The organism is Priestia sp. TGN 0903 (assembly GCF_050846855.1).
Lineage (GTDB): Bacteria > Bacillota > Bacilli > Bacillales > Bacillaceae_H > Priestia > Priestia zanthoxyli.
Window position 1 is genome coordinate 170,762 of the sequence record NZ_JBOZGL010000006.1, and the last position, 57,671, is coordinate 228,432.

The following is a 57,671-nucleotide window of genomic DNA, read 5'->3' on the forward strand; positions in this document are numbered from 1 at the left end:
AAAATCTTTGATTGTATCAAATACTTTTTGCGTATCATTGCTTACGTTAACGCGCACATCTCCTGTGAAATTATTTTGAAGGGTATAGGTAACGCCTCCCGTTGTAAATGTATTAGACTTACGAGTTGTTTCTAGACCGTTTAGCGTAAATTTTGCGTCTGTTCCTTTCGCATTACCGGCAAGCTGTAGAAACCCCGTTGTCAAAAATGCTCCTGAAAAAACCATATTGGATCCATCTGGACTGTCAACAGAAGATAAATTCCCCGTATCTTTACGAGTCATGACAACTTTATTCGTTCCTTCATCAAAAAAAGCTGAAATGCCTACTTTTGAATTACTGATTTGTGTGAGAAGGGTGTTTAATGAGGTGGAACCGTCAAATTCAAATGGCGTACTTCCCCCATCTTGAATATTTCCTGTTGCTTTGCCTGTACTATCATAAGTTGTCATAGAAAAGTTCAGCACATTTTGCTGATACGAGAACGCTTCAATTGTACTGCCGCTTGTTAATGTGGTACCAAACGTCATTTCACCTGTGTCTTCGTTAATAAATACTTCATTAGAATTTATAGTTCCCGCCGCTGTTCCTATTCTTACGGTATACGCTTTACTTGTACCATCCGTGGTAACGGATATAGAGTTTAAAGTGCCTGTGTTCTGATTTACAGCAGAAACAGCACCTTTAGCTAATTTCACTGTACTAGTATCCGCACTTAATGTTATGGCGGCTTGTTCCACTGTTTTCTCAGTCCAAACACTTGAATCCATCGACCCGCGTTGAGACCACAAGCTTTTCGTCGGATCCATACTAGAATCAATACTGGTGCTAATAGTCTGAGCAGCAGTCGCCATTGTCACGTTTGAAAGGGTATAAGACGCATTTCCTGCTGAGGAAGTAGCTGCTGCTTTTACTTTTGTTTCATCTGCTGAAGATACCGTTTTGGACGAATAAGAAGACTGCAAGGTCATATTAAAAGCAAGATTATTAAAGTCTGATAACAGCAAATTCATAGAGCGATAATCGTCGCGCTGCCACTCTAACGTTTGCTTTTGTTTTTTCATCTTATCAATAGGCATTCGTTCAGCCTTCATTAAATCACTGACGATTTGATCAATATCCATCCCACTTGCTAATCCACTTACTCTTACCACTTACCATCACCACCGTTTTTTTATTCATCTATCCATCAACTGCTAGCCATAAAATATAAGTATATTTTTTCGAATCTCCCTATTCGTTCATAGGTTCACCACTTCTCTATTTTGTATCGGTAAAACGAACATTTTTTTCATAGGTCAAAGGGTGCAAGATAGAAAAAGCTCACTTATTTTTTTACAATAAGTGAGCTTTTTATTATTGGCCAAACAAGTTCAGTTTCTGGGATAAATTCCTTTGAATATCCTTAGGAATAAGGTATGGTGCTAGATTTATAATATCTCGTAACGAATCAATGGTTACAGAGGCAGATAAATTTATATATTCATCCGTTGTATCTGCTTGCTCAAACGAAATGGAATCTGGCAAATTATTGAGCAGAGTAATTTCATTCATTTCTTTATCGACCGTGACATCAGAAGACTCGTTAATATTTAAGCGATCCCATACAAGAGACCTCGGAATCGGCATTCTTCCTAAATGCACACTATTCACCTTCAAAACAAGCTTTCCATTCTCGGCATTTGGTGTTACATCAACTACAAACTGTGATTCCATAAAAGATACTACATGTTTATTAATATAAAATTTTATATGTTCCGGAAGCAACTCCGCTTCTGCTCCCTCAACCGTTTCATCATTTTCATAAAGGTAGCTGCGCAAATAATCGTTAACATCGCTCTCGCTCAATCGGTAGCCTAAAATAGGGGAGCCTCCGTTCAGTTCTAGCGACGTCGCACGAGCGGACTTTTCTTGTGCTAGTGAAGATAATGAAGCAGTCTGATCAAGCTTTTCAACATTTCTAACTGGACTAACGAAAAAATACAACCCAAATAAAAGGATAATAAATAGAAAAATAACAGCTATAAATTTTCTCAAACACACGCACCCTTTCAAACATTCTTCTTGGAACATAATACCGATTTATCTTTTATCATACAAGATAAATAAGATGTATGTCGAAAACTTGTATAAAATGTACGTATATACTCGACATCCCAAATGGCGAATAAGTCTATAGTGAATAAAACGAGTCTTGTTCGACTTAAAATGCGTCGATTTTAGTAACTTAAAGTCGATTTTTATAGGAATTTGATAATTGGCACACTTCTTGCTTATTATAAAGGTAAGGGGAGGAATTTCTATTTATATTTTCAGAATTTACTTTATTTTCTAATAGTCTTTCGATAATTTTAAAGGAGTGAATACGATGGGAAACAAAACAGAATCACACGGAAAGTTAAAGCAACGTCACGTTTCCATGATTTCCATTGCAGGTATTATCGGGGCCGGCTTGTTTGTAGGAAGCGGATCCGTTATTAACGCAACAGGCCCAGCAGCAGTAGTTTCATATGCAGCAGCCGGACTGTTAGTCGTTCTATTAATGCGTATGCTCGGTGAAATGGCTATGGTAAATCCAGATAAAGGTTCATTCGCGACATATGCTCAGCAAGGAATTGGCCCGTGGGCAGGTTATGCTGTTGGATGGCTTTACTGGTTTTTCTGGCTAATTGTAATTGCAATCGAAGCCACTGCAGGAGGAGCAATTGTTCATGAATGGCTCCCTTCCGTACCAATTTGGCTTTTAAGCTTAATCTTAACCTTTGCATTAACCTTAACAAACTTATTCTCTGTCAAATCATTTGGAGAATTTGAATATTGGTTTGCAATGATTAAAATTGTGGCAATCGTTGCTTTTATGGGAATCGGTTTAGCTATTATTTTCGGATTAATCCCAGGTACATCTTCACCTGGTTTAGCTAATTTAACGGGGCACGGAGGCTTTATGCCAAAAGGTACGAACTCTATCTTTTTAGGAGTTATTACCGTTATTTTCTCTTATTTTGGAGCTGAAATTGCGGCTATTGCAGCTAGTGAATCAGAAAATCCAGCAAAAGCTATTACAACTGCTATTCGCAGTGTCGTATGGCGAATTTTAATTTTCTATATTGGTTCAGTTGCTATTTTAGTAACTCTTTTACCTTGGAACTCAGCTGATTTACTAAAAAGTCCGTACGTAACAATGTTAGAAATGGTCAACATTCCAGCAGCTGCACAAATTATGAATTTAGTCGTATTAGTATCCGTTTTGTCTTGCTTAAACTCTGCTTTATATACGAACTCGCGAATGATTTTATCATTAGCTCAAAAAGGACAAGCTCCTCGTGCTTTAGCAAAGGTAAGCAAATCAGGCGTGCCGGCAAGAGCCGTATGGATTAGCACAGCTGCCGCATATGTATGTGCTATCTTTAGCTTCGTTTCGCCGGATAAACTCTTTTTATTCTTAGTTAATGCATCAGGAGCCATTGCTCTTATTGTGTACTTAGCTATCGCTATTTCGCATTTACGCCTGCGTAAGAAAATGATTCAAGCCAACCAGCCAATTAAAGGAATGAAAATGTGGTTGTTCCCGTATTTAACATACGTAACAATTGCTGTTATTACCGTGATCTTCTTATCAATGGCATTTATTGATTCGATGCGCTCACAGTTTTTCTTAACTCTTGGATTAACCGCTGTTGTTCTTCTTTCATACTCATTCATCAAAAAAACAAATAACAAGCGACCTGACGATCAATTTTCCGAGTCAGAAAATATTGCAAAATAAAAAAAGCCGCATCTGCGGCTTTTTTTATTTTGTTTTTGATTATTTCTCAACCGATATGTCACGATGAAGGTTTCGAAGCGGCTGAGGAGGGCAAATACGTCGCGTTGCGTAAGAAACAATAAAAATAGTTAACAACCCGCCTACCATCGCAAATGTACGAAATGGAAACATGACCACCCCGTCTTCTATCATCGGATACGGAAGCAGCGCTTTTAAATGAAGCAGCGGTTCCCCTCCACCGATTCGAAGAACAAGAGACACAATGAATCCAGCCAAAGATCCGTACCAGTTTGCTCCTTTAAAGAACAAAGCGCAAACCAATTGTGGAAAAAGAATACAATACACTAGGTCCCCTGATAAATACCATAAGGAGTAGACACTCTCAGAGTTTAAAGCAATTAAAGTTGCTCCAGTTCCAATGATAATGATAGAACGTTTAATAACTTTATCTAACTGCGCCTGTGTCGCATTTGGTTTTACAATCGGACGATACACGTTCCAAGCTGCCATTCCCGAAGCTGAAAGTAACGAAGCCGCTACTGCAGCCATGACGGCAGCAGCTAGTCCTCCAAGCGCAATCGCTCCTACTAAATCAGGCGTTAGATATTTAAATACGTATGTTAAAATCATAGACGCGCTCTCAGGGCTTGACGCTCCAAATGAAGACCAGTCCGCACTGTAACCAATCATTCCTATTAAAGTTGGAGGCAAGGCCGCTAGAGCGCAAAAAATGCCGGCTGTAATAGATAGCCACATTGCTGCTTTTTCATTTTTAGCAGATAACACGCGCTGAAAATAAATCTGCCATGGAATACCACCAAAAATAAGTAAAAATGTGCTATCCCACCATTGCCAATATGTATTTCCCCATTTTGGATCTTCCCAGCCTTTTAATGGAGGAAATAAATGAAGAGAACCAGTCATACCTTCTGAATAAGTAGAAAAAACGGCTCCCACCCCTCCCGTATTCGAAAATGCAAAAGGAAGCACCAGAAATAATCCTAAAAACATAATAGAAAGCTGTAAGATATCGGTATGTGCTACTGCCCACAAGCCGCCAATCACGGTGTATGCAATGGCAATAAGTGCGGAAAGAATGATGGAAATTGAAAAACTGAGGCCTAAAATCACACCGAATGTTGTTCCTAAAGCAGTTAAGATAGCTGCGCTCCAAAACAGCTCTCCTAATATAGCTGGAAAATAAAGAACCGTAGCCATTTTCTTACCGAAACGAGATTCTAGAGGATCGAGCATTGTCATAAACTCAAACCTTCTCATCTTTCTAGCAAAAAAGATACCGCCTAAAATTAAGCTGATTGAATAACACCATGGCGCTTGCGTCCAAGTCAGTCCTGAGGAATAAACAGTTTCGGCCGTTCCAGCAATATACCCTCCACCTACCCAAGTAGCGGTCATTGTGAACATTGAAATCCATAGCGGCATAGATCTTCCCGCAACAAGCATATCATCTGATTTTCCTTTTTTACTTGCAGCAGCTCGAGCACCAATAAAGTAAATAACACCATACATAATGAACATTAAAATGAGGCCTGGCCAATAGAGATCTGGATTATAGAGAGAATAGATAAATGCGACAACCATAAAGATGAAAAATCCTATAATAGTTGTCCATAAGGGGGTTAGTAGACGGTTGTTTCTGTTTGATTTCCCTGAAAAGTCAGAAGTCTCATTCGACTTTTCAGGCCTGGCTTGTTGTGTGTCTGAACGAAATGGCTTTTTAGCATTTTGCATCGTCTCACATCCTTTAAATTGATAAAGAAATCTAAAGACATAACTGTCCTCTATTCCTTTTTCCTACCAGCATACAATTAAACCTAAAAATAGATTTTTTTAGAATAAACTATAAATAGTTGGATTATAAATACCAATACGAAGGGGAGAAATTACGTTTATATAATTATATTAAAATAATTTAAATTGACTTATTTTATTATTCAGCTAAAAATTCATAATTATTTTCATCTTCTCTCTAAACTCCTTTCTTAATTTCCACATTCAAAATCCTTTGTTTCTCAAGGTTTGTATGCAAGCAGATATCGTACTATGGTTAATATATCTGAATGTTTAGGATATTGTCAAAAAAGTTTAAGGGTTTTCATATAAAAAAAGAATAATATTCTCATAGCTCATACATAAAAAAACCTTTTGTATCAAGGGACATAGCAATCAGTATTTTTTAATTGCTTTTTGTTAAATTTTTTCTTAATATCCGAATAATCAGCTCTTAATAGAGAAGAAAATCAATTTAAATTCAGAACATTTAAAGTTTTTGAATTTGACTAAATTAAATGGCCGATGCTATAATTCAAATTGTTAAGAACGTTAAATATAAATTTAACAAATTCTATTATTTGGAGGTCGATGCTATTGGAACAAACACTTATGCTTGAGAAAATGCACATAAACGGCCAATGGGTTGAAGCACGCAGCGGCGAGAAAAGAGAAATTGTAAACCCCTTTAATCAAGAGGTTATCGCTGTCGTTACAGAAGGAAATCGTGCTGATGCCATAGAAGCCATTGAATCAGCTAGAAAAGCTTTTGATGCAGGTGAATGGTCTAAATTTACAGCGGCCGAAAGAGGTTCTTTGTTATTTAAAGTAGCGGAAGAAATTCGCAATGATCGCGAGGAACTAGCAAAGCTTGAAACCTTAAATACCGGAAAAACCCTCGTTGAAAGCCTAGCAGACATGGATGGAATTGCTGATGTCTTTCAATACTATGCTGGATTAGCAGATAAAGATGGCGGACAGATGATTGAGTCACCTAATCCCGATTCTGTTAGCCGCGTTGTCCGTGAGCCTGTAGGCGTGTGCAGCCAAATTACTCCTTGGAATTACCCGTTATTGCAAGCCTCTTGGAAATTGGCTCCCGCACTTGCTGCTGGGAACACAATTGTTATTAAACCAAGCGAAATCACCCCTTTAACAACTATTCATATGATGAAAATTTTTGAAAGAGTTGGCTTTCCAGCAGGCGTCATTAACATTGTACTCGGTCCGGGTGCGACCGTTGGACAAGAAATGGCAGAGAGTCACTTAGTAGATTTAGTTTCCTTTACAGGTGGCGGAGTATCTGGACGTAAAGTCATGCAGGCTGCCGCAGGCAACTTTAAAAAAATTGCTCTTGAACTCGGAGGGAAAAATCCGAATATCGTCTTTGCTGACGCTGACTTTGACACTGCGGTTGACTATGCATTAAATGCGGTCTTCTTTCATGCTGGTCAAGTTTGTTCAGCTGGTGCGAGATTACTCGTTCAAGATGATATTCACGATAAATTTGTTTCAGCAGTTATTGAACAAGCCAAAAAAATTAAGCTAGGGGACGGCATGGACGAAGCCACTCAAATGGGACCCGTTATCTCAAAAGAACATCTAGCTAAAGTGGAACATTATATTGAGCTAGGGAAACAAGAAGGTGCTTCTCTTGTTTTAGGAGGCAAGCGTCCAACTCAGGATTCTTTACAAAAAGGCTTATTTATCGAACCAACTATTTTTACAAACTGTCATGGAGACATGAAAGTTGTCCAAGAAGAGTCATTTGGTCCGATTATGACAATTGAGCGCTTCAGTACTGAAGAAGAAGCAGTCGCACTTGCTAACGATACGATCTATGGATTAGCTGGAGCTGTTTGGACAAGTGATATGAACCGAGCTGAACGTGTAGTGAAAGCACTCCGTATGGGAACAACTTGGATTAACGATTATCATCCCTACTTCCCGCAGGCTCCTTGGGGAGGTTATAAGCAATCTGGGATTGGAAGAGAGCTTAGCCATATCGGTCTAGAAGAGTATACGGAAATTAAACATATTTATACCAATACAAATCCACAGCCAATGCGCTGGTTTCAATAAAAATTAAGGGGGAATTTAAAGATGTTTATGCGATTTGAAAGAATGGAACGTTTAAAAAGTTTTGAGATGCCAACGGTTGTAAAACATGGAATTGGTGCTGTAAAACATACTGGAGAGGAAGTAAAAAACCTAGGTGTGTCTAAAGTTTTATTAGTAACAGATCCTGGTGTAAAAAAAGTAGGTTTAGCAGATCCCGTAATCGCTAGTTTAAAAGAAGCGGACGTAGACGTTATTCTATTTGACCAAGTAGAAGCCAACCCTTCTATTCACGTAGTAGCAGACGGCACAAAAATGTACAAGGAAAATGGATGCAACGGACTAGTAGCTGTTGGAGGCGGAAGTTCAATGGATACGGCAAAAGCTATTGGTGTAGAAGTAGCTCATAATGCTCCCGTCTTAGATTATGAAGCAGCTGAAGGAAAAAAACCTTTAACAAAACGTATCCCTCCTTTAACAACAATCCCTACAACTGCGGGTACAGGAAGCGAAGTCACACAATGGGCCGTCATTACGGATCCTGTTCGTGAGTTTAAGTTTAATACAGGTGGACCTTTAATTGCTGCTCACTTAACAATTATTGATCCAGAACTGCACGTATCTATGCCTTCACATATTACGGCCGGTACAGGAATTGACGCATTAGCTCATGCAATTGAGTGTTATACATGCCACTTTGCGCAACCAATGACAGACTCTGTTGCTTTATTGGCTATTGAGTACGTTGGAAAATACTTACGACGTGCAGTTGCAAATGGACAGGATATCGAAGCACGCTATGGAATGGCGCATGCAGCTATGCTTGCTGGCCTTTCATATGGAAGTGAATCTGCAGGAGCAGCTCACGCGATGGCTCAAACATTAGGAGGCATTTATCCAATTGCCCATGGCCCTTGCGTAGCAGCAATGCTAGGTCCTGTAATGGAGTATAACTGGATGGGTGAGCCTGAGAAATTTGCGCGCATAGCTCAAGCTCTAGGGGTTAATACACATGAACTAACACTTGAAGAAGCAGCTCAAGCAGCTGTTCGTGAAGTATATCAATTAGTTAAAGATGTACAAATCCCTTCTTTAGAAGAACAAGGTGTTCCAAAAGAAGCGGTTTCTCGCTTAGCGCAAGAAGCATTTAATGATCCTCAAACAGTTGGGAATCCTCGTGATTTAACTGTAAAAAGTTACGAATGGATTTATAACCGCTGTTTTGAAGCTACACCATTAACCGTATAAAAATGATAAAAGGCTGTTGATTTTTCAACAGCCTTTTTTATGTTACTCTTTCGCTAATTCTTCATTTAAAATATCGATGATTCTTCGGTCGTCAAAAACTTTCACTACTTTTTTCAAGAAATGATAATAATGTTTGGACTCTATAATCTGCGCTAAATTACGCTTTGCTTTTACTGCGATCTCCTCAGGTACATCTTCATCATTTAAAAGAATCTGCAGCTTGTTTTCCGCTTCTTCGATTGCCTCTAAATTAACTGAAATTTCTCTTTGCCACTTCTTACAGAAAAATGAAAAAAAGGACTTAGAAAAATCTTTTTCTGCTTCATATAAGTCTTTTCGAACACCTTTTTTCCACACTTTGTGGACCATGTCAATATTTTGAAGTGAACGAATAGATGTACTCATCGTTGGTTTACTCATACCCAATTCTTCACTCATTTGATCTAATGTAACAGGTTCATCCATAAAATAAAGCATGCCATACAGCCTTCCTACTGAAGGTGTAACACCATATAAATCCATCGTATCAGCTAAAGCACTGACAACCACATCTTCGGCTTCTTTTAATAAATCATGATACTCTTGAACATCACTCATTTACTCTTCTCCTCTTTTGTTAAATTTATTTGAATTATACTTAATAAATTTAATGATACACGATAAAAAGGAAAAAAACAGAAATTCAGTTCAATTTTTTGATAAAAAAGAAGCCTTCTCTTAAAGAGAAAGGCTTAAGACATAGTGGGGAATACTATATGTTTATCTTTCCCGATTTAGATATTATTTATACGGTATATTTTTAATTATTTTCAATCTGATTGTTTTATTTCTTTTTCGGTAATTGTTTCAGCATATCAATAGCATGTAATGTAATTTGAGAAGCACTTTTATTTTCATTACGTATTTCTTCATAAATCTCTTGTCTATGAATATCTACAGACTTTGGAGCTTGAATTCCTAACTTTACTTGATCACCATTAACTGCAAGGACGGTCACTTCAATTTCATCACCTATTTTGATTGTTTCATATAACTTTCGTGTTAAAACAAGCATGGACTCACTCCTTATCTATTCCTCTTACTCAAATAACCTGTGCTTCGTTTCGTAAGCTGTATTCATTAAAATCACTTGCTTAGCAAGCTGTTGCTTTGTATTAATAATAACAGGAGCCTGCAAATTAGCCGTTATCTTTTCCACAGAATCTGACATCGTAAGCAATACGTAAACAGCTGCATCTTCCGCTTGTTGTAATTGAAGCTTTTCGATTTCCTGAGGTTCTAGTTGAAAATCATAATCTAAAAAAAACTGAAATGGATCCGTGATAATAAAAGCTAATTCTTTGGTTTGAGTAGACTGCAGAACTTGGAAAGCTTCGGCTTCCGGAAGTGGTAAAATAACAAATTCAGTTTCTTCCAAAAAACCTGGAATCCCTTGATTAAATGTCAGTGTTTGCTGATTATCTATTTCTATATCTCCATGATAGCTTGTGGAAATTTTCATCTCATCACACCTTTGCTAATTAATTTTTTCTTGTTATCTTTTTTCATTATAAAAAAGCTCCTTCTGTGTAGAAGGAGCTTTTTAACGCAAGAAATCTAGCAGCGTAGGCTGAATAATTTGAGCCCCTACTCCCAAAGCAGCACGATGCACGCTTTCTTGTACGGTTAAATCCGTAATGACTTTTTCAATATCTGCATCTTCATTATTTGAAAGCATCTTAGTAGCCGTAATTTCCTGTGAATCAAGGCGGTTTTCGATCAGCTCAAGCCGATTGCTCCTTGCTCCCAATTCAGATCGCTCCGCTAATAGCGTAGACAGCTGCGTGTCTACCTGTGTAGAAAGATCTTTTAGTGAGTTTACATCGTTTTGTTCAAAAGCTGTTTGAACATTGTTCATTAAGTCGAATGCACCTTGTCCAAAGATGTTTTCAGGATGAATATTGACTCTCAGCTGGATACCTTTTGATACCTCAACCGAAAAAGGATCCAGATTAATATTCGATTCTATCATACCGCTTGCATTCTCACTAATCGGCGGTGCTCCCACATTTACACCGTTAAAGATATAGTTTCCTGCCACCTGCGTATTGCCGACTTGCATATAATCCAGCTTTAACTGTTCAATTTCACGTGCAATCGCTTGTCGGTCATCACTTTCATTCGTACCGTTTAACCCTTGCACGACCAGCTCTTTAGTGCGCTGAAGAATGGAATTGACTTGTTCAAGTCCTGATTCTGAACTATCAAACCAAGACTGAGCTTCTGTTAAATTACGTTTATATTGATTTACTTCAGAAAGATTAGACCGATACGCCATTCCTTTCGTAGCGACTACCGGGTCATCGGAAGGACGAGTAATTTTCTTTCCCGTTGATAATTGGTTTTGAAGGGTTTCCAGCTTATTATAGCTATTGCTAATCTGTTTTAACGAATTAGCCGCTAACATTCCTTGTGTGACACGCATCTTTACCTTCCTCCAGTTCCAAGACCGTTTACAATTTTATCAAGCATTTCATCAATCATCGTCACCATACGGGCACTAGCGTTATATGCATGCTGAAACTGAATCATATTGGTCATCTCTTCATCCAATGAAACTGCACTGGTAGACTGGCGCCTTTGCTCCACAGCTCCTTGGAGAGTTTCTGAATTACTTTTTAAGCGGTTGGCTTGTTGGGCATCTACTGACATTTGGCCAATGACAGATTGATAAAATCCATCTAATGAAACAGCTCCGTTTCCGGAATTAATAAGCACCTTTTGACGAAATTGAGACAACAGCTGAGCATTTTGTCCATCTCCTTTGCGGCCAGTTCCATCATCTTCAGAAGAGGCCGAAGAAGCAGCAGCGATATTGTTTGTGTTTTGTTTGATTTTATCAGCAATAACAATTCCAGTTGCAGCTCCTTCTTTCTGAGAAATCTCATTAAAAAAGGACACACCATTCTCACCATCTAGCGTGACACCTTGTTCGTGCTTATCATTAAACCAGTTCACAAATTCATATGCCATTTCATCTAAATCATCAATCATTGAAGCGTAAACACCAGTTCTATTACCACTATTATCTATATATCCAGAAGCCTCAATTAACCCTTTAAGTTTTCCTTGAGGAAATGACTCAGGGTTCCGTATCTCATCCCCTATATGAATGCCCGTCACATAGGAATCTTGATTTGTTGTCAAACTGATGGCATTTATTTGATGAGTTTTCCCATCTAAAAGAGTAATAGGTCCTTGAGACGTTTGAAGCTGAACCGTTACCACTCCTTCTGACGTTGCAGAAGCGTTCCCGCTGCTTTTTGTATACTCTAAAGAAACCGGCATAAATTTAGAAATCTCATCTAGCAGCCGATCTCTTTCATCATACAAATCATTAGGTAAATAGCCATTTGGTTCTACGTTTTGTATTTGTTGGTTCACATTATTTATTTGCTCTAGCAACGAATTTACTTGTGTTACGGCTACGTCACGCTCGTTTTGTAAATCACCTTGAATCGTTTTTAAAGAAGTAGATAAATAAGAGAAAGTATCGCCTACTGCTTCAGCTCGTTCAATCATAACAGACCTGGCTCCTGCTTCTGAAGGGTGTGAAGCTACATCTTGAATGGCCTCAAAGAATTGATTAAAAACAGCTGAAAGTCCATCTTCAGTAGGTTCATTCATAATTTCCTCCATTTTTTCAAGAGCACCAGCGCGTGCATCCCAATACCCCACTTTAATGGTTTCATCTCGATACTGGGTATCTAAAAATGTATCACGTATTCGCTCTACCGTGCTGGCTTCTACTCCCATTCCTATTTGACCCGCAGTCCCAGTCTGATTCATCCCTGGGGCCGGATAAGCTGGGAACGTTTCTAAACTTACTCGCTGACGCGTATAGCCCGGCGTATTTGCATTAGATACGTTATGGCCAATCGTGTAAAGAGCCGCTTGTTGGGCGTCCATTCCTCGTTTAGCCACCTGCAAACCATGAAATGTTGAACTCATTCTGCTTTCCTCCGTTCTTTATGCCTTCGAATTAAAAATAGAGTTGGACTGAAACGATCTATTATTTGTTTTTGTGTAATTGAACGAATCCTCTCGCTTCGATGGAACAAGAAGGTCTAGTTCGGTATGAATCAGCTGTAAAGACTGTGTGAGCAGCTGATTGTTTAAGTCATTTGCATACTTTATATCTTGAATGATATCTATTAGCTGTTTTTGAAAGGGTATCAAGATGGAGTATTCAGAGAATGAGCCTGCTATTTCTTCAATGGAGCGAGCAGTATGTCCGCTTTTTTCCATTGCTTCTATACGTTTTGTTTCCAGTGCAGAAATAGCAGCTATATGAGATTGCTCTTTTTGCAAAGAAGCCGTCAATGCCTTTACATCTTGTTTAATAATAAAATTCGTTTTCTCTTTAACAATGACATACAAACTTTTATGAAGCGTTACTTGTTTTTCTAGTATCGTTTGAATTTCTTGCACGTTCAATCAATGTCAGTCCTTTTATTTTTTATAGAAATCTACAATACTTTTAGCAATTTCTTTTCCGTTAATTTCGTATGTTCCGCTGTTAATTTGCTGTTTGAGCTTCTCCAATTTTTCAAGTCTTTCTGGAGATGGTTCATTTCCCTGAAGTTTCTTCGCCTCAGATGAAATATGAATCTGATCTTGTGGATTTTTTTTAGAGACCTGTTCTGTTTTTTCTGATTGTTTTTTGTACGGATTTATTCCAAATAAGTTCGATGGGTTAATCTTCATCTCTCTCACCTCTTTTTATATTTGTATCCGTTATCTCTATTCATTATATCGGAATTTCCACCTAAACCTTTAGCATCCGCAAGGAAGTTGAGACCATTTTCACAGTCCACCTTAAACATAGGTCTATAGATAGAGAGTCTGCAAACATTCAGCACACTTTTACTCTTTTTTCCTTTCGTTAGAACGATAGGTGGGACGCGTGGGCTCTTCATTTGAACGAATCATCTCACGATTATGCTTTTCTAACCCATGTTTAATTTCTTGAGAGCATGAATGGCAAAGTTTCCCTTCCCGAATCTGAGCGTTGCATTGCATGCATGGATAGCTTATATTTGGAAAGTTAGCTAACACTAAGCGACCTTGTCGAATAAATTGATGAATTAACAAATCTGAAACGCCCGTTTCTTTCATCACTTCGTAAGTCGTTGCTGTACGATTTGCTCTTTTCTTCAAGAATGAAGAAACACGTTGAAACAGAGCTTCTTCTTTGTCAAAACATGATTTACATATACTTATTGATCCAATTTTCACAAATAAATGACCGCATTCCCTGCAATTATCTAACGTTCCCATATTCGAAACTCCTCATTTGTTTTTTATTTTACTATCGGTCAAAGTTTTAAATTATACATCTTCATGCACGAATTAAAGTGAGCGAACGAACTGAACGTGCCCCAGCTTCCTGCAAACACTTTGCCGCTTGGCGCACGGTTGCTCCTGTTGTATAAATGTCATCAATCAAGAGAAATTCTTGATTCGTAACCATTGAGGAGTCGACTACTTTAAATTCCAGCCTTTCTGTCAGCCGACTTCGCCTATTTTTCTTTGATTGCTTTGTTCCTGAACAACGAACAAGAGGCATTTCTATGTTGTCACTGATCAGTTCAGCTAGTGCTAAAGATTGGTTAAACCCTCTTTCGTATAATCTCTCCTCCGTTAAAGGTACAGGAACTAGTATAGCTTTTGGGTTACATTCTTTTTTATAGAACTTATACCACTGCTCCTTGAATGCTTGGATAATTTCATAGTCTCCTTGAAATTTAAAACGCTCTATTATGCTTTGCATAAAATCACTGTACGTATAAAGAGAACGGTTAAAAAAAGAAGCATCATTCCATTTCTGACAGTCCTTACATGTGTCTAGCTCATAATGAGAAGGAGCCAGGTCTGCAAGAGAGCGGCCGCATCCCCTGCAAACGCTACTGGTGATGATGGGACATCTTTGCAAGCAAACAGTGCAAATCCTATCCGTTGAAGAAGATTTTAACAATGACCTCCAATCGAAAGAAGAGACAAGAGGTTCAAAACAAATCAGACATATTGTCATCGATCAATCAGCCCTTCCTTATAAGCTAGAGCATTCATATGTTTAATATGTCCTTTTGCTTTTCGCATAGACAGAGATTGTCCATAATGAAAAAAGACCACGTCTCCCGTTGGAAATTGAGCACTCCTCCCCACCCTTCCTGAAATCTGCACAAGAGCACTTTCAGTAAAAATCGTTTCTTCTGCTCCCAATACTGCAACATCTATGTTGGGAACCGTTACGCCTCGCTCCAATATGGTTGTCGTTACTAAAATAACGAGCTGCCCTTCTCTAAATTTCATTACTTTTTCTTTTCGCTGGGAATCTTCAGCATGGACACCGTCTACCTTTTCGGTCAGCTTTCGAATCATGTCTGTGATCGGAGCAATCCACTTAATTTGCGGGACGAAGACAAAGCATTGTTTCCCTTCATCTATTCTTTTTTTTACCCATTTCTCAACATTAGCAGGCAAGGTATCTGTTTTTATTTTTTTCTTCCAATTGCCACACCATTCAAACCGAGGAACAGGAATAAGCATTCGGTGATAGCGGGCTGGAATTTTAACTACTTGTTTTTTTCCTTGCTCAACGTCTTTTTTTAATGATTCACTTGGAGTCGCTGTTAAATAAATCTTTGACGCAACGTGTTTAGCTGCTTTTGCAACAGCATAGTGCAGCATAGGCTCTGTTGAATACGGGAATGCATCTACTTCGTCAATAATCAGCACATCGAATGCTTGATAATAATGCAAAAGTTGATGAGTGGTGGAAATAATAAGAGAGGATTCATGAAAACGGTCTTCGCTGCCTCCATACATAGCCAGCACAGATATATCCGGAAATGCCGATTGAATTCTTGGCTTTAACTCAATAACCACGTCTGTTCTTGGAGTAGCAATACAGACTTTCTTTCCGCTGTTCAACGCGGATTCAATACCTTTAAATAAAATTTCCGTTTTTCCTGCTCCGCAAACAGCCCAAATTAACAGCTCTCCATCCTTTTTTATAGCTTGAATGAGTTCATTTGAAGCACGTTCTTGAGCTTTAGACAGCGTGCCTTTCCAATTCATCACGCTGCTTTTTGGCAGGACATTACTTGCTGGCCCTTCCCAGTTTATAAAGGGTGTGCATTCACTTACTTTGCCCATTACAATACATGCTCGGCAATAGTAGCAGTTCTGGTGACATCTACTGCATGGAAATGAAGCGAAATAAAAAGGGCTATCACTTCCACACCGGTTGCATCTGTATCGATTTTCTTTTTGGGTAATTGCTTTTTGATAGGAAATATATCCGTTTAGGTAATGTTCATGAATGAGGGGTAAAGGATAGGGAGTCTGATTGAGTAGCAGCTGCTTTCCGCTTAAAGAGCGCTGAAGATCTAAAGAGTAAGGGTATGAAGGATTTAAAGGTGGAGTTCTCCACGTATCGATTTGAGAGAGAGGAAAAGCATCAGGACTAGGCACTTGAACGGGATCTAGCAGTTCTTGTTTAACAGTAAAAAGCATCTCTTCATTCCTTTCCATTTTTATCGTACACATCTATATACGCAAAAAAAGGTGTTTTTTCCTGCAAAAAAACCAAATCAAATGATTTGGTTTTCGATTACTTTTTATACCAGCCTATACCGATGGCACCTTCACCTAAATGCGTGCCAATGACAGCCCCAAAATAAGAAAGGCTCCATTCAATATGAGGATATTCTTGTTCTAAGTCTCGTTGAATTTCTTTTGCTTCATTTTCACGATTAGAATGAATAACTACAGCTTTCATAGGTACGTTTTCTTTTGCATCTTCATCAAGAAGCTCGGTAATTCGTTTTAATGCTCGCTTACGCGTACGAATTTTTTCAAACGGAACGATTTTTTTAGATTCAAAATGGAGCACGGGCTTTACTTGAAGAAGACTGCCAATAATAGCCTGAGCAGCATTTAGGCGACCTCCGCGCTGTAAGTGAGATAAATCATCTACCATAAAATAAGCACGCATTGATAGTTTCATCTCTTCGAAACGCGCAATGATTTCGTCAGGATGTTTATTTAATCGGACCATCTCGGCTCCTTCAATCGCATAAAAGCCCTGAACCATACAGCTGATTTCTGAATCAAATACGTGCACATCAAAGTCTTCTACCATGCTACCTGCCGTCAAAGCACCCTGATACGTTCCGCTAATTCCACTAGATAACGTAATAACGATAGCAGCATCGAACTGATCTCGTTTTAACTGTTCAAACAACTCTACAAATTCTCCAATAGCAGGCTGAGAAGTGGTTGGAAGATTTTTTGCTTCTTTAATTTTTTCAAAATATTGTTTTGCAGTCATATCTACTTCTTCACGATATGTTTCTTCACCAAAAATAACGCTTAGCGGTACCATATGTATATGATAGTTTGATCGAATTTCCTCTGATATATAGGCGGTACTATCTGTAATAATTGCTGTTTTCATAAGATAGGGATCCATCCTTTGTTATATAAAATAATTTCACTCTATTCTACAACATTTAGGATTAAAATGCATGTAACGAGAGGTTTACCTATTAGTAAAAGCTCCTTCACGTATACATATTAATTAACAAACCTTGAATTTCCCCTACCTGCTTGAGTAAATTTAAACTGTCTTTTTCTTTTTGAAGGATATCATTTGTCAAGTCAACTAGTTTCGTATCCACTTCTTTCACTAGCTTATATACTTTAGTCGTTCCTCTGTGGTTAAATCCTCTTTCTTCATGCAGTTCAAAACTATTTTTAACGACTTCGTTCATAAACTGCTTCACAAGCGTCTTGTATTTCCGCAAAGAATCAATAGTTTGACTTTTTACTAACTGCTTTCCCTGTTCTTCAATTTTATTTATCACTTGAGTTAAATGTTCATAGGTCAGTTCTTTTTGTTTCTTTACCATTACTCCTGTAAATGAAGCCGAACTACTTACTTCTTTTTCTCTAATGAGATTCACGGAAGAAGAAAGACCGTTAATTCGCTGTAACTCCACTATGTATCTCTCCTTTCTCTGTTAGTATACACTTCATTCAGTTTAGACTTTTAGATGTGCTTGCTTGATTAGCTGAAAAGTTTCGAGAGGCATCTGATGCGTGGATATGATGATTATCCTTTAGCTAAGAGTAATACGTATGTGCTGTTCATAAGAAGACAGCTTGTTTTTGCGGGGCGAAGAGGTAACTTTAGGCGTCTCTTTTAACACTTCATTCCAAGCGTTAGAAAGCTTCTTCATCATTTGTTGAACTTCACATAAAATAAACGTATCTTTTTTTAAATTAGCCATAATTAATCTCTCAGACATATAGTTGTAAAGGGTATCTAACTGCTCTGCAATAATACCTGCTTGATATGTTAAGCCAATTCCTAGACGATATAAAATATCGTTGCACTGTTTAATTTTTTCATTCGCTGTAAAATAATCGCTGTGTTGAATTGCTCTAACAGCTTCATCAATATTTTGAATAAATTTTTCATACATCATAGCTGTTAGCTCTTGAGGAGATTTATGATAGATTAATTCTTCCGTTATAAAATTCAGCTTCATCACCTTCTTGCCTTCTTTAAATCCATTTTCTATGTGTTGCGCTATAACTCTTAAATTTTTAAAGTATACCAGTTGAGGTTTGAATAAATTCTTTTACGACCTCATATGTATCTGAATGTATTGAAGACCTTCCTTTACAAGAGCTTGCATCAAATGGATGGACATTGTTTTGAGGTATGGATGCTTTTGTCGAAAGTTGAAGGACGAGTAAATGCACAGAGGTATCACCCTTCGCCTTCCTAGAAGATATCTTCTTCCCTTAACTTATCGGTTGGTTTCCTCTCTCATTACACATGACTTTTTACCCACAATTTCAAAAAAAGTTATAAAAAGAAAAAAAAAGTCCGATATACCTAGTGGTATATCGGACTTTTGAACTTATCTTACTTCTACCCAACCGTTTTTGATAGCCACAACAACAGCTTGCGTGCGATCATTTACATTCATTTTTTGCAAAATATTACTCACATGGTTTTTAACGGTTTTTTCACTAATATATAATGCTTCTCCGATTCCTCGGTTACTTTTACCATCAGCCAACAATTGTAGCACTTCACACTCACGACGTGTTAACAAATGCAGTGGACGGCGAATCTCAATTGGTTCGTGCGGATAAGAAGACGACTGTCCTTGAGCTGCTAGTCGACGGTACTCTTTTACTAAACTATGCGTTACTTTAGGGTGTAAATATGAACCACCTTCTGCAACTACTTTCACCGCTTCAATTAACGCATCCGCATCCATTTCTTTTAGCAGATAGCCTCGTGCCCCTGTTTGCAAGGCATGAGTTACATATGTCTCATCATCATGAATAGATAAGATAATAACTTTAGCATCCGGATTTACTTCTACAAGCTTTTTCGTAGCTTCTACACCATTCACAGCCGGCATATTAATATCCATGATTACAACATCAGGTTGATGTTCTTCTACAAGGTCAATAACTTCGCTACCGTCGTCACCTTCTGCAACTACTTCAAAATCTTTTTCGAAATCTAAAATTCTTTTTACTCCTTCACGGAATAATTGGTGATCGTCGATTATGATAATTCTTGTCTGCATGTTTGATTCCTCCCCAAATCGAACAACAAATGTTTTACTCTATATTGACCCCTATTTATATACATATCTCTGCCTTTTTAAGCGGCTATAATCGGTACTTTAATCATAACAAGCGTGCCTTGGTTAATTTTCGAATGAACAGAAATAGTCCCATCTAACAAATCAACACGCTCTTTCATTCCTATTAAGCCGAACGAATTCTCTTTTTTCTCTTCTTGATTAAAACCACAGCCGTCATCTTTGACCAGCAAAATAGCGTGTTCATTGTTGAACTCTATCTTCACCTGGATTTCCGTCGCGTCTGCATGTTTTAATGCGTTCGTTACAGCTTCTTGCACTAGACGAAACAGTGCTACTTCTAATTTTGAAGCAGTTCGCTTCTCTTGTCCAATGGAAATAAACGTAATCCGAGGCTTGCCTTCGTTATAATCTTCGATTGTATCAAGATATTTACGCAGCGTCGGAATTAGACCTAAGTCGTCAAGTGCCATCGGTCTTAAATCATATATAATTCGACGTACTTCGTATAGGGCAGAACGAACCATTTTTCGTAAATCTCGAATTTCTTCCATTGCTTCTTTTGCACTACGTTCCCGGTAAATTCGGTCAATTAATTCTGATCTCATCATAACATTTGCAAGCATTTGAGCTGGGCCGTCATGAATCTCTCTTGACAAACGTTTCCGTTCCTCTTCCTGAGCTTCAATAATCCGAAAGCCAAAATACTCTTTTTGAATAGCATCTTCTACTATTTCCCCTACTTGTTTTAAGTCACTTGTTAAATAATTTAACACAACGGAAATTTGACCTACTAAGTGATCTGCACGTTTAATCGTTTCTTCCAATGTAAGCAAGCGTCTTTCTAGTTCATCTCGACGATTACGCAGCTGATATTCGCTTTGCTGATTCATCAGCAGCTTGGTTTGTAATTCGTGTGCTTTTTCATAAGCGTCTTTTACTTCAGGCTCTGAATAAATTTGAAAATGTCGGCTCACATCAGACAAACGCTTTCGAGCCAACCTTGCCTGAGTTTCTAATTTATCACCTTGCTCTATCGTCTCAAGAACTTTTCCTTTTAACACTTCTAACTCTTCTTTAATTTGCTGATATTCTTGTCTGGCATCTTCAGAAAGGCGATAGACTTCATTTTTACTATCTCCCACTGTGCCAATAATCTTCTCAAAAATTTCATCAAGTGCCTTGCTTGTTAATTTATGTTTCGACATTTACTCACCCCAAACTATACTCACATTCGGAGAAATGTCTATACGTTCATGCTATATATAGTATTCGTATGACCTATCTGAATTGTGAGGATAAGATCCATATTTTCTCCCTATCTGACTTTTTATATCCAAAAAGTAACGGTTGTTTTAGTACCCTCAAACTCGACATCAATCGACGCTTGACTCGCGTTATTTGAATAGATTACCATTTACGCTCACTCTTCAACAGTGACTAACTGCCTGTTTAAATCATTTCATTATTTAGCTATACAAGCCTGCACACTATTTTATTATAACGTATATTCTGTATGGCTTGTTTAAGTGATGTTGAATTTGATTAATTGATGTCTTTTCATAAACATTTTATACTAATAGCAAGTAAACAGTACGTAAATACCCGTTTTTCTTCTATTTATAACGCTAAGGAGGATTTTTTGATTGTTATCACAATATTATACCGTAAAACAAGAAGGTTCACATGAAATCACTATTCAAAAATCTAGATTCATTTGTCATATGAAACGTGTAACAACTGAGGAAGAAGCTCAGCAATTTATTCAAAACATTAAAAAACAGCACTGGAATGCTACTCATAACTGTTCAGCTTACCTAATTGGAGAACGAGATCAATTTCAAAAAGCAAACGATGATGGAGAACCAAGTGGAACAGCAGGCGTACCAATGTTAGAAGTGCTTAAAAAGAGAGGCTTAAAAGATACGGTAGTCGTCGTTACGCGCTATTTCGGAGGTATTAAATTGGGCGCAGGTGGATTGGTGCGCGCGTATGGAAAATCCGTTTCCGAAGCGTTAAATGAATTAGGTACAGTCAAACGAACTCTCATGGCGGTTATGCATACAACCGTCGACTATACATGGCTTGGAAAATTAGAAAATGAGCTTCGCAGTTCCGTTTATCTATTAAAAGAAATCCACTACGCAGACATGGTAGAGATTGAAACATTTGTAGAGGAAGCTCAAACAGAAGCATTTATTGAATGGCTGACCGAGCTAACAAACGGCCAAGCAGATATTCGAGCAGGTGAGACGACCTATTTAGAAGAAGATGTAGAATGAATTATTTACTCTTATTAAAAAACATTGTACAATTGATAAATAGCGCAACTATTCTGATGGTTGCGCTACTTGTCAATGAGTAAAAACCTCGTAAAGACGCATAGCTTTGACGAGTTTGATTCATACATTCCAATTTATAACACATACTAAGTGTCACAATAAGTGTTCGAATATACGAATAAAAGGAGAAACCGTATGGCTCAATATAGACGTTTTCAAAAAAGAGTAAACAAACGGAAAAGAAAACGAAGGCTTTTTACATTTTTTCTGTTACCTATCCTTATTTTAGGGCTTTCTGCAACCGCTTATGGCTCTTATTTATTTGTTAAGGCTAAAACAGTAGCTTCTGATTCTTATGAAGGACTTGGAGATCGCGATAACTCTCCTATGCGTGATCGTAAAATCGATCCCAAAAAAGATGATATATCCATTTTATTTATGGGCGTAGATGACAGTGAAACCAGGAAGTTCGGAAAATCAGCCCGTACAGATGCTTTGATTTTGGCGACCTTTAACGAAACAAATAAAACCGTAAAGCTTGTAAGCATACCTCGAGATTCGCGGGTTTATATACCTGAAGTGAACAAAAAAGATAAAATTACGCATGCGCATGCGTACGGAGGTCCAAAAGCAACTGTAGAAACGGTAGAACAGCTGTTTAATGTCCCTGTTGATTACTATGTTAAAGTGAATTTTAAAGCTTTCACAGACATTGTAGACTCACTTGGGGGAATCGATTTTGATGTACCTTATGCGATGAGTGAAAAGGACTCAAAAGATCGTCATAATGCTATTGTCTTAAAACCAGGAAACCAACATTTAAATGGTGAAGAAGCGTTAGCTGTTGCTCGAACACGAAAACAAGACAACGATATTGAGCGAGGAAAAAGACAGCAGCAGTTGATCGAAGCCATGATTAAAAAAGCTGCTTCCATTGGATCACTTAATAAATATGGCAATCTTATCGAAGCTGTTGGCGATAATATGAAAACGAATTTAATGTTCGGTGAAATGCTTTCGTTTTATGATTACGCTTCGAAAAAAGTAGACATCGAAACCATTAACTTAGACGGTAGCGATGAAAAAATTAACGGCGTTTACTACTTCAAACTAGACAATGATTCAGTGGAAAAAGTAAGTGAAAAGCTCCGCAAGCATTTAGGCATTGAATCAACTTCAGATACAACAGAATAATTAAAAAGACCTCTTGGATATGCAAGAGGTCTTTTTAATTAATTTTTCAAACGAAGCCCACGAACCATGTTAAGAATTGGCCTATATGTCTTATCAACTAATCCTATTTTTTCAACGATAATTTCAATCGCCACAAGGAGGATAGCTAGTACAAGAAAAGACCCCCACATTGTTTGTACCTTTGAAAAGATAACTGCCGCTAAGCCAAATATCGCACTCATTCCATAAATAATTAAAACCGTTTGTCTATGGCTGTACCCTAAGCGCAACAAGCAATGATGCAAATGAGATTTATCAGGAGCCGATAGCGGTTGATTTTTTACGATTCGGCGAATAATAGCAAAGAACGTATCTGAAATTGGTACCCCTAAAATAATAACTGGAACAATGAAGGAAATAACCGCTACATTTTTAAATCCTAACAGAGACAATACAGAAATCATATAGCCTAAAAATAGTGCTCCTGTATCGCCCATGAAAATCTTAGCGGGGTGAAAGTTGTAAAACAAAAATCCGAGCGTACTTCCCAATACGATGAAACCCATGCTTGTCACAAACACATTACCCATCATAATAGCCATACCAGAGATGGTAATCAATACAATAGAGGAAACGCCGGCAGCTAATCCATCCAATCCATCAATTAAATTAATAGCATTGGTAATTCCTACAATCCATAATACCGTAATTGGAATACTTAACATTCCGAATTCTAATTTTCCGCCAAACGGCAAGTTAATGAAGTCAATTTGGACTCCACCGTATACAACAACAATTAATGTCGCTACTAGCTGACCGCCTAATTTGATTTTAGCGGATAGCTCAATCATATCATCTAAGACACCGGTAATGATGATAATGATGCTTCCGATTAAAATCGGCAGCGCATATTTACTGTCAGGCTGTAAAACGAGGTATCCAATAAGAAAACTAAAAAATATCGCCAAACCTCCAAGGCGAGGCATAATTTTTTGATGAACTTTTCGTTGATTTGGTTTATCCGTTGCACCTATTTTAAACGCCAGCTTCTTAACCAGCGGAGTGATCAGAATAGATGTAATAAAACAAATAAACAAGGTCAAATATAGCATGGAGACCCTCCTCAGGTTTATGTTAACCAAAACCATAAAAAATGTATCCAACTTTATATAATTGGATAGTATTTCAAATTGCGTATAACAATAATTACTTACTTATTCCCAAAATGGATTATATCACAATGATTCTACTACTTAAATAGAAATTTATTCTCAAAAATTAGCACATTTACAAACTATTAATAGAAAAGAACTGTATTTTTTGGTGTATAAACAGCTGATTTACTTTATTCTTATGTGGTTATTTTATGTAGAACATTTTCTTTACTATATTTTATTAAAATATAAGCGAACTCCCCCCTTTTCGTCTAATTTATTCGTCATCTTTAACTCTTTTTCCTTTTTATTAAGCATATTTAAACCTTTATTTTTATTTCACATGGCCCCACTCATTATATGAACAAACTTTTGACCTATGCATGTCCACTACTTCAAACCACATTCGCTGAATCGTTGTCCTTATCTTATATCATTTAAAAGTTAAAATATAGTGAAATGGACAGAGATAAAATTAAACAAAAAAAGGAATTTTATCAAAAAAATGAAACTTTTTTTGATGCGGTTCGTAATACATAGTAGAAACAGTATCAATCATCTTACATAAAGGGGGTGTTGAATGAACTATGTTCGGTCTATCTGTTCAAACAGTGTATTTGTATGGATTAATTATCTGCGGAAGTCTCACCTTCTTATACATTTTATTTAGCGATTTGTTAGATGGATTATCCGAAGCGATACCTTTTTTTAACCCCACTCTTCTTTTTTCTTTTTTAACATTCTTTAGTGCCAGTGGATATTTGTTCACCTATACGTCATTGCAAAATTATTGGATTATTTCGATTTCCGCTCTTATTGCCCTTCTACTCGTTATTTTGCTCAACGTTTTCGTATTGATTCCTTTATCATCGGCTGAAGAGTCTCTTGCTTTTACTGAAGATTCGTTAAAAGGAAGACTTGGTACCATTATTACTTCCGTTCCTGCAGATGGTTATGGAGAAGTATTTATCGAAGGGGTTAGCGGCACGATCTCCAAACCCGCTGCCAGCTTTAAAAACACTGCTATACCTTTAGGCAGCAAAGTGCTTGTGGTAGATATACAAAGGGGCAACGCACTCGTTGTGATTTACGAAGAAGTTATGACCAATCACTCATTATAAATAGTATTAGGGGGAGTTTTATGTTTTCAACACCTATATTAGTTGTCGTTGGAATTGTTGTTTTTTTATTAATTGCGCTGATTGCCGTATTTATTACAAAATACCGTACAGCAGGTCCAGATGAAGCGTTAATTGTAACAGGGAGCTATCTCGGAAATAAAAACGTGCACGTCGATGAATCCGGAAACCGCATTAAAATTGTTCGCGGCGGCGGTACGTTTGTACTGCCAGTTTTTCAGCAGGCTGAGCCTCTGAGCTTGCTGTCAAGCAAACTGGAAGTATCTACACCTGAAGTATATACAGAACAAGGTGTTCCTGTTATGGCTGATGGGGTATCAATCATCAAAATTGGAGGTTCTATTTCAGAAATCGCAACGGCCGCTGAGCAGTTTTTGGGCAAAGCAAAAGAAGATCGTGAAACCGAAGCTAGAGAAGTCTTAGAAGGTCACCTTCGTTCGATTCTTGGTTCTATGACGGTCGAAGAAATTTATAAAAACCGTGAAAAATTCTCTCAAGAAGTACAGCGCGTAGCTTCACAAGATCTAGCTAAAATGGGATTAATTATTGTATCGTTTACAATTAAAGACGTTCGGGATAAGAACGGCTATCTAGAATCGCTAGGGAAGCCTCGTATTGCTCAAGTTAAGCGAGATGCTGACATTGCAACAGCGGAAGCTGAAAAAGAAACAAGAATCAAGCGTGCCGAGGCTCATAAAGATGCCCAAAAAGCGGAGCTTGAGCGAAATACAGAAATCGCGGAAGCTGAAAAAATGAATCAATTAAAAACCGCTGAATATCGTCGCGAACAAGATATTGCCAAAGCTCGTGCTGACCAAGCGTATGATCTAGAAACAGCTCGCGCGAAACAAGATGTAACAGAACAAGAAATGCAAATCCGCATTATTGAACGTCAGAAACAAATTGAATTAGAAGAAAAAGAAATTCTTCGTCGTGAGCGTCAATACGATTCTGAAGTAAAAAAGAAAGCAGATGCAGATCGTTACTCTGTTGAGCAATCCGCAGAAGCTGAAAAAGCAAAACAGCTTGCGGAAGCTGACGCCAACAAATATCGAATTGAAGCAATGGCTAAAGCTGAAGCTGAACGCGTTCGAATTGATGGTTTAGCAAAAGCTGACGCTCAGCGTGCCCAAGGTGAATCTGAAGCTGAGATTATCCGCTTAAAAGGTTTAGCAGAAGCAGAGGCTAAACAAAAAGTTGCGGAAGCATTCGAGCAGTTTGGTCAAGCGGCTATTTTAGATATGATTATCAAAATGCTTCCTGAATATGCAAAACAAGTTGCAAGTCCTTTAGCAAATATCGATAAAATTACGGTTGTGGATACAGGAAGCAACGGTGAAAACAGCGGAGCTAATAAAGTGACTGGTTATGCAACAAACTTAATGTCTTCTCTTCAAGAATCGCTGAAAGCATCCTCAGGTATAGATGTAAAGGAATTGATTGAGAACTTTTCTGGAAAAGGAAATGTGCGCCAGAGCTTGCACGAACTAACGGATGAAATCAAGCAACAAAACAAAAAAGAAGATATCTAAAAATAAAAAGCATGCGGATATAATCCGCATGCTTTTTTAACCTCTTAACACTCGAAGAAGAAACCTAGGCAATTCTAACTGACGCTTCCATCTCCATGGTTCTTTTAATAGTCGATAAAGCCACTCTAAACCAAATTTTTGAAAAACAGCCGGTGCCCGGTTCAATCGTCCTGAAATAACATCAAACGAGCCGCCTACGCCTTGATAAACAGAAGGATTGAGTTTTTCTTTATGAGCAATAATCCAATTTTCTTGCGCTGGACTGCCTAAAGCGACAAACACAATTTCTGCTCCTGAATCATTAATCGTACGTTCAATAACTTCTTCATTTTTTTCATAGCCATTTAATGTTCCAACAATTAAAATCCCTGGAAACATCTCTTCCAATTTAGCTTTGGCTTCATCTGCAATGCCAGGCTTGGCTCCGTATAAAAAAATTCTTTTACCGTTATTAGTTGCTTCTTTGCACAGCTTCAGCATCATATCAATACCCGTTACACGCTCACGAATACGTCCCTTTTTGAGCTTTGAAGCTAAAATCACACCGATTCCATCTGGAATTTGATAAGTCGCTTGATTTAACAGTGACTTTAGTTCCTGATCTTCTTGTGCTTTCATAATTTTTTCAGGATTGATTGCTACAATAAATGATTTTCGGCCTTTATCTATATCCTGAAGTAACTTTGCCGCTAGCTCATCGTACGTGTCGCTACAAACGTCTATTCCTAAGATGTTTTCCTTCATTAAATCACCCGTATGTTGATTTTTTAGTTTTTTACAAACGAAAGACAGGCTGTTCAGCCCGTCTTTTTATAAAGTAGAAACTTTTGAATCACCAAGTAACACTACGTCAAAGCCTGCTGCTTTCCATTGATCACGCTGAATGCAGTTTTTCGTATCAAAAATAATCTTTGTACGCATATGATTTTCAACAGCTGATGGAAGAAGCTCTTTGAACTCATTATGATCTGTTAAAATAAGAATCACATCTGCATGTGCAACAGCTTCATCCAAACTTTGCGTCTGACGTTCGATTTTATTCTCTTTGATATGAGGATCAAATGCTGTGTAATCAACACCTAGCTTTTCTAAGTGATGAAGCACATCCGTTGATGGACTTTCACGCATATCATCAATATTTCCTTTAAAAGCTAAACCTAAAACAGCTACACGTCCATGTTGAATGCCCTTCTCATCTAGTAGGCTTTTCGTTTTTAATGCTGTATATTCAGGCATTGAATCATTTGTCTGACGAGAAAGAGAAATAATTTTCGCAAGTTCTGGCTGAAGCTCCGTTAAGAACCAAGGGTCAACAGCAATACAGTGGCCGCCTACACCAGGACCTGGTAAATGGATGTTTACACGTGGATGATAGTTCGCTAACTTAATCGCTTCCCACGCATTTACACCAATTTTTTCACTGATTTTTGCCAGCTCATTTGCAAAGGCAATGTTCACATCACGATATGTGTTTTCAATTACTTTCACCATTTCAGCTGTTGTAGCATCCGTTACGTGAATATTTCCTTTTACAAATGTTTTATAAAGCTCAACAGTCAAGCGACTGGACTCTTCGTTAATACCACCGACAATACGGTCATTATTTACTAGTTCCTCAAATACTTTTCCTGGAATAACACGTTCAGGTGAGTGAGAAACAAATAACTCACTGCCTAATTCTAAACCAGTTTCTTTTAGCACAGGTAGCATAACGTCTTCTACTGTACGCGGAGGAACTGTGGATTCTAAAATAACTAAATTTCCTTTACGAACGTAAGGAACAATTGATTTTGTCGCTTCTCGAACATAGTTCAAGTTTGCCGTTTTATCTTCATTAATTGGTGATGGTACAGCAATAATAAAAATATCCGCCTCTTCAGCTGTTGTGCCTACCGTAAAGTGGCCGTTGTCAACTGCTGATTCTAAACGTTCTTGTAAGCCATTTTCTTCTATATGAAGTTGCTTATTTTTAATTAATTCTACTGCTTTTTCATTTACGTCAACACCATGTACATATAAGCCGTGATTGGCAAACATAACAGCTGTCGGTAAACCTATATATCCTAAACCAACTACACACAATTTCTTTGTCATTGCAGAAAATCTCCTTTATATGACATGCTTAATAAATAAAACCTATCTGATATTATATCGAAAAATGTCATTTCATGATAGCATTTATATAAAAACATGAAATAATTTCTTTTACTTATTATTATGTAACATTTTATGAGAATTCATCAATAAACGATATAACCATCTTTTGTACAACGGGCTCTAACCCAAAAGAACTATTGAAAATCTCCATGATTCCCAATAGTTCTCCTAGTAAATCTATTTTTACATATGCCCTTCTTTTTCGACAATTTCTCTAAAATAGCTCACTAACTCTTCTCGCAGCGGTTCTCTTTGTAAGGCTAAATCAATTGTTGCTTTAATGAATCCAAATTTATCTCCAACATCATAACGTTTTCCTTCGAAATAATAAGCAAGAACACGTTGAAATTCATTCAGACGTAAAATAGCATCTGTTAATTGAATTTCTCCACCTGCACCAATCTCTTCTCTGCTTAAGATATCAAAAATTTCCGGTGTTAAAATATAGCGCCCCATAATTGCATAGCCTGAAGGGGCATCTTCTGGATTCGGTTTTTCAACGAGCGTTTCTACGTCTAATAATCCTTTTTCAAGAGGCTCTCCTTTAGGACCTACAATTCCGTACTTTGAGGTTTCTTTCCTAGGCACCTCCTGTACACCAACTACAGCGCATTCATATTTTTCGTATACGTCCATTAACTGTTTCAAACAAGGTGTTTCTGATTGGACTACATCATCCCCTAGCATAACAGCAAACGGTTCATCTCCGATAAAACTTCTTGCACAGTGAATGGCATGACCTAATCCTTTAGGTTCCTTTTGACGAATGTAGTGAACATTAGCCAAATTCGAAATCCCCTGCACTTCTTCAAGCATGTCCCACTTTTCCTTTGCCGCTAATGTTTCTTCTAGCTCATATGATTTATCAAAATGATCCTCGATTGCTCGTTTTCCGCGACCGCTTACAATTAAAATATCTTCAATACCTGATGCTACTGCTTCTTCCACAATGTATTGAATCGTTGGTTTATCTACAATTGGCAGCATTTCTTTAGGCTGTGCTTTTGTAGCCGGCAAAAAGCGTGTCCCTAATCCAGCTGCTGGAATAATAGCTTTACGAATTTTCACTTACTTTTCCTCCTGTCAATGTCAATCGTGCTTATTGGTTATAGTATAGTAAGTCTTCGATTGAGTATGTACACAAAGTCATGTTGAATCCATTTCTTTTTATAAAGAGTCATGTTGGATTCTGCTTTATCATAACAAAAGATTTTGTATAATTCTATTTTTATCATTTATAATGAAAAGAAAATTAATCACTTATAAATATAATTTTATGTTCCATTTATGTATAGAAAGGAATGGGATTATGAGTTCGTTTTCAGATCACTTACAGCACCAATTTATACATCATTTCCCGTACAGTGATGCACGCTATCGTACAAATGCCCAAGCAGGACTAGACCTTTACCGTACCCATTCATTCTTCATTTTGCACAATGATGAACAGATATTAAACGTTAAAATCGATTCGTTTTATGTTGAACTAAACAAACAGCTACTCCCTGAAAGTACCTGTTCTTGTCAGCATAACGGATTTTGTGAACACTGCTTTGCAGCGTTTTTTTATATGTATTCATTAATAGAACCGCTTTCGCCCCTATTCAAAGAATGGCGAAACCATGAGAAAGAAGCTTTGACTATGCTATCTGCCAAACAAGTGTTAAAAAAACCCAAGGCAACTTTTCAAGAGTGGAGACAAACTTTTGAGGAGCAGTATACGCTTTTTATGCAGGGGCGGAACGAAAATGACCGGTCCATTTATCATGAATATTATCAGTACTATTACCGTTCTTTAGTGAAAAAAGCTCCTGAGCATCCATTGCTTTATGCTTTATTTTGTATGTATGGAGCGGTTCATACATTTTATAAACTATCAGCTCAATTACAGGCACATCAGCTTTCTACTAACATCGAGGAATCATTCGTATATAGTCACGTCTACAAAATAACAAATGAAATTTATGCTACCGCTGATTCATTAAAGCAAACGAAATACGATCGGGATGCATTATCTATTATAGAGGACAGCATCCCATACATCCGAGAATTATTGCATAATGATATGCCTTTACAATATGAGCGTATTGAAATTTATCGCGTTATTTGGCAAAAAGTCTTCACGTTAGAAAGATGGCGAAAAAATGAGGAACGCGAATTAAAAGCCAAGCATGGTTCTTTTATAAATAATACAGCTCTTTCCTATCTTTTATTTCTTCAAGAAAAAGATAGAGAAGCAAAAGAACGTTTGAGCGATGGAACATTACAAATGATTCCCTATCTTATCCCTTGGTTAAATGATTTATTGCACGAAAAAGAAACTGACCGCTTTGCTCAGTGGGGCTCTTATATAATGACCTATATAGGAGATTACGTACGCACCGTTCCAACTACTTATCAAGGAAGCCGAAATATGGTCTCCATGATTGTAAATTTATTTCAGCACTATAAAGACTTAACGAACGAGCAAACTTTGTATACTGAAGCATTGCAAACATTACTTCCCTATAGTTTTATTGAATACAGTGATTTTCTATATGCTTCTAACCAATTAAAAAAATGGGTTGAATTACAGGTGCTTCTTCAATATGACAGCATTAAATATGACGAGCAAACGATAGAGGCCTTAAAACAAAAAGATGAAAAGCTGGTTATTCCTCTTTATCATCAAATGATTTCAAAGCTGATTTATGAAAAAAAGAAAAGCAGTTATCAAGAAGCCTATATCTACTTACAAGAATTAAAAAGACTTTATCTACAAATGAATCGCTCTCTACTATGGGAACATTATATAGAAGAATTAGCGATAAAAACGAAGAAACAGCGCGCATTTCAACAACTATTAGAAAAAGGAGATTTACTGAATGTTTGATTTGTTTCATTTAACACTTGAAGTCGAACCTGTACACGATGACTTTTTTCTCTACTGTGTATCACCTAGCGGCCAAATTTTGCTCCCTGATACATGGAAAGATGCGCTGTTTCTATGGCATGAACAGACCTATTACGGAAGTGAAGCTACACAGGTTGAGATTAATGGAAAAAAAGGAATTCTTCTTTCTGCATGGCAAATGTTCACTTTCATACAATCACCTATTCAACAGCATGTGTTGAAACCGGCTTTGTCCGCTTCAGCGGAAGATTATCAGCAAATTGCAGTCGATATGACAAAGAAGATTATCCAAGGGAAATTTCATTCTCTTCCTTTAAAAAAACAAATGACTGGATCGCTTTCACAAGCTGATGAGCAAGAGTGGCGAGCACAAATTAAAGAGAGCCTATTAAAAAAAGAAGGAAAAGACTTTTTAATAAGCATAGGAGGCGAGAGCTATAATCCTCCCTTTGACCTTTCATTGCGTGTTGTAGAGCCAACGACCGATGGAGATGTATGGACGGCTGAAACATTTGTGATTCCCCACGATGAAGCCAAAGAACCTTTTATACTGGGAGGAACACTTCCTAAAGAGTGGAATCACTACGAATCATATATCGCTTACGAACACGAACGATGGAAAGCATTGGCTCCTACTTTATACCAAAAAGGAGCGTTTATTCAGTCTGTCCTAACAGATGAGGAAGTATGGGAATTTCTAACTCAAGATAGTGCAGCATTGATTGAACAAGGTGTCTCTATCCATTTGCCAAGCTGGTGGGAATCATTAAAAAAAGCCACCATAAAAGTATCTGGCGCTATAGAAAATACTTCATCTGCATTGTTTGGTAAACAAGCTATCAGCAGCTTCCGCTGGTCATTTTCTATTGGCGATCAAACTTTTTCAGAAGAAGAGTTTCGGAAATTAGTCGAACAAAAACGCCGATTATTATCTATTAACGGACAGTGGATTCAACTGGATTCTAGATTAATTAAACAAGCGCAGAAAATTGTTAAAGAAGCTAGTAAAAAAGGCGTCTCAATTCATGAAATTTTAAAAACGAAGCTAACCTACATGGCAGACAGTAAAACTGATGAAGAAGAGGTAAAAGTTGAATTCCAACTCCCCGCTTCCTTTCAATCATTTATTACATCCTTAACGGATTTAGAACGGCTGCCGGAAGTGCTGCCTCCCTCTGAATTTAAAGGGATATTAAGACCTTATCAGCAGCAAGGCTTGAATTGGCTCATGTTTTTGAGAAAGTTTAACTTAGGAGGATGTCTAGCAGATGACATGGGGCTAGGTAAAACCATTCAATTAATTAGTTATTTAACAAACATTCATCAGTTACATAGCTTTCCTTCTCTTATCGTTTGCCCAACTTCTTTAATTGGAAACTGGGAAAAAGAATTACAGAAATTTGCCCCTTCTCTTCGTGTTCATGTTCATTACGGGCCGAAAAGAACCGGCGGAGATGCATTTGAGAAGATATGTGAAAGTACTGACGTGGTGATTACGACTTATCAAGTTGCCCTTTTGGATGTCGAATTGTTGAAAGGGTTTATATGGAACAGCATTTCCTTAGACGAAGCGCAACATGTTAAAAACCCGCAGACTAAACAGGCGAGAGCCATCCGTCAGCTGCAAGCAAGACACAAAATTGCGCTTACTGGAACTCCAATTGAAAACCGTCTGCTGGAACTATGGTCATTATTTGAATTCATCAATCCCGGTTACTTAGGAACAATCAATTCATTTAAAAACCGATTTGTAGCCGGCATTGAAAAAGGCGAGAAACCTGAACGAACTGTTGAGCTTAAAGCACTCATTCAACCTTTCTTATTGAGAAGAACAAAACAAGATAAAAGCATCGCCCGCTCACTGCCTGATAAACAAGAACAAAAAGAATATATCCCGCTGACAGCGGAACAAGCTTCACTTTACCAGGAGCTAGTTCAAGAAATGCTTCAAGAAACAGAGGAAAAAACAGGATTTGAACGAAAAGGCATGATTTTGCAAACACTAAATAAGCTAAAATTATTATGCAATCATCCAGCTTTGTACTTAAAGGAAAGTGCAGCTAAACAAACGGTACGGCGATCTCATAAAAGTGAAAAAATTATTGAACTCGTAGAGAGCATTCGCACACAGCAAGAAAGCTGTTTAATCTTTACTCAGTATATTGAAACAGGACTCATGCTACAACGAACCTTAGAAAAAGAAATCAACGAGCCGGTTTTATTCCTTCACGGAAGTTTGTCAAAAGAGCAAAGAGATGAAATGGTTGCTCAATTTCAAGCAAGGAAAAAAGCCATCTTTATCCTTTCTCTTCGCGCAGGTGGAACTGGATTGAATTTAACAGCTGCAAATCACGTTATTCATTTTGACCGATGGTGGAACCCAGCCGTTGAAAACCAGGCAACCGATCGGGCCCATCGCATTGGTCAGAATAAATTTGTTCATGTTCATAAATTCATTACAAGAGGAACGATTGAAGAAAAAATTGATGAAGTGATCAATCAAAAACAACATCTCAACAATGAACTCATCCAAGGAGATCAATGGGTAACAGAACTTTCGAATAAAGAGCTACAAGAGCTTCTTGCTTACAGAAATGAATAAGAAAAATTATAAAATGTGTTACACCGTTACCAAAAAGAGGACTTTTTTACTTGTCCTCTTTTTTTATTAGATCATTCGACACAAAAAAATAAGTGTAAATCGTTCTTCAACTACTGATAAAGATACAAAAAACGCGATAAATATCGTTTTTTGAATAAAAAGGTATTTTTATAGCGAAAAAGACCCTTTACTTTCTCTTTAAATTCCAGCATATTTATACATATAATATTTTTGTAATTTAATAGACATATTGGAAAAATAAACACGAAACATTTACATAATTAGGGGGATTTATTAATGAAAAAAAGGCAGCTCGCTTTATCTCTAGGCGCCATTGTTGGCGGGACATTCTTATATCAAGCTTCAGCTGAAGCATCTGCTTCAACTGTTCAAGTGAAAGCTGGAGATACACTTTGGTCGTTATCTACTAAATATCATACAACGATAGAAGCTTTAAAAAGCGTAAATAAGTTATCTTCAAATACAATTCGCATAGGACAAACGTTATCGATTCCTTCTGCTTCAACCTCTCAACCATCTAATAAGGAAGAAAAGCCTTCAGCTCCTGCTACTGGTTCAACCTATAAAGTTCAAAGCGGCGATACCCTTTGGAAAGTGGCTACTCGTTTTAATATGAGCGTAGAAGAATTAAAACGTTTGAACACTCTTTCTTCCAACATCATTTATATTAACCAAACGTTAAAAGTAAATGGAAGCAACAGCGCATCGACTCCAACTACGAGTAAACCAGCAGAAACTCCTTCTAAGGATGCAAACGGAACTTACAAAGTTCAGCGTGGAGATAGCCTGTCTAAAATAGCTTCGGCATTTCACATGAGCGTGAGCGAATTAAAACAAATAAATGGATTAACGTCTAATACGATTTATGTAAATCAACAATTAAAGGTATCAAAAAGCGCTCAAACAACTACGCCAACAACAAAACCAAGTACATCAACACCTTCAACTTCTAGCGGAACATTAAATGTATCGCAAATGATTTCAGATGCAAAACGTTATATGGGTGTTCCTTACAAATGGGGTGGCACAACTCCTTCTGGTTTCGACTGCAGCGGATTCATTTATTACGTAATGAAACAACAAATTTCTACAACGCGCTATACGACGGCTGGTTATTGGAGTGTATCAACACCCGTAAGTAATCCACAGCCTGGTGACCTAGTGTTTTTTAATACATATTCTAGCGGCCCTACACATATGGGCATTTACCTTGGTAATCGTCAATTTATTCATGCTGGATCTTCTACCGGTGTAACCATTGCAAGCTTAGATAACAGCTACTGGAGCAAGCGCTACTTAGGTGCAAAAAGGTTTGCTAAATAACTGATAGAAGCTGAGACAAGAGTATGTTAGCTGAAGGAAGATCCGAATGAGTTTGATTCTTGATGGAGAATCAAACTCGTTCGGATCTTTTCATTAAAAAAACCGTTAAATAATTTAACGGCTGAAATAGAGGAATAATTCGGGGATAGTGAATACTTTAATTTTCTCTCTTGAGAATATAGAAAGAGCCTTGCTCTTAAGGAGGATCTATCTTCTATTATGATAGATAAGGGGAATTAAAACCTTAGCTGAACTAATCACCCCCTTTCATACTAGATCACTTTATTCTTCTTGTTGATTTGAACCAAATGAAGAAGAATCAGATGGCTTTCCACTTAAAAATTTAACCGCATCAGCCACAACGTCGGTCATATATACTCGTTGCTGAAGATTATTTTCAAATGTGCGCGTTTGTACACGCCCTACCACGCCTACAACCGCTCCTTTATCACAGTAAGCAGCTGTATTTTCTGCATTTTTTCTCCACAGAGTAATGTTGACAAAATCAGCATCATATTCACCTTCAACATTTCGAAACGTTCGATTAATTGCTAACGTAATAGTAGATACGGCAATCCCTTCATGGGTATATCGAAGCTCCGGCTTTTTTGTCAGTCTTCCTACAAGAACAATATGGTTAATCATAGTCTACCACTCCAACTGATTGAATAATGGGAATCTTTAAGCTCATTCATGTTATAATATGGATAACCTACTATTTACGTAAAGGAGGAAACATCAATGAAAACATTTAAACTTGTGTCATTTCAATTGGTTGATGATCAAGAAAAGCGTCAGTCTGTCTCACTAACTAATGGCCTTATTATTAATAAAGAAGACGGCGAAAATAACTGGATTTTAGAAGCAGTTATCGATAAGAAATGGTACGATGAATTTCATGTTTTGTTGAAAGATAAACAAAAAGTGACGGTAGAAGCTAAAATTACGAAAGAAACAAATGATCCAGCTACCTTTATAGCTACCGTGGCTTCCATTACTTCAATTGGTGAAAATCGTATTAGTTTGTTGATGAAAGGTGTTTTAAAAGAACGGAGACTTCATTATGCTGAAATGCTCTTAGAGGATTTAATTAACCAAGGGTTATCAGGTCAAGATTTACTTCAACAGTTCAAACTGCAGCTTCGAAACAGACCGGTAAAAAGTACATCTAAAAAATAAGTCAAGTCATCTCAAGGTATCTGGATTTAAAAGAGAGGATTATTGTTTGAGGTCTTTTTCGTTGGTCCATGAGAAGGGTAAAGAAAAGAGAACTCACTGGAGAGGTACCTTTCTTTTTTTCCTAAAAATAAATGTGCATGACTAGAACGTTTGAAGCGATTATCTCTTATGCGAGCACCTTGCCTTTTCAAATAAAAATTTGTCATTTTTTCACTCCTTTTTCTTTGTAATTCGTATATTAATGCATTTTTCCCCGTTATTCAACCATTTTTTTCAATATACCGAACAAAAAATAGGATTTTTTTACTATAAAAACCTCTATTTTTGTTCTTTTTTTTATATCCATGCAGAAAAATGAATCTTTTTAGAGAAAAAAAAGAAATAAAAACAGGTTTTATTCCCTCTATTGCAGAAAGTAAAGTGTATATGTTTCATATTGTGCAAATTAAGCATGTTACAAAGAACATGAACTACATTCGAACAATAAGACATATACTTATCTTTACGAAATCAGGTGATGCATATGAAAGATTTTGGAGAAAGAATTAAACATTTCAGACTAAAAGGAGGATTTTCACAAGAAGAATTAGCAAATCAGTTGAATGTTTCTCGTACAACTATTTCAAAATGGGAATGTTCGAAACAAACGCCTTCCATTTTTGATTTTCTATCTCTATGTAATTGTTTTCAAATTACGCTCGACCAACTTATTGAGCCTTCCTCTTATAAACAAGATTATTTACATGACTTCCAACTTCTTTACTTAACAAGAAAACGTGAATCGGATTCACAGGAAAATACCATTTTAACCCTCATAGATAAACAGCCCTTATTAAAACATGTGCTCTTACAATTTTCATCTCTGTCACCAACTCTTCAAAAAGAGTTGCTAACGGATATTATACCTTTATTAAAGAAACTTTTTTCTGCTTTGCAGCGCCAATAAAAAAAGCTGCATCAGCAGCTCTTATGTACTATTCTTTTTTATCGCCTAAAGCAAACATAATATCTGTTTCGCAGACTAACTCTCCATCTACAGTTGCGATACCTTTTCCTTTGCCAATAGATCCACGCGCACGTACAATTTCAACCTCTAAACGCAGTTGATCACCAGGTCTTACTTGCTTTTTAAAACGGCAGTTGTCAATGCCTGCAAAAAATGCTAAACGTCCTTGATTTTCCTCTTTTTTTAGCATAGCTACTGCTCCTACCTGAGCCAAAGCTTCTACAATTAAAACCCCTGGCATCACAGGATAGTCAGGGAAATGCCCGTTAAAAAATTCTTCATTGGCAGATACGTTTTTTAAACCAACTGCTTTCTTTCCCTCTTCCACTTCTAAAATACGATCGACCAATAAAAATGGATATCGGTGTGGAATAATTTCTTTAATTTGTTCAATATCAAGCATAAATAAGTCTCCTTTCAAACCGCATGTAACATACGATACTATTATCAATATACAGAATGCTCAATTGAGAAGCAACTACTTGCTTAAGCTCTGATTCCATTCACCAAGCCCATCATTTGGTCTGCAATTGAAATAGAGCGGGAATTAAACTGATACGCACGTTGGGCAATGGACATATCAGTGAGTTCTTTGCTCAAATCTACATTTGACTGTTCCAATTTCCCTTGATCTACGCCTGCTGTTTCTCGAGCTTTTCCAGTCAGATCTGTAAACATATTCGGTTGGTTCATCCCAGCTGGAAAAGCAAATAGATTTTCTCCTTTAGCTTCTAGCTCCTGCGGCTTTTGGACATTTGTTAACCCAAGGGTAAACTGGTCAACGCCCGTATTCGTAGTAACCGTTATCGTTCCACTTCCATCAATCTGTATATCTTTAAATGCGTTACTGAAAATAATAGCTTGACCATTTTCCCCCAGCACATCCTGGCCAGAACCGTTTACTAATTTAACATTGTTGGGGCCTTCAGGCCTAAGGTGAAATGAACCATCTCGCGTATATTGTACAGGCTGTTCGGAATCGTTTACGGCAACTTGAAAATAAACGTTTGGATTTGATGCAGCTACATCTAATGGTTTGTCTGTACTTTCAAAAGCACCTTGCGTCATATTTAAGCGTGTTTGGTCTAGATAAGCTCCTGAACCTTGTCGAATTCCAGACGGTGTAAGCCGCTTTTCTGTTCCCTGGTCTACTTGATTATTTACTTGTTGATACAGCATATCGTTAAATGAAGCGTCTCTCGATTTATATCCTGTCGTATTTGTATTAGATAAATTGTGACTGATGACATCAAGCTGCTGCTGTAGCTGCCCCATTGTATTAGCCGCTGTTATCATTGTACGGTTCATTCTCTTCATCTCCCCTGTTGCTTTTAGCGCACACGTCCAATTTCATTTGCCGCTTTATCCATGCTTCTATCGTAAGCTTGCATTATTTTTTGATTTGCTTCAAAAGCTCTGTAAGCTGTTAGTAAATCCGTCATACTTTGAGCAGCATCTACATTGGAACGTTCAACAAATCCTTGCTTTAACTGATAAGAAATGCCTGGATTATTTCTTGCTGAAGGCAAGGACTGATTGTTCAACGTTTCATACAATCCATTCCCTGCCTTTTTAATCGTTTGTAAATCACTAGAATAAGCAATACCGATTTGTGCAATCTGCTGATTATTTTCCGTTACGTTACCCTGTGAATCAACTGTAAAGTTTTCACTTTTCAGTTGAATTGGCTGATTATTTGTATTTAATACATAAGCTCCCGTAGACGTAGTTAAAAACCCTTCTTGATCTAATGTAAAATTACTGTTTCTTGTATATTGAGGCGTATTATTAGGGCTTTGTACCACAAAAAATAGGCCGCGCTCTTTTGTAGGCATATTTTGCTCCATCAATGCAATATCAGTTGATTGAGACGTTTGCTGAAGATCACCTTGTGTAAAATTTGGAACTGTTTCTTGCATATACACACCCGTATTAATTGTACCTATGTCTTTTTTGTTCTGAACAGAGATGTTACGGTCAGTGGGTAAATCTTCAGATTCCATTCGCTGCAGTAACATATCAGGAAATGCCTTTAACGTACCTTGATCTGCTTTAAATCCTGGCGTATTAGCATTTGCTATGTTATTCGTTAATAAGTCAGTTTGACGCTGCTGAGACAGCATACCCGCTGCTGCCGTGTAAAACCCTTTAAACATACTTCATCCTCCTTACAAGTAAACGTTGTTCGTTATAGCCGGCTGACAGAGTATAATAAATAAAAGAAGAGACTCCTCTGTATGAAACGAGCCAATAGAGGAGTCTTCATTTATTTAAACAATATTGCGACGAGATAGTTTATCAATATTATCAAGCATAATACCTGTTCCAACAGCTACACAACCCATTGGATTTTCTGCAATTAGCACAGGCACCTTTAATTCTTCCGCTAACAGCTGATCCATACCGTGAAGCAATGCTCCACCGCCAGTTAAAATAACGCCTCTGTCTATAATATCGGCAGAAAGTTCGGGAGGTGTACGCTCTAATACACTTTTCGAAGCTTGTACAATGACGCTGACAGACTCTCTAAGTGCCTCCTCTACTTCCTCAGAATAAACAGTAACCGTACGAGGTAAGCCTGAAACCATGTCTCGCCCTCGAATGTCCAGCTCTTCATTACGAGCTTTAGGAAACACTGTGCCAATTTTCACTTTAATTTCTTCTGCTGTACGCTCTCCAATTAAGAGCTTATATTTTTGCTTAATGTACTGCAAAATTTCCGCATCAAAACGATCACCAGCCATCTTAATAGAAGCTGCTGTTACAATATCGCCCATTGAAAGGACAGCCACATCGGTTGTACCTCCACCAATATCTACGACCATGTTTCCGCTCGGCTGAAAGATATCCATTCCAGCGCCAATAGCCGCGACTTTTGGTTCTTCTTCCAAATAAATGGTTTTTCCACCGCTTTTTTCAGCAGCTTCGCGAATTGCTTTTTGTTCAACAGAGGTAATATTTGTTGGACAACAAATTAAAATACGAGGCTTGGATAAAAAACCTTTTACATTTAATTTATTAATAAAGTGTTTGAGCATAGACTCGGTAATTTCGAAGTCAGCGATAACGCCATCTTTTAATGGACGAATGGCAATAATATTACTGGGCGTTCTTCCTACCATACGTCTCGCTTCTTCCCCTACTGCTAGCACTCTATTTGTATTTTTATCAATCGCCACAACAGACGGTTCATTTAACACAATTCCTTTGCCTTTAACGTGAATTAAGACGTTAGCTGTACCTAAATCGATACCAATGTCTTTTGCTAACATACCTTAAATCCTCCTTCTATTTACATATCTTTGCATGATAACCATTCTTTTTTCCTAATTTACTATTTTATCACAATTTGTATATGTATGTTGTTATTAGCAAAAATATTTATTATATACCTATTTTATCCAAAAATTAAAATGCCCTATACTACCTCTATAAAAAAGGCAATATCGGGCATTCTTTTACTTTACAGTTTCTTCTTCTTTTTTGTACTTTAATTTTGTTGCTTCTCCTCCACGCAAATGCCGAATAGATTTATGGTAATCAAGAATTTCTTTTACTTCATTTGCTAACTCAGGATTTATTTCTGGTAGACGCTCTGTTAAATCTTTATGGACAGTACTTTTCGAAACGCCAAATTCTTTCGCAATTACACGAACTGTTTTCTTTGTTTCTACAATATACTTTCCAATCTTGATAGTTCTCTCTTTGATGTAATCGTGCACACTACTCGCCCTCCCCAAATTGGATATGAGAAGTATCCAAGGGAATGTATATATTATCCCTTTTCTAACATTCTCTTTATAGGTTTGTAACAGTTTATTAGCTTGTGTGCAGATATATGCTAGAAAAGTCAGTAAGGACAAGTGATTTCTTATATTTTTTTGAAAATTTAGTGTTTTTTATTTACTTTTTTAACATAATGCATCTCATTTTAGAAAAATTCATAAAAAAAGAAGCTCGGTTTTATCCAGCTTCTTTTCGTATTTATGGTCTTGCTTTATGCATTTGGTTTAGACGTATCTGTTGAAGGTTGTTTTGAATCTTTATCTTCTTTAGTCTTTTCATCAGATGATTTTTCGCTATCCTTTGATTCTTCAGAAGAAGAGTCGTCTTTTGGTTCTGTCACTTCAGTTGCTTTGACTTCTTTGATAGAACTAACCGATTTTCCAAAATAACTGCTTGGATTAATTGCTACACCATCTTTACGAACTTCAAAGTGCACATGTGTTTTTGCTTCTTGATTATATAAGCTTTTTCCAGCTTTTGCGATCGTTTGGCCTTGTTTAACAATATCTCCTACTTCTACATCAGCTTTCTCAAGAGATTGATACTGTGTTACTAAACCATCTTTGTGATCAATTTCTACTACATAACCTAGTAAAGGATCTTTTGTTGCTTTTGTTACTGTACCGCTAGCTGCTGCTACAACATCAAATGATTTATCTCCCTTAACAGCTAAATCAACACCTGTGTTTGGATGATACGTATTGTTGTAGAAAACTAGTGCTTCTTCTTGTTGTTTTTCAGATGCTTGATCGTCGTAGAAAGGCTTTTTCACGATAGCTGATGCTTCACTAGCAACTGGCATTTTTAAATTTTCAAGCGAAGCATTTACCTCTACAGCGTCGTCTCGATAAGCCGTACCGTCTTGGCTATAGCCGCTTTTGTCTTCTTTGCTAATATCATTTCCATTAGCTTGAAACCAAAGGACTGCTGTAAGAATAATTGCTGCACTCGCTAAATAGATAGCCGGGAACACCCAACGCTTTCTAACTAATTTTTGAACTTTCGATTTTGGAGAAGTACGTTTCTTTTCTTCCTCTCTCATATATCATCACCTCAGCAATCAGTCTGAACACAATTGAATGAATATATACACAGCGATAAAAAATTTTTTCGATTATTTTTCAACAGATGAATCTAAAATATACATTTTATTTAAAAAAAGTGAAAAACATAAAAAAGACCCTGCTATAAGGGTCGTTGAATTAGCGTTTAGCTGTCAATTGTGCAACAAACTGATCGTTAGGAGTAATCGCAACACCTGTATAATAATGAGTAACAATATCTTTATACGTTTTTCCTTCCAGTGCCATACCATTTGCTCCGTACTGACTCATCCCAATACCATGTCCATATCCTTTTGTATTGATGATAATTTCGTTCCCTTTTTTTGTCCAATGAAAGTCGGCTGACGATAAATCCAGTTTTTCCCGAACATCTTTTCCCGACAGTTCTTTACCGTTTATCTTTACGTAATCTACGCGCTGCCCCGGCGTTCTAGAGACGATTTCACCTACTGATCCACTGTTTGTTAATTTCACTCCAAGCCTCTGTTCAAAGCTAGCAACAGACATTACTTTCTGATTTGTAAATTCAGGAGACTTTTTATCCCATGGACTAGCTACACTTTTTAGATAAGGAATGGAATTCTTCCAATACGCTTCTGAATTTTCAGTGTAACCATTGCTGGTAGAAAAGAACGTAGCATTAATTGGCTTATTTTTATACGTAAGAATTTGACCTTGGGTGTCCTTCACTGCTTCTTGAATTTTTTTGATTTTCCAATCATAGTCTTTGTTCCATCGGCTTCTTAGCTCATCTTTATTTAAATATACTTGGTACTCTACGGTATCAGTCACATCCGCTCCTTGGGGAAGATGACTATTTCCATTCATCATAGTTTGCACAATATAGGTTCTGGCTGCCAAACTTTGAGCCTTAAGTGCTTCAAGTTCAAAAGTAGCAGGCATTTCAGCTGCTACTACCCCTACAAGATAGTCTTCGAGCGGCAGTTTTTCTACTTTTTTCGTTTCCGTACGATAAACACTGACATCAAGAGGAGACGCTGTCACTTTTTGTAGTTTTTCGGTTTTTGGGGTCTGTTTGACATTTTCATGTAGCTTTCCATCTGTCTTTTCAGTAAAAGGAACAACGAGAAGTGTTGGGATGAGTAACACAACGAAAAAAAAGATGACTCCTAGTACGACGATTGGCTTTGCTTGTTTCATGAACGCCTAGCCTCCATATCTATTATTTTGACAAGGAACACCTATATCCCTATATTCCATATGTATGGAGGTGGACAACCTTTTATGACAGCAAACCGGCCATAAGGGTCGTCCAACGACAAAAAAAGCATCTCGCTATGAGATGCTTTTTTATGACATATTTACTTGACGTCTGAAGCCTGTTGAGTTTGTTCTACCTGCTTTGTTTCGTCATTTACACGTTCAATATCAGCGCCTAAAGCGGCTAATTTATTGTGGAAATTTACATAACCACGATCAAGGTGTTTTAATTCCGTTACACGCGTATAACCGTCTGCTACAAGTCCTGCTAATGTTAACGCTGCTGCTGCACGAAGATCTGTTGCTGCTACTTCAGCGCCTTGTAGTTGAGAAGGTCCGTTAATAATAACAGAGCGTCCTTCAATTTTAATATCAGCGTTCATGCGGCGAAACTCTTCTACGTGCATAAAGCGGTTTTCAAAAACTGTTTCTGTAATCATACTTGTGCCTTCTGCTGCTAATAATAATGCCATCATTTGAGATTGCATATCCGTAGGGAACCCTGGATGAGGCATTGTTTTAATATCTACTGATTTTAGCTTTTCAGGTCCTACAACACGTAAGCCGTCGCCTTCTTCAGTAATTTCAACACCCATTTCTTCCATTTTAGCAACAAGTGAACTGATGTGCTCTGCTACTGCACCGCGTACAAGTACGTTTCCACCTGTAATAGCTGCTGCTACCATGAATGTTCCAGCTTCGATACGATCTGGAATAATTGCATGTTCTGCACCATATAATTTATTAACACCTTCAATACGGATCGTACCAGTTCCTGCACCGCGAACTTTAGCGCCCATTGCGTTTAAGAAGTTTGCTAAGTCGACAATTTCAGGTTCTTTTGCTACGTTTTCCATAATTGTAGTGCCTTCCGCTAATGCTGCTGCCATCATAATATTTTCTGTGGCACCTACACTTGGGAAGTCTAAATAAATTTTAGCACCTTTTAGTCTTCCTTCAACTTTTGCATCAATAAAACCATTTCCTACTTGAACTTTAGCACCCATTGCTTCAAAGCCTTTAAGGTGCTGATCAATCGGTCTTGATCCAATCGCACATCCACCAGGTAAAGCTACACGAGCCTCACCCATACGCGCCAATAAAGGACCCATTACAAGTACTGAAGCGCGCATTTTTCTTACATATTCAAAAGGTGCATCTGTTTTTAACTCTCTTGATGCATCTACAACTACACGATTTGTTTCAAAATCTACTTCTGCATTCAGATGTCTTAAAACTTCGCCAATCGTAAATACATCGGAGAGAGCTGGTACATCATTTAGAATTGTTTTTCCTTCACTAGCTAATAAGGTTGCAGTGATAATAGGTAAAACGGCGTTTTTTGCTCCTTCAACTTTAACTGTACCGCTTAATCTATTTCCACCGCGGACGATGATTTTTTCCAAGGTATTCCCCTCCGCGTCCATTTTCTCTATATTAATATTCAGACGTAATGATAGGTGTGCCAACAACTATGGTTGTTTGACCGCCCATTCTTGTCTTGCGTAATGCAATTTGTAAGTTCATTTCCTGCTTTTTCGTTTGAAGAGCTTCTTTCCACAGTCCAGTATATGCTGAAACAGAGGTAAATGACTCTTCCACTAGAGATTCCACTGGTTTAGCATTGAAAGCTCGTAATAGGTCTTGAATTTCAACAGACAAAACACTTTCCATCTTATCATTGATTTCCCCTGTTGCACAAGAGAAAATTATGGGTTCTGACAGGAAAATTTTTTCATAATTTGTCTGAAATACATTTTGAAAATGGGTCATATTTTTTTCTTTTAAACCTTGTCCCGTTACATGATACGATATGTACGCATTGCTGTGTTCATCGATCGCATAAGTTAACAGAATGACTTCGTTCACATCTTCACTTTTGCGTGTACCTATTGCTTTCCATAGGTCTCTTTCCCTCTTCACTTCCCATTTAAAACCTCTAAAATTACTTTTAATACTTTCAGCTTGCGAATAGAAGGTTTTTTGGTCAGTAACAGCTTTTACTTCTTCTCTTGCATACAACGATACTTCAGTTAACGAAACATGCTGCTTATTTAAGGTGTGAACAATCTTCTCAATAGTAGTTTCATTGTTTTGGGCATTGCTCACATAACTTCCATGATATACGAATAAGCCAGTAATGAAAATAGCCAAAAAGACACTAATTTTTTTAAACATTTCGCCACTCCCTCTCCGTACTCATCAGTCTTTCCAGAAGGCGATGATACATACATGAAAAGGGTCGTCATATTTAGACATAGCGACATACATTAGCGTATAAATTCGTATATCTTCAACGAATGAACGTCTATTTTATCATAGACTCATAGCTTGCCAATCATTGAAAAAATGAGGGAATGCGCTGTGACCAAAATAAATAATCCAAAAAGAAATTACTTACTGTTGATGAAATAGTAATGGTCAATAAAATAAGCATTAATTTTGCTTGAAACACATGATTAGGTTTCATCAGCTTTTCAATTTGAAAGCCTTGCAAAGCATACCAAGTAATCACAATAAAAATCAAATGTGAAATCATGGTTAGTAACGTTTGCTGCTCAATTCCTCCAAACAATAAAAGCACTCCTTTTAAACACCATATGAAAAGAAGAGACGATCATCGTCTCTTCTTTTCATATTAAAGCACACTTATGCAAATTCGTAAACGGTAACATGAAAAACATTTATTTTATTCCCTATTTTAAGATCCTTTTCCATTATTAAGAAAAATAAAGAAGACGGATACGCTTAGTTAAATAGAATATATAATCATAGACGAATGCTATTTGCTCTTCCTCTTTTATATAATAGAGCAAAAAAGCCCTCTCATTCGTTTGAGAGGGCTTTTTTTAGAACTTACGTTGACTAATATCTAAACGATTGACTGCCCGTTTTAAGGCAATTTCAGCACGCTTAACATCAACGTCGTCTTGTTTGCTATCAAGGCGCATTTCAGCGCGCTTTTTCGCTTCTTCTGCACGAGCTACGTCAATCGCTTCAGCTGTTTCAGCAGCCTGTGCAAGAATTGTTACTTTGTCAGGTCTTACTTCAAGAAATCCTCCGCTAACAGCCACAAGTTCTGTACTGCTTGCTTTCTTCAAGCGGACGGCTCCAATTTGTAAAGGAGCAACCATCGGAATATGGCCATGTAAAATACCAAGCTCACCGCTCTGTGCTCGGGTACTTACCATTTCCACTTCTGATTCGTAAACTGGGCCATCAGGAGTCACTACACTGACATGGATTGTCTTCATTTAAAAAACCTCCTATGTCCCTTAAATTAAACTTCTACTCCCATACGTTTCGCATTTTCAATAACTTCTTCAATGCGACCAACTAAACGGAACGCATCTTCAGGTAAATGATCGTATTTACCTTCCAAGATCTCTTTAAATCCTTTAACAGTTTCTTTTACAGGAACATAAGAACCTTTTTGACCTGTAAATTGTTCTGCTACGTGGAAGTTTTGAGACAAGAAGAATTGAACGCGACGAGCACGTTGTACAACAAGTTTATCTTCATCAGATAACTCATCCATACCTAGGATTGCAATGATATCTTGTAACTCTTTATAACGCTGTAACGTTTGTTGAACTTGACGCGCAATTGCATAGTGCTCTTCTCCAACAATTTCAGGAGATAAAGCGCGAGATGTAGATGCTAATGGATCTACCGCAGGGTAAATACCCATCTCTGATAATTTACGCTCTAAGTTTGTTGTTGCATCTAAGTGAGCAAATGTTGTCGCTGGAGCTGGATCCGTATAGTCATCGGCTGGTACGTAAATCGCTTGAATCGATGTTACAGAACCTACGCTTGTTGACGTGATACGCTCTTGAAGCTGACCCATTTCTGTCGCTAATGTTGGCTGATAACCTACTGCTGATGGCATACGGCCAAGTAATGCTGATACTTCTGAACCCGCTTGTGTGAAACGGAAGATATTATCGATAAAGAATAATACGTCTTGACCTTGTTCGTCACGGAAGTATTCTGCCATTGTTAATCCTGTTAATGCAACACGCTGACGTGCACCAGGCGGCTCATTCATTTGTCCAAATACCATAGCCGTCTTCTTAATAACACCAGAGTCTGTCATTTCATGGTATAAGTCATTACCTTCACGCGTACGCTCACCTACACCAGCGAATACCGAAATACCGCCGTGCTCTTGAGCAATGTTATTGATTAACTCTTGAATTAATACTGTTTTACCTACACCGGCACCACCGAATAGACCGATTTTTCCACCTTTAATGTAAGGAGCTAATAAGTCTACTACTTTAATACCTGTTTCAAGAATTTCAGCTTGTGTAGATAGATTTTCGAACTTTGGTGCTTGACGGTGGATCGGATCACGACGTGCACCTGCATCGATTGGGGCGTCTAAGTCGATTTTTTCACCTAATACGTTAAATACACGACCTAACGTAACGTCACCAACTGGTACTGAGATTGCTGCACCTGTATCTTCTACTTCTAATCCACGAACTAAGCCGTCAGTGGATGACATTGCTACTGTACGAACTGTGTTATCACCTAAGTGAATCGCAACTTCTAATGTTAATTCGATTGCAACTTCACTTGCACTGCTCGGTTTATGTGAAATTTTAAGGGCGTTATAAATTGCCGGAAGGTGTCCGTTGTCAAACTTTACGTCTACAACTGGACCCATGATTTGAGTAACGCGTCCTTTTGTCATCGTGTTCCCTCCTAACTTGCTTTTCCATTAAACTTTCTATTCTAACGCTGCCGCTCCGCCAACAATTTCCGTAATTTCCTGGGTAATTGCCGCTTGACGTGCACGGTTATATGACAATGTAAGATTATTGATAAGATCTTTTGCATTGTCTGTTGCACTTTTCATCGCTGTCATACGAGCAGCATGCTCACTTGCTTTTCCATCAAGCAGGCCGCCGTAAATTAAACTCTCTGCATACTGAGGAAGTAATACTTCTAAAATCTCTTCTTGTGATGGTTCAAATTCATAACCAACAAGTTTACCAGAAGGTTGAAGATCTGTTAGAGGCAATAGCTTCTTCTCCGTCACTTCTTGTGAAATCGTATTGATAAAGTGATTGTAGTATAAGTAAAGTTCATCAAACGTACCGTCCGCAAACATTTGAACTGTTTGTGAAGCAATTCCTTGAATGTCAGCAAAAGCTGGCTGATCTGCTAAGCCTGTGATTTCAAGCAAAACCGGAATACCGCGTTTTACGAAGAAATCTCTCCCTACTCGTCCAATTGCAATCACACCGTATTCATCAGGTGATTGATGGCGTTCTTCAATAGCTTGAGATACTTTTCGCAAAATATTACTGTTATATGCTCCTGCTAGACCGCGATCTGAAGTGATTACGATATAACCAGTCTTCTTCACGCTGCGCGCAGTTAACATTGGATGTGAAGCGCCTCTGCTGCCTAGGGCTACACTTGAGACTACCTCTTGAATTTTTTCCATATATGGAACAAACGATTTTGCATTTTGTTCCGCTCTATTCAGCTTTGCAGCTGAAACCATTTCCATTGCTTTCGTAATCTGGCTCGTTTTTTTCGTCGATGTGATTCGAGTTTGTATATCACGTAATGATGCCAAAGGTTTCACCACCTTGTTTTAGAAGATCACGTGGTATGAAAGGTGAACAAATGTTCACCTTCACCTTATTGAAAGATTGTCTTAACATACCATGCTGACAATATATTATTCAGATGCAATAAATGTTTTCTTGAATTCTTCAAGTGCTGATTCGAATACGCCAGCTTCAGGAAGGCCACCAGTTGTACGGATTGATTCAAGTACTTCTTTACGGTTTGATTCTAACCATGTTAAGTACTCGTCTTCAAAGCGTGTAATATCTGATACTGGAACATCATCTAAGAAGCCTTTTGTTAATGCGTAAAGCACAGCTACTTGTTTTTCTACGCGAAGCGGTTTGTGTAAACCTTGTTTTAAGATTTCAACTGTACGCGCTCCTCGATTTAATTTTGCTTGAGTTGCTTGGTCAAGATCAGAACCGAACTGAGCAAACGATTCAAGCTCACGATAAGATGCAAGGTCTAGACGCAGTGTACCTGCTACCTTTTTCATCGCTTTAATTTGTGCAGATCCCCCTACACGTGATACAGAAAGACCAGCATTAATCGCAGGACGTACGCCTGAGAAGAATAGATCTGACTGTAAGAAAATTTGTCCGTCTGTAATCGAAATTACGTTCGTTGGGATATAAGCAGATACGTCTCCTGCTTGCGTTTCAATAAATGGAAGAGCTGTTAATGAACCTCCACCTTTTGCGTCCGATAACTTTGCCGCACGCTCTAATAAACGAGAGTGCAGATAGAATACATCCCCTGGGTACGCTTCACGACCTGGAGGACGGCGTAATAGTAATGAAAGTTCACGATAAGCTGATGCTTGTTTTGTTAAGTCATCGTAAATAACAAGTACGTGCTTACCGTTATACATAAACTCTTCACCCATTGTTACTCCAGCGTATGGTGCTAAGAATAATAGTGGAGCTGGTTGTGAAGCTGATGCTGTTACAACGATTGTGTAATCTAGAGCACCGTGTTTACGTAATGTCTCTACTACGTTACGAACTGTTGATTCTTTTTGGCCAATCGCTACATAGATACATACCATATCTTGATCTTTTTGGTTTAAGATTGTATCGATTGCTACCGATGTTTTACCCGTTTGACGGTCACCGATAATTAACTCACGCTGTCCACGGCCGATCGGCACAAGTGCGTCAATCGCCTTGATACCTGTTTGAAGCGGCTCATGTACTGATTTACGATCCATAACGCCAGGTGCAGCACCTTCAATTGGACGTGTTTTTGTTGTTTCTACCGGGCCTAAGCCGTCTACTGGCTGACCTAATGAGTTAACAACACGACCGATTAACTGCTCTCCTACTGGAACTTCCATGATGCGTCCTGTACGGCGAACTTCGTCACCTTCACGAATTTCTGTATATGGTCCTAAAATAATGATACCTACATTGTTTTCTTCTAAGTTTTGTGCCATTCCCATGACACCATTTGAAAATTCAACCAGTTCTCCAGCCATGACATTGTCGAGGCCATGAGCACGTGCGATACCATCCCCAACTTGGATAACAGTACCTACATCACTCACTTTAATCTCAGACTGATAGTTTTCAATTTGCTGCTTGATCAGCGCACTAATTTCTTCAGCTTTGATGCTCATGAATTTCACCCCTATCTACGATCTGTGTGCAAGAAGTCCTCGGTGGATCGTTTCTAATTTGCTGCTAATGCTGCCATCATAGATACGATTACCAATGCGAAGCTTCACGCCGCCGATTAGGCTTTTATCTACTACATTTGAAATATTTAACGTATGTTTTCCAACTTTTGAAGCAAATGATTGCGAGATTGCTCGTTTCTCATCTGCGCTTAAAGGTTTGACAGAATAAACAGTTGCGTCTGCCACGCCACGTACTTCGTTCGCTAGGAAACGATACTCTTGCACCATTTGGCTAACAATTTGAATGCGGTGACGCTCTAATAATAGAAGAACCGTATGTTGAACAGTTGGTGAAAGTTCAGCAAATGCCTCACTTACAAACTGTTTTTTTCGCTCAATTGTAATTTTTGGATGAGTTAATACATCCATTAATTCAGGTGTTTTAGCAAACACCTCTTCAACGATTTGTAGCTGGTCTTGCATTTCATCGATCATCTGTTTTTCTGTTGCTAATTGAAAAAGAGCTAGTGCATAGCGCTTGGCTACAGCTGGTTGACTCATCGTACATCCCCTACTTCTTGGATATATTCATGAATTAACTTCTCTTGATCTTGTTCAGAAAGTTCTTTTTCAATAACTTTCGACGCAATTAAAACAGATAATGAAGCAACTTGCTCACGTAACGCAGCAACTGCTTGATCTTTTTGCTGTTCGATTTCTTGTTTTGCTGCAGCTTTTAGACGCTCAGACTCTTCGCGTGCTGCCGCAATGATTTCTTCTTTTTTATCTTCTGCAGACTTTCTAGCGTTTTCCATCATTACTTGCACTTCTTGACGAGATTGCTTTAAGATTTCACGCTGCTCTTCAACAAGCTTCTTCGCTTCCTCATTTTGCTTTTCTGCTTCATCAATCTCACCGGCAATATGCTCTTCACGTTTTTTCATGATTCCCATTACAGGACCAAACGCGAATTTTTGAAGTAACGCAAGTAGGATAAGGAACATCACTAATTGGAAAAGAATATCTCCACCATTAATGCCTGCTGCTCCTAACACAAACATGTTCGACACGGCCATGTTCACTCCCTTCAGAGACTCCACATATATAATTTACTTCTTAAAGACATAAAGTAATGGCGAAGGTTCTTTTGAATGATCTTCGCCACATGTAACACATTATTATTTACCTTGTACCATGAATGCAATAACTACGGCGATAATTGGAAGCGCCTCAACTAAGGCAACCCCAACGAACATCATTGAAGTTAATGTACCACGTGCTTCTGGTTGGCGAGCTGTGCCTTCAATCGTCTTAGAAACGATAAGACCGTTACCAATACCAGCACCTAGTGCCGCTAAACCAATCGCAATTGCAGATGCTATTAAACCCATTTTATAAAGTCCTCCCTTAATATATATGATTTTGTTTAACTAAGTTTTGTTTTGTCCAAATTGGGTATTACTTGAACAAAGCTTTATAAATTAATGGTCGCTACTCACTTTGTGAGATAAATAAACCATCGTTAACATTGTGAAAATGAAGGCCTGAATTGCGCCTACAAAAATACTGAATCCTTGCCATAAAAGCATTGGGATAGCAGCTCCAATTGTACCTAGGAAGCCTGTTGTTGCTAAACCAGCTAGCAAGCTTAACAAAATTTCCCCAGCATAAATATTACCGTAAAGACGAAGGCCAAGCGTTAACGTATTGGCAAACTCCTCGATAATCTTAAGCGGGAATAAAAATGCCATTGGCTTGAAGTAATCTTTCGTGTATGCAGAGAAACCTCGCATTTTAATACCATAATAATGTGATAGTACAACTACCATAACGGCTAACGTCAGCGTAATTGCTGGATCAGCGGTTGGCGATTTCCACCATAAGTTATGGTCAATCACGATGGCGAATGGAAGACCCAACATATTTGACACAAAAATGTACATAAGTAAAGTTACACCTAGCGTCAAAAAGCGGCCACCTGTTTTCCAATCCATATTGCTATTAACGAGTCCTTTAACAAAATCTAAGACCCATTCAATAAAGTTTTGTGCACCGCTTGGCTTCATAGCAAGAGTACGAGTACATAAAACTGCAATTAAGAATACAATAACAGAAGCTACGGTAACCATAAGCAAGTTACTTTGACTAAAAGTAAGGCCTAGAAACTCTATAGTTGGTGATTCATGACCCAACTGTGTTCACCTCTCTTTCTATCTTCTACGCATATTTTGAACAACTAAATCTATGATAATGACAACATAATACGTCATTAATCCCACAACTACACTAATAATATGAAAGGTTTTTGGATAAGAGATGGTAATCACAACTGCGAGAGCAGCTGTTGCAAATCTTACAACAGTCCCAATTGAACGGGGCTTTTTCCCCTCATCCAACGCCTGTCCAAACTGCTCAAACTTTCTTACTAAGTTCCACAAATTATACAAACTCAGGGCGGTTCCTAAAATTAAACCTGCAAAAACAGCCTTATAACTTGTAAATCCCCAGCCGAGAACGTATAATGCTAACAAATACAATATGTATGAACGAAGTCTTGGAAAAACGTGCTGCAAATCCTGCATGAATTATTAATCTCCTGAAAAAAAATGGTGGACTGTCCGCAGCATCATAAAAACACCTGCTGCTAGCCCTGAAAGAAGGCCTAAAATCAAAAATAGTGGTTCGGTGTCAAGCCATTGATCAGCCCATCTTCCAGAGAATAAGCCAATTAAGACTGAACCTGCTAACTGTGATAGAATGATTGACACTAATGCCATCGCTTGCAAAGGATGACGGTTGCGATGTTTCATAAGCTCATACCCCTTTTGCAAAATTTTCTTTTTTCCGAATTCTCTATCGTTTTCATAGCTCAATATATGATAGAAAGGCAAAAAAAATTGCTAAAAAAGGTAAAAACAGCTAATAAAATACGCAGAAATATCAACGGTTTTCACAGGTTGAAAACCTTATCATTTATATTCCCTGTAAGCATACAATAGCGTATATTTAATGTCAATGTGTTTAAGCTAAAAACTTCACAATCTCTTCTTATTGTTCACATTTCTGCCACACATAAAACCTCTTCAAATGAAAACATTTAAAGAGGTTCATTCAATCGTTATTGTACTGTGTACAACCTGCTCTTGTCTATGCTTTTTCACAAATGCAAATATTTGGTACACTCCTGGTACAAGCGATTCATCAATCGTTATTTTTCGTTTTCTCATGCCTCTTTCTACATCCACGTCAACATCTAAATACGATACAAACTGTAAAGACTGCTTATCAAAAAGAGCGACGCCTAACTGATCTGCTCCTTCAGGCAAAAACAGTTCATAGCTATACGTATTTTTCTCTTTTTCCGCTGCTACTTGCAATCCCATGACACGAGGATAATCTGGAATGCTAATCATGTACATATAGGGAAGCGAAAATGTTTCACGTGAATCATTTATTTCCAAATATCCGTCATATATACCTTTATTTTTAAAACGGGGCTGCACCGATAAAGTGACAGCTATCTCTTTTGTCTGACGGGGTGGCACCGTGACGGGTAATGGAACATCCCAGTTCACTCCTTCATCCCTTTTTGGAACGTTTAAGCGATACGTTTTTGCTTTATCAGACTGGTTATCAATTTTAAAAGATAAAACTTTCTTTGATGGACGCGTAAAAATACCAAAAGATAAAGAAGATGGATAAAACAAAGATTCTGCTGTGACGGCTTTTGCTATTTGAATTCTTCCCGCTCCTTGTTCATATACGCGATACGTTTGACCGTTTAGCTGCTGCATTACTTTACTGGTGTTCATCAATGAAGCTTTGACTTGTTCAGGAGACCAGTTCGGGTGAGCTTGTAAAATCAGCGCACACGCTCCAGCTACATGGGGCGCAGCCATACTTGTCCCATGCATGCGTTCATATCCTCCAGGAACTGTACTATTAATGAAGTAACCTGGTGCGACGACGTCTGGTTTGATTCCCCAAGTAGTCGTTACAGGCCCTCTTGAACTGAAAGATGTGAGCAAGTCTTGCACCACTTGCTGGCCAGTGCGTAAGTACGGTTGTTGAGACTGAATGTGTTGGGTAATGGTGTCACCGCTTTTTTTACTTACCCATATCACGGGAATATTTACTGACTCTTTTAGTTTACTGACTATGCTTTTTTCTGTCGGGCTATATAAAATAACCGCTTTTGCTCCCGCCTGTTCAGCTTGTTTAATCTTTTTTTGAACCGCATTTCCTTCTGCTTTTAGCAAAATGACGTTACCCGACGCATGCTTTTGCTCTTTGGAATCTTCTTCATTTATTACACGCAGCGTTTGATTAAACGTCCATGGACGAGACCCTTCTACTGGCGCCATCATAATTTTTTCTTTGTTAAATCCAATTGTTAGAAATTGAACTGTTGTCGGAGAAACAGAAGCGCCAACGGAAATAGCTTTTCCCGCTGTACCCGGAGAGCCCACCGTCCATAAACCTGGACCTGAATTGCCGCTAGATGTAACCGTTACAATTCCTTTTTCAACAGCTCGATCTAACGCTAAGCTTGTTGGTAAATCAGGGCCATTCACATCATTTCCTAATGATAAATTAATAATATCTACATCATCTTGAATTGCTTTTTCAATAGCTAGAATAACACTTTCAGACGTTCCAGCTCCTCCAGGTCCAAGAGCTCGGTATGCATAGATTTCCGCTTGGGGTGCTACGCCTGTAATATTCCCATTCGCTGCAATAATACCAGCTACATGAGTACCGTGCAGAGTCGGTTCTCCTTGCTCACGAGTGGTTTCCATCGGCTCATAATCTTCATCTATTACATCGTAACCCCCTCTGTAGGTTTGTTTTAAATCAGGATGAGAATAATCAACCCCCGTATCAATAACGCCTACTTTGATCCCTTTTCCTGTTAAGCGCTGATTGTGAGTATCAAACAAGCCTCTTACCTGTTCTGAGCCAATGAACGTTACGCTATTTTCTTCTGTAACCTGATAGTTTTTAATAGAATGTGAACTAATAATAGATGGATTCTGAGATAGTTTTTCCAAATCCGAGATGGAGCCGTTTAATGAAAGTCCTGTAAACACCGTGTGAAATTCGCTCTTAATCTTTATATTAGGATAATTTTTTTGTAGCTGACTTTTAAATTTCGTGAATTTTTCTTTTTTAATCATCACAATGATTGATTTTTCCTGATGATTCATTTCTTGTTTTATAGAAGGAAATGTCGGATTGAGCGACATTTGCCCTCCCCCACTCCCCAATATAAAGCTAATCATTAACCATTTAATCCACATAAAAAAACACCTCTCACACTATCGTGTCTCAAAGAGACGCTTTTCATGTGAAAGGTGTTTAGAAATCTTACGAAAGCGGATTAAAAGCTTCCGGTCTGTTTTCACGGCGGTTGAAATAGTAGCTAATAGCATCACAAATGCGTTTAGAAGCTAAGCCGTCTCCGTAAGGATTCGATGCTTGTGACATTTGCTTATATACGCCTTCATCTATTAACAGCTCTTTTGCTAGCGTATAAATCGTTTCTTCTTCCGTGCCTGCTAGTTTGAGCGTTCCTGCTTCAATTCCTTCCGGGCGCTCTGTTGTATCGCGAAGTACCAATACAGGTACGCCTAATGAAGGAGCTTCTTCTTGAACACCGCCCGAATCTGTCAAAATAATATGAGCGCGCTCAGCGAAGTTATGGAAGTCAATTACATCTAACGGTTCAATTAAATGAATGCGCGGGTCATTTCCTAAGATATCGTTTGCTGTTTCTCTAACTACTGGATTCAAATGAACAGGATACACAACTTGCACATCTTCATGTTCATCTACAATACGCTTAACAGCACGGAACATATTTTTCATTGGTTCGCCTAAATTTTCGCGGCGATGTGCCGTTAACAAAATAAGACGATCATCTCCCAATTTCGTTAACACTTCATGCTCATATGTCTCTTTTACTGTTGTTTTTAACGCATCGATAGCTGTATTTCCAGTCACAAAGATTCGCTCTTCTTTTTTGTTCTCTGCTTGCAAATTAGCTGCAGACTTATCTGTTGGAGCAAAGTGCAAATCAGCGAGAACACCTGTAAGCTGACGGTTCATTTCTTCCGGGTATGGAGAATATTTATTCCATGTGCGCAAACCTGCTTCAACATGCCCGACCTGAATCTGATTATAAAAAGCTGCTAGCCCAGCAATAAACGTCGTAGTTGTATCACCGTGTACAAGTACCATGTCCGGCTTTACTTTTTTCATTACGTCGTCCAAGCCTTGTAATCCTCTGGTCGTTACGTCCATAAGGGTTTGGCGATCCTTCATAATGTTCAGGTCATAGTCAGGCTGAATGTCAAAGATGCTCAATACTTGGTCTAACATTTCACGGT

57 protein-coding genes (2 of these 57 running past the window's edge) are annotated in these 57,671 nt (G+C 38.0%); 12 read left to right on the forward strand and 45 right to left on the reverse strand.

The annotated features are described in order from the left end of the window. Both fliD and ACRPLY_RS20330 read right to left on the reverse strand, forming a co-directional pair. On the reverse strand, window positions 1–1,152 hold the 5' portion of the coding sequence (fliD, locus tag ACRPLY_RS20325; RefSeq protein WP_028412022.1) for a flagellar filament capping protein FliD. Its footprint begins 654 nt before the window's first position; only the first 1,152 of its 1,806 coding nucleotides appear in the window; the start codon lies at window positions 1,150–1,152; its stop codon lies beyond the left edge, outside the window. A gap of 202 nt (window positions 1,153–1,354) precedes the next feature. Beyond that, window positions 1,355–2,035, reverse strand: coding sequence for a hypothetical protein (locus ACRPLY_RS20330; protein WP_028412021.1), 681 nt, complete (start codon window positions 2,033–2,035; stop codon window positions 1,355–1,357). Between the two features lie 331 nt (window positions 2,036–2,366). Here ACRPLY_RS20330 and ACRPLY_RS20335 point away from each other — a divergent pair, with 331 nt between their 5' ends. Further along, entirely contained in the window at window positions 2,367–3,764 is a 1,398-nt protein-coding gene (locus ACRPLY_RS20335; RefSeq protein ID WP_028412020.1) for an amino acid permease, read from the forward strand. A 39-nt stretch (window positions 3,765–3,803) separates the two neighbouring features. Here the strand turns inward: ACRPLY_RS20335 and ACRPLY_RS20340 are convergent, their stop codons facing one another. Further along, the gene (locus ACRPLY_RS20340; RefSeq protein ID WP_028412019.1) at window positions 3,804–5,516 is read right to left on the reverse strand and encodes a sodium:solute symporter family protein; all 1,713 of its coding nucleotides are present in this window, start codon (window positions 5,514–5,516) and stop codon (window positions 3,804–3,806) included. 630 nt (window positions 5,517–6,146) lie between these two features. Here ACRPLY_RS20340 and betB point away from each other — a divergent pair. Both betB and ACRPLY_RS20350 read left to right on the forward strand, forming a co-directional pair. Continuing rightward, window positions 6,147–7,637, forward strand: coding sequence for a betaine-aldehyde dehydrogenase (gene betB, locus ACRPLY_RS20345; protein WP_176521382.1), 1,491 nt, complete (start codon window positions 6,147–6,149; stop codon window positions 7,635–7,637). 21 nt (window positions 7,638–7,658) lie between these two features. Next, window positions 7,659–8,861 (forward strand): iron-containing alcohol dehydrogenase, encoded by a 1,203-nt coding sequence (locus tag ACRPLY_RS20350; protein ID WP_016765895.1) that lies wholly within the window; start codon window positions 7,659–7,661, stop codon window positions 8,859–8,861. 42 nt (window positions 8,862–8,903) lie between these two features. Here ACRPLY_RS20350 and cudC read toward each other — a convergent pair whose 3' ends face one another. The 15 genes from cudC to ACRPLY_RS20425 all read right to left on the reverse strand — a co-directional run bounded on the left by cudC (window position 8,904) and on the right by ACRPLY_RS20425 (window position 20,748). Further along, entirely contained in the window at window positions 8,904–9,458 is a 555-nt protein-coding gene (gene cudC, locus ACRPLY_RS20355; protein ID WP_028409671.1) for a choline uptake/conversion transcriptional regulator CudC, read from the reverse strand. 226 nt (window positions 9,459–9,684) lie between these two features. After that, window positions 9,685–9,915: a carbon storage regulator CsrA gene (csrA, locus tag ACRPLY_RS20360; RefSeq protein ID WP_028412017.1), complete on the reverse strand. Its 231-nt coding sequence runs from the start codon at window positions 9,913–9,915 to the stop codon at window positions 9,685–9,687. A gap of 24 nt (window positions 9,916–9,939) precedes the next feature. Continuing rightward, window positions 9,940–10,362 (reverse strand): flagellar assembly protein FliW, encoded by a 423-nt coding sequence (gene fliW / locus ACRPLY_RS20365; protein ID WP_028412016.1) that lies wholly within the window; start codon window positions 10,360–10,362, stop codon window positions 9,940–9,942. 81 nt (window positions 10,363–10,443) lie between these two features. Next, on the reverse strand, window positions 10,444–11,325 hold the full coding sequence (gene flgL, locus ACRPLY_RS20370) for a flagellar hook-associated protein FlgL (RefSeq protein WP_028412015.1): 882 nt from the start codon (window positions 11,323–11,325) through the stop codon (window positions 10,444–10,446). 2 nt (window positions 11,326–11,327) lie between these two features. Then, the gene (flgK, locus tag ACRPLY_RS20375) at window positions 11,328–12,851 is read right to left on the reverse strand and encodes a flagellar hook-associated protein FlgK (RefSeq protein ID WP_028412014.1); all 1,524 of its coding nucleotides are present in this window, start codon (window positions 12,849–12,851) and stop codon (window positions 11,328–11,330) included. Between the two features lie 18 nt (window positions 12,852–12,869). Further along, window positions 12,870–13,331, reverse strand: a complete 462-nt coding sequence (locus ACRPLY_RS20380; protein ID WP_223546706.1) for a flagellar protein FlgN — start codon at window positions 13,329–13,331, stop codon at window positions 12,870–12,872. A 21-nt stretch (window positions 13,332–13,352) separates the two neighbouring features. Continuing rightward, window positions 13,353–13,607, reverse strand: coding sequence for a flagellar biosynthesis anti-sigma factor FlgM (gene flgM / locus ACRPLY_RS20385; RefSeq protein WP_014457790.1), 255 nt, complete (start codon window positions 13,605–13,607; stop codon window positions 13,353–13,355). 159 nt (window positions 13,608–13,766) lie between these two features. Beyond that, window positions 13,767–14,180 carry a TIGR03826 family flagellar region protein gene (locus ACRPLY_RS20390; RefSeq protein ID WP_028412012.1) on the reverse strand — a complete coding sequence of 138 codons (414 nt, stop codon included), beginning with the start codon at window positions 14,178–14,180 and terminating at the stop codon, window positions 13,767–13,769. 61 nt (window positions 14,181–14,241) lie between these two features. Further along, a complete protein-coding gene (locus ACRPLY_RS20395; RefSeq protein ID WP_224980623.1) occupies window positions 14,242–14,835 on the reverse strand; it encodes a ComF family protein in 594 nt (197 codons plus the stop codon). Window positions 14,836–14,930: 95 nt separating this feature from the next. Beyond that, complete coding sequence (locus ACRPLY_RS20400) at window positions 14,931–16,421, reverse strand: DEAD/DEAH box helicase (protein ID WP_432232099.1); 1,491 nt, start codon at window positions 16,419–16,421, stop codon at window positions 14,931–14,933. Between the two features lie 97 nt (window positions 16,422–16,518). Beyond that, window positions 16,519–17,364, reverse strand: a complete 846-nt coding sequence (locus ACRPLY_RS20405; RefSeq protein WP_028412009.1) for a DegV family protein — start codon at window positions 17,362–17,364, stop codon at window positions 16,519–16,521. 106 nt (window positions 17,365–17,470) lie between these two features. Next, window positions 17,471–17,908 (reverse strand): YaaR family protein, encoded by a 438-nt coding sequence (locus ACRPLY_RS20410; RefSeq protein WP_028412008.1) that lies wholly within the window; start codon window positions 17,906–17,908, stop codon window positions 17,471–17,473. 120 nt (window positions 17,909–18,028) lie between these two features. Then, window positions 18,029–18,460, reverse strand: a complete 432-nt coding sequence (gene fliS / locus ACRPLY_RS20415) for a flagellar export chaperone FliS (protein WP_081732844.1) — start codon at window positions 18,458–18,460, stop codon at window positions 18,029–18,031. 378 nt (window positions 18,461–18,838) lie between these two features. Beyond that, window positions 18,839–19,522: a response regulator gene (locus tag ACRPLY_RS20420; protein WP_013059772.1), complete on the reverse strand. Its 684-nt coding sequence runs from the start codon at window positions 19,520–19,522 to the stop codon at window positions 18,839–18,841. A 77-nt stretch (window positions 19,523–19,599) separates the two neighbouring features. Continuing rightward, window positions 19,600–20,748, reverse strand: coding sequence for a sensor histidine kinase (locus ACRPLY_RS20425; RefSeq protein WP_013059773.1), 1,149 nt, complete (start codon window positions 20,746–20,748; stop codon window positions 19,600–19,602). A 438-nt stretch (window positions 20,749–21,186) separates the two neighbouring features. Here ACRPLY_RS20425 and ACRPLY_RS20430 point away from each other — a divergent pair, with 438 nt between their 5' ends. After that, window positions 21,187–21,822, forward strand: coding sequence for a YigZ family protein (locus tag ACRPLY_RS20430; RefSeq protein ID WP_432232100.1), 636 nt, complete (start codon window positions 21,187–21,189; stop codon window positions 21,820–21,822). A gap of 195 nt (window positions 21,823–22,017) precedes the next feature. Continuing rightward, window positions 22,018–23,016: an LCP family protein gene (locus tag ACRPLY_RS20435; RefSeq protein WP_028412005.1), complete on the forward strand. Its 999-nt coding sequence runs from the start codon at window positions 22,018–22,020 to the stop codon at window positions 23,014–23,016. Between the two features lie 38 nt (window positions 23,017–23,054). Here the strand turns inward: ACRPLY_RS20435 and ACRPLY_RS20440 are convergent, their stop codons facing one another. Then, complete coding sequence (locus ACRPLY_RS20440; RefSeq protein ID WP_013059776.1) at window positions 23,055–24,107, reverse strand: glycosyltransferase family 4 protein; 1,053 nt, start codon at window positions 24,105–24,107, stop codon at window positions 23,055–23,057. 629 nt (window positions 24,108–24,736) lie between these two features. Here ACRPLY_RS20440 and ACRPLY_RS20445 point away from each other — a divergent pair. Continuing rightward, a complete protein-coding gene (locus tag ACRPLY_RS20445; protein ID WP_013059777.1) occupies window positions 24,737–25,270 on the forward strand; it encodes an NfeD family protein in 534 nt (177 codons plus the stop codon). Window positions 25,271–25,290: 20 nt separating this feature from the next. Continuing rightward, window positions 25,291–26,820 (forward strand): flotillin family protein, encoded by a 1,530-nt coding sequence (locus tag ACRPLY_RS20450; RefSeq protein ID WP_028412004.1) that lies wholly within the window; start codon window positions 25,291–25,293, stop codon window positions 26,818–26,820. A 36-nt stretch (window positions 26,821–26,856) separates the two neighbouring features. Here ACRPLY_RS20450 and ACRPLY_RS20455 read toward each other — a convergent pair whose 3' ends face one another. From ACRPLY_RS20455 to galU, 3 genes are all read right to left on the reverse strand, one after another. Next, window positions 26,857–27,564, reverse strand: a complete 708-nt coding sequence (locus ACRPLY_RS20455; RefSeq protein WP_028412003.1) for a WecB/TagA/CpsF family glycosyltransferase — start codon at window positions 27,562–27,564, stop codon at window positions 26,857–26,859. Window positions 27,565–27,630: 66 nt separating this feature from the next. Beyond that, complete coding sequence (locus ACRPLY_RS20460) at window positions 27,631–28,914, reverse strand: nucleotide sugar dehydrogenase (protein ID WP_028412002.1); 1,284 nt, start codon at window positions 28,912–28,914, stop codon at window positions 27,631–27,633. A gap of 246 nt (window positions 28,915–29,160) precedes the next feature. Then, on the reverse strand, window positions 29,161–30,045 hold the full coding sequence (galU, locus tag ACRPLY_RS20465; RefSeq protein WP_028412001.1) for a UTP--glucose-1-phosphate uridylyltransferase GalU: 885 nt from the start codon (window positions 30,043–30,045) through the stop codon (window positions 29,161–29,163). Window positions 30,046–30,286: 241 nt separating this feature from the next. Here galU and ACRPLY_RS20470 point away from each other — a divergent pair, with 241 nt between their 5' ends. The 3 genes from ACRPLY_RS20470 to ACRPLY_RS20480 all read left to right on the forward strand — a co-directional run bounded on the left by ACRPLY_RS20470 (window position 30,287) and on the right by ACRPLY_RS20480 (window position 35,816). Further along, entirely contained in the window at window positions 30,287–31,849 is a 1,563-nt protein-coding gene (locus ACRPLY_RS20470) for a hypothetical protein (protein WP_028412000.1), read from the forward strand. Further along, on the forward strand, window positions 31,842–34,472 hold the full coding sequence (locus tag ACRPLY_RS20475; RefSeq protein ID WP_028411999.1) for a DEAD/DEAH box helicase: 2,631 nt from the start codon (window positions 31,842–31,844) through the stop codon (window positions 34,470–34,472). The genes ACRPLY_RS20470 and ACRPLY_RS20475 overlap by 8 nt, the downstream gene beginning before the upstream one ends. 297 nt (window positions 34,473–34,769) lie before the next feature. Further along, window positions 34,770–35,816, forward strand: a complete 1,047-nt coding sequence (locus tag ACRPLY_RS20480; RefSeq protein WP_028411998.1) for a LysM peptidoglycan-binding domain-containing protein — start codon at window positions 34,770–34,772, stop codon at window positions 35,814–35,816. A gap of 282 nt (window positions 35,817–36,098) precedes the next feature. Here ACRPLY_RS20480 and ssb read toward each other — a convergent pair whose 3' ends face one another. Then, a complete protein-coding gene (ssb, locus tag ACRPLY_RS20485; RefSeq protein ID WP_028411997.1) occupies window positions 36,099–36,461 on the reverse strand; it encodes a single-stranded DNA-binding protein in 363 nt (120 codons plus the stop codon). 96 nt (window positions 36,462–36,557) lie between these two features. On the opposite strand from ssb, the gene ACRPLY_RS20490 reads away from it, so the two are divergent. Together ACRPLY_RS20490 and ACRPLY_RS20495 are read left to right on the forward strand one after the other, a co-directional pair. Beyond that, window positions 36,558–36,995, forward strand: a complete 438-nt coding sequence (locus tag ACRPLY_RS20490) for a YwpF-like family protein (RefSeq protein WP_028411996.1) — start codon at window positions 36,558–36,560, stop codon at window positions 36,993–36,995. Window positions 36,996–37,518: 523 nt separating this feature from the next. Next, window positions 37,519–37,941, forward strand: coding sequence for a helix-turn-helix domain-containing protein (locus ACRPLY_RS20495; protein WP_028411995.1), 423 nt, complete (start codon window positions 37,519–37,521; stop codon window positions 37,939–37,941). A gap of 28 nt (window positions 37,942–37,969) precedes the next feature. Here the strand turns inward: ACRPLY_RS20495 and fabZ are convergent, their stop codons facing one another. The 22 genes from fabZ to wecB form a co-directional block, all read right to left on the reverse strand. Then, window positions 37,970–38,404 carry a 3-hydroxyacyl-ACP dehydratase FabZ gene (gene fabZ / locus ACRPLY_RS20500; protein ID WP_013059788.1) on the reverse strand — a complete coding sequence of 145 codons (435 nt, stop codon included), beginning with the start codon at window positions 38,402–38,404 and terminating at the stop codon, window positions 37,970–37,972. An 83-nt stretch (window positions 38,405–38,487) separates the two neighbouring features. Further along, window positions 38,488–39,309 (reverse strand): flagellar hook-basal body protein, encoded by an 822-nt coding sequence (locus tag ACRPLY_RS20505; protein ID WP_028411994.1) that lies wholly within the window; start codon window positions 39,307–39,309, stop codon window positions 38,488–38,490. 23 nt (window positions 39,310–39,332) lie between these two features. Further along, on the reverse strand, window positions 39,333–40,157 hold the full coding sequence (locus ACRPLY_RS20510) for a flagellar hook-basal body protein (RefSeq protein WP_028411993.1): 825 nt from the start codon (window positions 40,155–40,157) through the stop codon (window positions 39,333–39,335). A gap of 114 nt (window positions 40,158–40,271) precedes the next feature. After that, entirely contained in the window at window positions 40,272–41,273 is a 1,002-nt protein-coding gene (locus ACRPLY_RS20515) for a rod shape-determining protein (RefSeq protein ID WP_013059791.1), read from the reverse strand. A gap of 186 nt (window positions 41,274–41,459) precedes the next feature. Further along, on the reverse strand, window positions 41,460–41,723 hold the full coding sequence (gene spoIIID, locus ACRPLY_RS20520) for a sporulation transcriptional regulator SpoIIID (RefSeq protein ID WP_013059792.1): 264 nt from the start codon (window positions 41,721–41,723) through the stop codon (window positions 41,460–41,462). A gap of 275 nt (window positions 41,724–41,998) precedes the next feature. Next, window positions 41,999–42,829 (reverse strand): M23 family metallopeptidase, encoded by an 831-nt coding sequence (locus ACRPLY_RS20525; protein WP_028411992.1) that lies wholly within the window; start codon window positions 42,827–42,829, stop codon window positions 41,999–42,001. 160 nt (window positions 42,830–42,989) lie between these two features. Beyond that, window positions 42,990–44,012: a stage II sporulation protein D gene (spoIID, locus tag ACRPLY_RS20530; protein WP_028411991.1), complete on the reverse strand. Its 1,023-nt coding sequence runs from the start codon at window positions 44,010–44,012 to the stop codon at window positions 42,990–42,992. 161 nt (window positions 44,013–44,173) lie between these two features. Continuing rightward, complete coding sequence (gene murA, locus ACRPLY_RS20535) at window positions 44,174–45,478, reverse strand: UDP-N-acetylglucosamine 1-carboxyvinyltransferase (protein ID WP_028411990.1); 1,305 nt, start codon at window positions 45,476–45,478, stop codon at window positions 44,174–44,176. 31 nt (window positions 45,479–45,509) lie between these two features. Then, window positions 45,510–46,250 (reverse strand): YwmB family TATA-box binding protein, encoded by a 741-nt coding sequence (locus tag ACRPLY_RS20540; protein WP_028411989.1) that lies wholly within the window; start codon window positions 46,248–46,250, stop codon window positions 45,510–45,512. Window positions 46,251–46,410: 160 nt separating this feature from the next. Beyond that, window positions 46,411–46,647, reverse strand: coding sequence for a DUF1146 family protein (locus ACRPLY_RS20545; protein ID WP_013059797.1), 237 nt, complete (start codon window positions 46,645–46,647; stop codon window positions 46,411–46,413). A 274-nt stretch (window positions 46,648–46,921) separates the two neighbouring features. Further along, window positions 46,922–47,326: a F0F1 ATP synthase subunit epsilon gene (locus ACRPLY_RS20550; protein WP_028411988.1), complete on the reverse strand. Its 405-nt coding sequence runs from the start codon at window positions 47,324–47,326 to the stop codon at window positions 46,922–46,924. A 26-nt stretch (window positions 47,327–47,352) separates the two neighbouring features. Beyond that, window positions 47,353–48,774, reverse strand: a complete 1,422-nt coding sequence (gene atpD / locus ACRPLY_RS20555) for a F0F1 ATP synthase subunit beta (protein ID WP_013059799.1) — start codon at window positions 48,772–48,774, stop codon at window positions 47,353–47,355. A gap of 36 nt (window positions 48,775–48,810) precedes the next feature. Beyond that, window positions 48,811–49,668 (reverse strand): F0F1 ATP synthase subunit gamma, encoded by an 858-nt coding sequence (locus ACRPLY_RS20560; RefSeq protein ID WP_013059800.1) that lies wholly within the window; start codon window positions 49,666–49,668, stop codon window positions 48,811–48,813. Window positions 49,669–49,773: 105 nt separating this feature from the next. Continuing rightward, window positions 49,774–51,282 (reverse strand): F0F1 ATP synthase subunit alpha, encoded by a 1,509-nt coding sequence (atpA, locus tag ACRPLY_RS20565; RefSeq protein ID WP_013085461.1) that lies wholly within the window; start codon window positions 51,280–51,282, stop codon window positions 49,774–49,776. Window positions 51,283–51,297: 15 nt separating this feature from the next. Continuing rightward, on the reverse strand, window positions 51,298–51,843 hold the full coding sequence (locus ACRPLY_RS20570; protein ID WP_028411987.1) for a F0F1 ATP synthase subunit delta: 546 nt from the start codon (window positions 51,841–51,843) through the stop codon (window positions 51,298–51,300). Further along, window positions 51,840–52,358 carry a F0F1 ATP synthase subunit B gene (locus ACRPLY_RS20575; protein WP_013085463.1) on the reverse strand — a complete coding sequence of 173 codons (519 nt, stop codon included), beginning with the start codon at window positions 52,356–52,358 and terminating at the stop codon, window positions 51,840–51,842. The genes ACRPLY_RS20570 and ACRPLY_RS20575 overlap by 4 nt, the downstream gene beginning before the upstream one ends. A gap of 102 nt (window positions 52,359–52,460) precedes the next feature. After that, on the reverse strand, window positions 52,461–52,673 hold the full coding sequence (gene atpE / locus ACRPLY_RS20580; RefSeq protein ID WP_013059804.1) for a F0F1 ATP synthase subunit C: 213 nt from the start codon (window positions 52,671–52,673) through the stop codon (window positions 52,461–52,463). A gap of 90 nt (window positions 52,674–52,763) precedes the next feature. After that, entirely contained in the window at window positions 52,764–53,474 is a 711-nt protein-coding gene (gene atpB, locus ACRPLY_RS20585) for a F0F1 ATP synthase subunit A (protein WP_013059805.1), read from the reverse strand. Between the two features lie 18 nt (window positions 53,475–53,492). Next, a complete protein-coding gene (locus tag ACRPLY_RS20590) occupies window positions 53,493–53,864 on the reverse strand; it encodes an ATP synthase subunit I (RefSeq protein ID WP_013059806.1) in 372 nt (123 codons plus the stop codon). A gap of 6 nt (window positions 53,865–53,870) precedes the next feature. After that, complete coding sequence (locus ACRPLY_RS20595; protein ID WP_028411986.1) at window positions 53,871–54,092, reverse strand: AtpZ/AtpI family protein; 222 nt, start codon at window positions 54,090–54,092, stop codon at window positions 53,871–53,873. A 297-nt stretch (window positions 54,093–54,389) separates the two neighbouring features. Beyond that, window positions 54,390–56,582: a S8 family serine peptidase gene (locus ACRPLY_RS20600; protein WP_028411984.1), complete on the reverse strand. Its 2,193-nt coding sequence runs from the start codon at window positions 56,580–56,582 to the stop codon at window positions 54,390–54,392. 67 nt (window positions 56,583–56,649) lie between these two features. After that, a protein-coding gene (wecB, locus tag ACRPLY_RS20605; RefSeq protein WP_063248427.1) for a non-hydrolyzing UDP-N-acetylglucosamine 2-epimerase crosses the window boundary here: on the reverse strand, window positions 56,650–57,671 show its 3' portion. It continues 130 nt past the right edge of the window; only the last 1,022 of its 1,152 coding nucleotides appear in the window; its start codon lies beyond the right edge, outside the window; it ends in the stop codon at window positions 56,650–56,652.

Coding starts and splice junctions, on each gene's coding strand:
- ACRPLY_RS20400 (WP_432232099.1), bottom strand. CDS start 16,421: ATGCTTTTTACTGTTAAACAAGAACTGCTAGATCCCGTTCAAGTGCCT.
- ssb (WP_028411997.1), bottom strand. CDS start 36,461: ATGATTAACCATATTGTTCTTGTAGGAAGACTGACAAAAAAGCCGGAG.
- ACRPLY_RS20350 (WP_016765895.1), top strand. CDS start 7,659: ATGTTTATGCGATTTGAAAGAATGGAACGTTTAAAAAGTTTTGAGATG.
- ACRPLY_RS20455 (WP_028412003.1), bottom strand. CDS start 27,564: ATGAAGGAAAACATCTTAGGAATAGACGTTTGTAGCGACACGTACGAT.
- ACRPLY_RS20405 (WP_028412009.1), bottom strand. CDS start 17,364: ATGAAAACAGCAATTATTACAGATAGTACCGCCTATATATCAGAGGAA.
- ACRPLY_RS20475 (WP_028411999.1), top strand. CDS start 31,842: ATGTTTGATTTGTTTCATTTAACACTTGAAGTCGAACCTGTACACGAT.
- fabZ (WP_013059788.1), bottom strand. CDS start 38,404: ATGCTTGATATTGAACAAATTAAAGAAATTATTCCACACCGATATCCA.
- ACRPLY_RS20420 (WP_013059772.1), bottom strand. CDS start 19,522: ATGCAGACAAGAATTATCATAATCGACGATCACCAATTATTCCGTGAA.
- ACRPLY_RS20440 (WP_013059776.1), bottom strand. CDS start 24,107: ATGCTATATTTGACCTTGTTTATTTGTTTTATTACATCTATTCTGATC.
- ACRPLY_RS20340 (WP_028412019.1), bottom strand. CDS start 5,516: ATGCAAAATGCTAAAAAGCCATTTCGTTCAGACACACAACAAGCCAGG.
- flgL (WP_028412015.1), bottom strand. CDS start 11,325: ATGCGTGTCACACAAGGAATGTTAGCGGCTAATTCGTTAAAACAGATT.
- ACRPLY_RS20480 (WP_028411998.1), top strand. CDS start 34,770: ATGAAAAAAAGGCAGCTCGCTTTATCTCTAGGCGCCATTGTTGGCGGG.
- ACRPLY_RS20550 (WP_028411988.1), bottom strand. CDS start 47,326: ATGAAGACAATCCATGTCAGTGTAGTGACTCCTGATGGCCCAGTTTAC.
- ACRPLY_RS20510 (WP_028411993.1), bottom strand. CDS start 40,157: ATGTTTAAAGGGTTTTACACGGCAGCAGCGGGTATGCTGTCTCAGCAG.
- atpD (WP_013059799.1), bottom strand. CDS start 48,774: ATGACAAAAGGACGCGTTACTCAAATCATGGGTCCAGTTGTAGACGTA.
- ACRPLY_RS20335 (WP_028412020.1), top strand. CDS start 2,367: ATGGGAAACAAAACAGAATCACACGGAAAGTTAAAGCAACGTCACGTT.
- ACRPLY_RS20590 (WP_013059806.1), bottom strand. CDS start 53,864: ATGCAGGATTTGCAGCACGTTTTTCCAAGACTTCGTTCATACATATTG.
- ACRPLY_RS20525 (WP_028411992.1), bottom strand. CDS start 42,829: ATGAGAGAGGAAGAAAAGAAACGTACTTCTCCAAAATCGAAAGTTCAA.
- ACRPLY_RS20600 (WP_028411984.1), bottom strand. CDS start 56,582: ATGTGGATTAAATGGTTAATGATTAGCTTTATATTGGGGAGTGGGGGA.
- ACRPLY_RS20570 (WP_028411987.1), bottom strand. CDS start 51,843: ATGAGTCAACCAGCTGTAGCCAAGCGCTATGCACTAGCTCTTTTTCAA.
- ACRPLY_RS20470 (WP_028412000.1), top strand. CDS start 30,287: ATGAGTTCGTTTTCAGATCACTTACAGCACCAATTTATACATCATTTC.
- ACRPLY_RS20495 (WP_028411995.1), top strand. CDS start 37,519: ATGAAAGATTTTGGAGAAAGAATTAAACATTTCAGACTAAAAGGAGGA.
- flgM (WP_014457790.1), bottom strand. CDS start 13,607: ATGAAGATTAACCCATCGAACTTATTTGGAATAAATCCGTACAAAAAA.
- atpE (WP_013059804.1), bottom strand. CDS start 52,673: ATGGGTTTAATAGCATCTGCAATTGCGATTGGTTTAGCGGCACTAGGT.
- ACRPLY_RS20460 (WP_028412002.1), bottom strand. CDS start 28,914: ATGACAAAGAAATTGTGTGTAGTTGGTTTAGGATATATAGGTTTACCG.
- ACRPLY_RS20540 (WP_028411989.1), bottom strand. CDS start 46,250: ATGTTTAAAAAAATTAGTGTCTTTTTGGCTATTTTCATTACTGGCTTA.
- ACRPLY_RS20445 (WP_013059777.1), top strand. CDS start 24,737: ATGTTCGGTCTATCTGTTCAAACAGTGTATTTGTATGGATTAATTATC.
- flgK (WP_028412014.1), bottom strand. CDS start 12,851: ATGAGTTCAACATTTCATGGTTTGCAGGTGGCTAAACGAGGAATGGAC.
- spoIID (WP_028411991.1), bottom strand. CDS start 44,012: ATGAAACAAGCAAAGCCAATCGTCGTACTAGGAGTCATCTTTTTTTTC.
- ACRPLY_RS20390 (WP_028412012.1), bottom strand. CDS start 14,180: ATGGGAACGTTAGATAATTGCAGGGAATGCGGTCATTTATTTGTGAAA.
- ACRPLY_RS20490 (WP_028411996.1), top strand. CDS start 36,558: ATGAAAACATTTAAACTTGTGTCATTTCAATTGGTTGATGATCAAGAA.
- ACRPLY_RS20505 (WP_028411994.1), bottom strand. CDS start 39,309: ATGAACCGTACAATGATAACAGCGGCTAATACAATGGGGCAGCTACAG.
- cudC (WP_028409671.1), bottom strand. CDS start 9,458: ATGAGTGATGTTCAAGAGTATCATGATTTATTAAAAGAAGCCGAAGAT.
- ACRPLY_RS20595 (WP_028411986.1), bottom strand. CDS start 54,092: ATGAAACATCGCAACCGTCATCCTTTGCAAGCGATGGCATTAGTGTCA.
- fliS (WP_081732844.1), bottom strand. CDS start 18,460: ATGAAGCTGAATTTTATAACGGAAGAATTAATCTATCATAAATCTCCT.
- atpA (WP_013085461.1), bottom strand. CDS start 51,282: ATGAGCATCAAAGCTGAAGAAATTAGTGCGCTGATCAAGCAGCAAATT.
- betB (WP_176521382.1), top strand. CDS start 6,147: ATGCTATTGGAACAAACACTTATGCTTGAGAAAATGCACATAAACGGC.
- fliW (WP_028412016.1), bottom strand. CDS start 10,362: ATGAAAATTTCCACAAGCTATCATGGAGATATAGAAATAGATAATCAG.
- csrA (WP_028412017.1), bottom strand. CDS start 9,915: ATGCTTGTTTTAACACGAAAGTTATATGAAACAATCAAAATAGGTGAT.
- ACRPLY_RS20515 (WP_013059791.1), bottom strand. CDS start 41,273: ATGTTAGCAAAAGACATTGGTATCGATTTAGGTACAGCTAACGTCTTA.
- ACRPLY_RS20575 (WP_013085463.1), bottom strand. CDS start 52,358: ATGGCCGTGTCGAACATGTTTGTGTTAGGAGCAGCAGGCATTAATGGT.
- ACRPLY_RS20425 (WP_013059773.1), bottom strand. CDS start 20,748: ATGTCGAAACATAAATTAACAAGCAAGGCACTTGATGAAATTTTTGAG.
- ACRPLY_RS20450 (WP_028412004.1), top strand. CDS start 25,291: ATGTTTTCAACACCTATATTAGTTGTCGTTGGAATTGTTGTTTTTTTA.
- ACRPLY_RS20435 (WP_028412005.1), top strand. CDS start 22,018: ATGGCTCAATATAGACGTTTTCAAAAAAGAGTAAACAAACGGAAAAGA.